This window comes from Streptomyces sp. NPDC102283, from assembly GCF_044766265.1.
GTDB lineage: Bacteria > Actinomycetota > Actinomycetes > Streptomycetales > Streptomycetaceae > Streptomyces.
Genome location: NZ_JBIWLQ010000006.1, coordinates 62,540 through 118,873, shown reverse-complemented (window position 1 = coordinate 118,873; position 56,334 = coordinate 62,540). Strand labels below are relative to the sequence as shown.

Genomic DNA, 56,334 nt, shown 5'->3' with positions numbered 1-56,334 from the left:
GGACCCTTACCTGATGCCCGCCGAAGGCGCCACCGCCGTACCCCCGCCGCCGCCCACCCTGCGGACGACGCTGCGCAGGGCCGCGTTCGGCGCACTCGCCGCCGGGGTGCTGCTGGCCGGGGCGTTGGTCGCGGTGGAGGACGGGGAGGGCGACGGGCCGAAGGAGCCGGGGCCGGTCGAGCGGGCCGAGGCGGCGACGACCGCGGGCTCCCCGGCCTCGCTCTCGGACCTCACCGCGCTGATCGGGGACCGGCAGAAGTGGGTGGAGTCCCACCCCGAGGACGCCCCGTCGCTGGCGATGCTCGGCACCGCGTACGTGGAGTGGGCGCGGCGTTCGGCGGACACGACGTACTACGCCCGCGCCGAGGAGATCCTGAAGCGTTCGCTGGAGGCGCGGGCGGGCGAGCGCGGGAACGGGGAGGCGTGGGTGGGCCTGGCGGCCCTGGCCAACGCCCGGCACGACTTCCTCGCGGCGAAGCGGTGGGGCGAGACGGTGAAGAAGCGGCAGCCGAAGGCCTGGAGCGTGTATCCGGTCCTCATCGACGCGTACACCGGGCTCGGCGACCAGAAGGCGGCGACCGCGGCGACGGAGAGGTTCGGCGAGTTGCGCAAGGGCGTTCCCGCGCTGGCCCGCACCGCCGAGCTGTACCGGGGCCAGGGCTGGCGCGAGGACGCGCTGGCCACCGCCCGGGAGGCGGCGGACCGGGCGACGCAGCCCGCCGAGAAGGCCGAGGCGCTGCACCGGCTCGGCGAGCTGGCGTGGGAGCGGGGCGAACCGGAGGAGGCGGTGGCGCAGTTCGACGCGGCGCTGCGCACGGACGCCGGTCACCACGCCTCGCTGGCGGGCCGGGCCCGGGCCCTGGTGGCGCTGGAGCGCACCGACGAGGCACTGGCCGCGTACCAGAGCGCGCTGGAGAAGCTCCCGCGCCCGGAGTACGCCCTGGAACTGGGCGAGCTGTACGAGTCGCTGGGGCTGGACGGGGACGCCCGCACCCAGTACGCCGCGCTGCGGGAGATGGCGGCCGGGGCGGAGAAGGCCGGGGTCGACGAGTCCCTGGTGCTGGCCCGCTTCGAGGCCGACCACGGGGACCCGGACGCGGCGGTGGAGCTGCTGCGCGGCCAGTGGGCGAAGCAGCACCGCAGCGCGGCGGTGGCGGACGCGCTGGGCTGGGCGCTGCACCGGGCGGGCGAGTCGGAGGAGGGTCTGGAGTACGCGCAGCGGGCCGCGGACACGGGCGTGCGGAACGCCTCGTACGCGTACCACCTGGGCGTGATCCAGCGGGAGCTGGAGGACTACGGTCCAGCGCGCCGCAATCTGGAGCAGGCCGTGCGCACGAATCCGGCCTTCTCGCCGCTCGCGGCGCCGCTGGCCGAGGAGGCGTTGGAGGCACTGGGCGAGCCGCCGGCGGGCGGACCGGGCGACATGCAGCCGCCCCCGCCCTCGCCGCCGCCCGCCCCGGAGCCGAAGCGGGAGACGAAGCGGGAGGCTCCGGCCCCCTCGGAGTCGGCTCCGGCCCCCTCGGAGTCGGCTGCGGGCCCGTCGAAGTCCCCGGCCCCGTCGGAGGCGGCGCCGAGCGGCCCGGCGGCGGAGAGGCCGGGGGCGGCCGAGGCCTCGAAGAGCCCCTGACGGCGTCGGGAGCCCTTGACGGGTGCCGTGAACGACGTGGGCCGCCGCGGTCCGGGGTACTGCCCCGGGCCGCGGCGGCGTTCCGCGTGGGAGACGCGGGTCAGAGGTTGCCGCGCTTCTCCTGCTCGCGCTCGATCGCCTCGAACAGGGCCTTGAAGTTGCCCTTGCCGAAGCCCATGGAGCCGTGGCGCTCGATCATCTCGAAGAAGACGGTCGGCCGGTCCTGGACCGGCTTGGTGAAGATCTGCAGCAGGTAGCCGTCCTCGTCGCGGTCGACGAGGATCTTCAGCTCGCGCAGGGTCTCGACCGGCACCCGGGTCTCGCCGGCCCACTCACCGAGGGTGTCGTAGTACGAGTCCGGGGTGTCCAGGAACTGGACGCCGGCGGCGCGCATCGCGCGGACCGAGGCGACGATGTCGTTCGTGGCGAGCGCGATGTGCTGGACGCCCGCGCCGCCGTAGAACTCCAGGTACTCGTCGATCTGCGACTTCTTCTTCGCGATGGCCGGCTCGTTGATCGGGAACTTGACCTTGAGCGTGCCGTCGGCGACGACCTTCGACATCAGGGCGGAGTACTCGGTGGCGATGTCGTCGCCCACGAACTCCTTCATGTTGGTGAAGCCCATGACCTGGTTGTAGAAGCCGACCCACTCGTTCATCCGGCCGAGCTCGACGTTGCCGACGCAGTGGTCGATGGCCTGGAAGGTGCGCTTGGCGGCCGGCTCGACCATCGGCGAGGCCGCCGCGAAGCCGGGGAGGTAGGGGCCCTCGTAGCCGGTGCGCTCGACCAGGGTGTGACGGGTCTTGCCGTACGTGGCGATGGCGGCGAGGACGACGGTGCCGTGCTCGTCCTTGACCTCGTGCGGCTCGGTGAGGCCGCGGGCGCCGTGCTCGACGGCGTACGCGTACGCGGCGCGGGCGTCCGGGACCTCGATCGCGAGGTCGACGACGCCGTCGCCGTGCTCGGCGACGTGGTCGGCGAGGAAGGAGCCCCACTCGGTGGACGGTTTGATCACGGAGGTGAACACGAAGCGGGCGGCGCCGTTGGTCAGGACGTAACTCGCGGTCTCGCGGGTGCCGTTCTCCGGTCCGGAGTAGGCGACCAGCTTCATGCCGAAGGCGGTCGAGTAGTAGTGCGCGGCCTGCTTGGCGTTGCCCACGGCGAAGACGACCGCGTCCATTCCCTTGACCGGGAAGGGATCGGCCTGCCGCTCCGCTCCGCTCCGCCTCGGCTGCTGACCTTCTTCTTGGTGGCCGAGCCCGGTTTCGGGGCTGGTGTGCAGAGTCTCAGTCATGTTCGAAGGCTCTCCCCACATCGCAAGGTGCGCAATAGTTCGCGCATCAGCTGGTCAATGTGCCCAGTGATTCGCCATGATGGCCGGACTATCTGTACAGGGTGACCACAGAAGGCGGCCTCATGGCGATCGATCATCTGGACGGGCGGCTCATCGTGCTCCTGGCGCGCGAACCGCGGATCGGCGTCCTCGAAGCATCCCGGCGGCTCGGGGTGGCGCGCGGAACCGTGCAGGCGCGGCTGGACCGTCTTCAGTCGAACGGCGTCATCCGGGGATTCGGCCCCGACGTGGATCCGGCGGCGCTCGGCTACCCGGTCACCGCGTTCGCCACGCTGGAGATCAAACAGGGCCAAGGGGCGGACGTACGGGCCCACTTGGGCGGCGTGCCGGAAGTGCTGGAGCTGCACACCACCACCGGGCACGGCGACATGTTCTGCCGCCTGGTCGCCCGTTCCAACGCCGATCTCCAGCGGGTGATCGACCGGGTTGTCGGATTTGATGGCATTGTCCGGGCCTCCACGGCGATCGTCATGGAGAACCCGGTTCCGCTGCGGATCATCCCGCTGGTGGAACAGGCGGCCGAGGACACCGACCGCCCCGAGGCCTCGGGGCGTCATTGATCCGAAGGAGTGCCGTGTGAGCTTCTGGGAGTATCTGAGCACCCGCCACCAGCAGCTCCTCACGGATGCGTTCCAGCACGTCAGCGCGGTATTCCAGTGCATGGTCATCGCCACCGTGCTGGGCGTGGTCATCGGTGTGGTGAGCTACCGCAGCGGCTGGGGCGGCTCGCTCGCCATCACCTCCACCGCCACGATCCTCACCATCCCCTCGCTCGCCGCGATCGGTCTGCTGATCCCGCTGGTCGGCCTCGGCGTCGCGCCGACGGTGATCACCCTGACGCTGTACGGGCTGCTGCCGATCGTCCGGAACTCCATCGTCGGGCTGCGGGGCGTCGATCCCTCGCTGGTCGACGCGGCGACCGGCATCGGGATGTCGCGGCCGGCCCGGCTGTGCCGGGTGGAGCTGCCGCTCGCCTGGCCGCCGATCCTGACCGGGATCCGGGTCTCCACCCAGATGCTGATGGGCATCGCCGCCATCGCCGCGTACGCCTCCGGGCCCGGCCTCGGCAACGAGATCTTCCGGGGCATCGCCTCGCTGGGCAGCGCCAACGCGATCAACCAGGTCCTCGCGGGCACGCTCGGCATCGTCGTCCTGGCCCTGCTCTTCGACGCCGCGTACGTCCTGCTGGGACGGCTGACCATCCCGAGGGGGATCCGTGCCTGAGACCGAGACCGGCACCGGGACCGACACCGGAGCGGGCACCACGGGCAAGGCCGCCGCCACCTCCGGGGCCACCATCCAGCTGGAGAACCTCACCAAGAGCTACCCGGGCACCCCGAATCCGGCCGTCGAGAACGTCTCGATGGAGATCAGGGCGGGCGAGACGGTGGTCTTCGTCGGGCCGTCCGGCTGCGGGAAGTCCACCACCCTGAAGATGATCAACCGGCTGATCGAGCCGACGTCGGGCCGGATCCGGATCGACGACGAGGACGTCACCGATATCGACCCGGTGAAGCTGCGCCGCAAGATCGGCTACGCCATCCAGTCCTCCGGACTCTTCCCGCACATGACGGTCGCGGACAACATCGCCCTGGTCCCGAAGATGGTCGGCTGGTCCAAGTCGCGGGTCAAGGACCGGGTGGAGGAGATGCTCGACCTGGTGGGACTGGACCCGCGCGAGTTCCACGGCCGCTATCCGCGCCAGCTCTCCGGCGGGCAGCAGCAGCGGGTGGGCGTGGCGCGGGCGCTGGCCGCCGACCCTCCCGTACTGCTGATGGACGAGCCGTTCGGGGCGGTCGACCCGATCACCCGCGACCACCTCCAGGACGAGCTGATCCGGCTCCAGCACGAGCTGCACAAGACGATCGTGTTCGTGACCCACGACTTCGACGAGGCGATCAAGCTCGGCGACCGGATCGCGGTACTGCGGGAGCGCTCGCACATCGCGCAGTTCGACACCCCCGAGGCGATCCTCACCAACCCGACGGACGACTTCGTCTCGGGCTTCGTCGGCGCGGGCGCGGCCCTCAAGCGGCTGAACCTGACCCGCGTACGGGATGTGGGCATCGCGGACTTCCCGACGGTGACGGTCGAGGACCCGCTCCAGTCGATCTTCAACAAGCTGCGCAGCGGCCCGCACAACGAGCTGCTGATGCTGGACCGCCGCAACCGTCCGTACAAGTGGCTGCGGCGCGGAGACCTGATGCGGGCGCGCGGTTCGCTGGCGCGGGCCGGGCAGTTGGTGCACGACACGGTGACCCGGGACGCCACGCTGCACGACGCGCTGGAGGCGGTCCTCACCGACAGCGGGGGCCGGGTCGCGGTGACCGGGCGGCGCGGGGAGTTCATCGGGGTCGTCGACATGAAGACGCTGATGGACAACGTGCAGGAGCTGCTGGAGGCCGACCGGCTGACGGCGATGGAGCACCAGCACGAGCTGGAGGAGCTACGGGTCCACCGGACGGAGCAGGAGCTGGAGGGGGGTGGCGGCGGAGCATGAGCCCCAGCCATCGGTCCGGCTCCGGCAAGGGTCCGGCCGCCCCCACCCGTCCGCCGGGCGAACACGACGTCAAGGGCCACGCGTTCCACGACGAGGAGAGCGACCCCTCCCCCGCCCCGGCCGCGCCGCAGCGCCGGTTCACCTGGCGGAAGCTGGTGGTCCTGCCGGTGGTGCTGGTGGTCATCGTGGTCGTCACCTACGTCTGGATCACCAACATCCATCTGGACTCGATCGCGGAGAACTCCCTGACCGGCGGCAATGTGCAGCTGCGCTGGTGGCAGCATGTGCGGCTGACGGCGATCTCCACGTTCTGGGTGCTGGTCATCGCGATCCCGCTGGGCATCGCCCTGACCCGGCGGCGGCTGCGGAAGGCTGCCCCGGCGTTCACCGCGCTGGCCAACATCGGGCAGGCGACGCCCGCGATCGGGCTGCTGGCGCTGCTGGTGATCTGGCTGGGCATCGGCCCGCGGACCGCGATCATCGGGATCGTGATCTACGCGGTGCTGCCGGTGCTCTCCAACACGGTGGCGGGCCTGCGGGCGATCGAGCCGAACATGATCGAGGCGGCGCGCGGGATGGGGATGTCCGGCCGGGGCGTCCTGATGAAGGTGGAGCTGCCGCTCGCGGTGCCGCTGATCCTGGCCGGGGTGCGTACGGCACTCGTCCTGAACGTCGGTACGGCGACGCTGGCGACGTTCGGCGGGGGCGGCGGGCTGGGCGACCTGATCACCTCGGGGATCCAGACGCAGCGGATGCCGGTGCTGATCATCGGCTCGGTGCTGACGGTGGTGCTGGCCCTGCTGGTGGACTGGCTGGCCTCGCTGGCCGAGTTGGCGTTGACGCCGCGCGGGCTGGAGGAGCGATGAGGAGGAGACTGCTTCTGGTGGTGGTGCCGGTGCTGCTGGTGAGCGGCTGCGGGCTCAAGAGCGGTTCGCCGATGGTGGACGACGTGTCGCCGGGGTCGGTCGGGCAGGGCGAGCCGCTCAAGGGCGCGTCGCTGACGGTGACGTCGAAGAACTTCAGCGAGAACATCATCCTGGGCCAGATGACCGGCCTGGTGTTCAAGGCGGCCGGGGCGGAGGTCCTGGACCGGACGAACCTGCCGGGTTCGATCAGCGCGCGCGAGGCCATCATCAACGGCGACGCCGACGCCCAGTGGGACTACACCGGCACCGGCTGGATCACCTTCCTCGGCCACGCGGACCCCATCGTCGACCCGAGGAAGCAGTACGAGGCGGTGCGGGACGAGGACCGGGGCAACGGGGTGGTGTGGCTGCCGCCGGCGCCGCTCGACAACACGTACGCGCTCGCCATCAGCAAGAAGAACAACGCGAAGTACCGGCTGAAGACCCTCTCGGACGTGGCGGCCCTGGCGAAGAAGGACCCGGGCGCGGTGACGATCTGCGTGGAGAACGAATTCGCCTCCCGGGACGACGGGCTGCCCGGCATGGAGAAGCGGTACGGGATGCAGATCCCGGCGGGCAACATCCGGAAGATGGACGCCGGGATCATCTACACCCAGGTCTCCGGGTCCGACTCCTGCCTGCTGGGCGAGGTGTTCACCACCGACGGCCGGATCAAGGCGATGAACCTCGACGTCCTGGAGGACGACAAGAACTTCTTCCCCAACTACAACGCCTCCCCCGTCATCCACGAGGCGACCTTCGAGAAGTACCCGGTGATCGCGGAGCTGCTGGACCCCCTCGCCAGGAAGCTGACGACGGAGGTCGCGCAGACGCTGAACGCCAAGGTGGACGTGGAGGGCGAGGACCCGCACGAGGTGGCGAAGGAGTGGCTGGTGGCGGAGGGGTTCATCGAGGAGGGGTGAGTTGCGAAGAACCGTTGCAAAGAATCCTTGCAAAAAAGTCTTGCAAAGGATTCTTTGCATCGCTACCTTCGCACCATGGCAGAGAACGAGGACGCCCGCCCCTACCGCTACGACGGCACCGACCGGAAGATCCACCAGGTCGACGCCCGCACGTTGCGGGCCATCGCACACCCCCTCCGGATCCGGCTGCTGAAAGCACTGCGCGAGTTCGGACCGGCCACCGCCTCCCGGCTCGGTGAGCGGCTGGGCGAGTCGAGCGGCGCGACCAGCTACCACCTGCGCCAGCTGGCCGAGTCCGGCATGGTCGAGGACGCCCCGGAGCTGGGCAAGGGCCGCGAACGCTGGTGGCGGGCGGCCCACGACGGCTCGACCGTCGAGAGCGCCGAGTTCCGGACGCACGCCGACCCGGAGGTGCGCGGAGCCATCGACTTCCTCCTCCACGAGACGGCCACCGGCCACGCCCAGGAACTGAACACCTGGCTGGGCACGATGGACGACTGGCCACAGGAGTGGCAGCGCAGCTGGGACATGAGCGACTTCACGATCCGCCTCACCCCGGAGCTGGCACTGGAGCTGTCCCGGAAGGTCTTGGAGCTCGTGGAGGGCTACCGGGGCCGCGTCCCCGACGACACCGAGGGATCGGCCGTCGTCCGGACCCACCTGCACACCTTCCCGCGCCGTTCCGAGTGAGCACCGAGAATCCAACAGCCCGCCACCCGAAGGGAATCGCCTTATGCACGCCGATGTACACCACGTCCTGCACACCGCCCGCGCGGCCGAACTCCGGAGCGAGGCGACGGCGTTCCGCCTCCCCCGCACCAGCCTGCGCTCCCGGGTCGGCTGGACCCTGGTCGAGGTCGGCCTCCGGCTGACACAGGGTCAGGACAGGTCCGCGACCCGCGCGCCCCGCACCGGCGCCTTCCGTACCGCATAAAACCATCTCGGGGGGAGAGCGCACCATGGGGAACCGCACCCCGCTCGCCGCCACGCTCGCGGCGAACGCCGTATCCACAGCGGGCACTTCACTGACCCTGATCGGCGTCCCCTGGTTCGTCCTGGAGACCACCGGAAGCCCGGGTCGGGCCGGGTTCGTCGCCTTCTGCGCCACCCTGCCGATCGTCGTCGCCGCCCTGATCGGCGGACCGGTCATCGACCGGATCGGCCGCCGCCGGGTCGCCATCGCCTCCGACGCCGTGTGCGCGTCGGCCATCGCCGCGATCCCGCTGCTGCACTTCGCCGGCGTCCTCGACTTCTGGATGCTGTGCGCGCTGATGGCGGTCAACGGGTTCGCCCACACCCCGGGCAACACCGCGCGCTACGTCCTGATCCCGGATCTGGCCGAGCACGCCGGCACCACGCTCCCCCGGGCCGCCAGCCTCTTCGACGCGGTCTCGCGCGGGGCCCGGATGGTGGGCGCGGCGCTGGCCGGCGTCCTCATCGCCTTCGCCGGCGCGGAGACGGCCCTGCTGCTGGACGCGGCGACCTTCGCCCTGTCGGCGCTGCTGATCGCCGCAGGAGTACGGGGCATCCGCGCGGCCGAGCCGCGGAAGGCCGAGGCCCCGGTCTCGCTGCGCGTTTACGGCTCCGAACTCCGCGAGGGATACACCCACTTGTTGGGCAACCGGCTGCTGCTGGCCATCGTGGTCATGGTGATGTTCATGAACGGCACCGACCAGGGCTGGTACGCCGTCCTGCTCCCCGTGCACGCCGAGGCCGAGCTGGGCGGCGCGACCGCCATCGGACTGCTCACCGCGATGTTCGGGGCGGGCGGGCTGGTGGGGGCCCTGCTGTACGGGGCGGTGGGGCACCGGTTCTCGCGGCGGACGGTGTTCACGGTGTGCGTGATCCTGTGCGGCGCGCCGAGGTATCTGGTCGCCGCGGTGACCGGGACGACGCTGCCGCTCGCGGTCACCATGCTGCTCGGCGGGATCGCGGGCGGCGTGCTGAACCCGATCCTGACGACGGTCGTCTACGAGCGTGTGCCGGACCGGCTGCGCAGCCGGGTGTCGGGGGTACTGACGGCGGGCAGCGAGTTCGCCATGCCGCTGGGCGGGCTCGCGGCCGGGCTGCTCGTGGAGGGCGCGGGCGCGACGGGGGCGCTGCTGGCGCTGGGCGGGGTCTACTTCCTGGCCACGCTGAGCCCGCTGGTGTTCCCGTCCTGGCGGACGCTGAACGACGTGCCGGGGGCGGAGCCCGTACAGCCGGCGTCATCCGTACAGTCGGCGTCATCCGTACAGCTGGCGCCACCCGTAGGGTCCGAGCCGTCGGCGCAGGTCAGCAGCCCGGTACCTTCCCGCCCGACTCCAGGGCCTTGAGCGAGCCGACCGCGTCCTTCAGCGTGGAGACGGGCACGATCCGCAGCCCGTCGGGCGCCTCGGCCTCCGCCTGGGCGCACTCGGCCTTCGGCACGAGGAAGACGCTCGCCCCGTCGCGGTGGGCGCCCTGGGCCTTCATCGACACACCGCCGACCGCGCCGACCTTGCCGTCCGCGTCGATCGTCCCCGTACCGGCGATGGTGCGTCCGCCGGTGAGGTCGCCGCCGGAGCCGTTGCCGTCGAGCTTGTCGATGATGCCGAGGGAGAGGAAGAGGCCGGCGCTCGGGCCGCCGACGTCGCCGAGGTCCACCTCGACGCGCATCGAACCGGGCTCGCGGTCCAGGTAGTCGAGGGCCGCGTCGACGGCGACGTTCTGCGACTGCTTCATGTCGTCGAGGTTGTGCTTCTCGATCTCCTTCTCGGAGCCGCCGGTGGGATAGACGGAGTCGCGCGGCATGACCGCCCGGTCGGTCCGGAACCAGCCGTCGATCACCTCGCCGATACGGACGTCCGCCTTCGGCCCGGTGGCGAGGATCGTCGTCATCCTCAGCTGCCCGTCGGTGGGCCGGGTCTCGGCGCCGGTGATGGTGATCACCGGCCGCCCGTCGTCCTCGCCGAGCACGTCCGCGGTCAGCCCGGGCCGGGCCAGGGTGAACGGCAGCGGTGCGAAGGCCGCCGTACCGAAGAGGGCGAGGACGGGCAGCGCGCAGAGGGCGAGGACGCGGGGGCGCGTGAGACGAGTGAGCACGCACCCAATCTAACCGCCGCCCTCCGCCCGGAACGCTCCAGGCGTACGCCGTCCCCGCAGCCCCCGCCGTCCGCGCGGGGGCGGGCCCGGGCGCTCCCCGGCCGGTACGCGCCTACCGCAGCGCGTCGGCCACCTCCCGGGCGGCGTCGAGCACGCGGGGCCCGACCCGCTCCGGTACGGCGTCGGCGAGCATGACGACACCGACGCTGCCCTCCACGCCCGAGACCCCGACCAGGGGCGCGGCCGCCCCGCTGGCCCCGGCTTCGAGCTCGCCGTGGGTGAGGGTGTAGCCGGGGTGTCCGGCTTCCGTCGTCTGCCGGGCGGACAGGATGGCCCGGCCCGCCGCGCCCCGGTCCAGCGGATGCCGGAAGCCGGCCCGGTAGGCCACGTGGTAGTCGGTCCAGGTGGGCTCGACGACGGCGACCGCGAGGGCGTCGCTGCCGTCGACGAGCGTGAGATGGGCGGTGGCCCCTATGTCCTCGGCCAGGGAACGCAGCGCGGGCAGCGCGGCTTCCCGGACGAGCGGGTGCACCTGTCGGCCGAGCCGCAGCACACCGAGGCCGACCCGGGCGCGGCCGCCCAGGTCACGGCGGACCAGGGCGTGCTGCTCCAGGGTGGCGAGCAATCGGTAGACGACGGTCCGGTTGACACCGAGCTTGTTGGACAACTCCGTGACGGTCAGGCCGTGATCGGTGTCGGCGAGCAGTTTGAGGACGCGCAGTCCTCGGTCGAGCGTCTGGGAGGTCTCCGCTGTCACGACGCCCTCTCCTCTTCGGGGTGAGCGACGACGGTCCTGCTCCGGCGGGGTTGCGACGCCGGTCCCAGCGGCGACGCACGGAGAGGCCGCCGGCCTGGCAAGGCACCGGCTGCGCTCCGCGGCGGCGTTGCCACGGGGCGTTCATATGGCGGGGACAGTAGCGATCCAGTCCGCTCAGCGGAAGTCCTCGTCCAGAATCCGGTCTCCGGACCCGGAGCCCCGGAACGGCCCGCGCATAAGGGCCGGTCAGCGGGACGACGTCCGAAAAGCGGACATCTACGCGCGTTCACGTGTCACGACGGGTGCACGAGAGTGCGCACCCGGGGGTGAACAGGCGTTAACACTGCGTAAAGGATTGGTACACGATTCCCCGCGCCTCCCGACGCGACCAGCAAAAGCCACGACCACCGGAAGCCGGCAGCTCCATCTGTTCGGAATGTGTGACGAAGAACGGTTGGGGCGACCTCGCGGCGCACATGATGGGTAGCTTCCCTGACACGCGACCGCCCGCAGAGGGACGGCCGGGCTCACGGGAGGCGTTCGGATCCATGGCGCGGGAGGAGTTCGAACAGCTGAAGGCCGACGCGGCCGACCAGCGGTCGCAGCGGGTGCAGCTGAACCAGGTACCGCCGGAACCGGGTGGCGGGGACGGCAGCCCGCAAGGAGACCTCGCGGTCAACCGGACGGATCTGGCCGCGATCGGAGACGCGGCCTTCGCACTGCGTCAGGACTTCGGCCGGGTCAGCGAGCGCGCCCGCGCCGCTTCTACCGTCCTCAACGACGTCGCCCGTGCCCTGGCCGGGGAACTCGGCTGCGCGGACGAGGCAGCGTTGCCCGTCCGGGTCCCCGAGCCCGCGAACGGCTGAGGGCCCGGCGAGGACGGGAGGAGGGCGGAACGCGCATCCGTACGCGCCCGCCCTCCTCCTTCCCGTCCTCCCGATCACGTCATGCGCGTCGCCCACTCCTGGACCTTCACGATGCGCGTCTGGATCTGGTGCGCCGTGGCCTCCGCGCTCGGCGGGCCGCCGCAGACCCGGCGCAGTTCGTTGTGGATCACGCCGTGCGGCTTGCCGCTCTGGTGGGTGTAGGCGGAGACCATCGTGTTGAGCTGCTTGCGCAGGCTCAGCAGCTGCTTGTGGGTGACCACGGGCCGGGCGTCGGCGGGCTTCTCCAGGAGGTCGGCCTCCTCGGCCGGCTTCTGGCGGCTGTGTGCGATCTGCCGGCTCTGCCGCTTCTGGAGGAGGAGCTGGACCTGGTCCGGTTCCAGGAGCCCGGGGATGCCGAGGTAGTCCTGTTCCTCCTCGGAGCCGGGGTGGGCCTGCATGCCGAACTCGGCGCCGTCGTACAGCACCCGGTCGAAGACCGCGTCGGACTCCAGTGCCTCGAAGGGCAGTTGCTCCTCGGTCTCCTCGTCCTCCAGCCGCTCCGCGTCGGCGAGGAGCTTGTCCTCCTCGGAGAACGGGTTCTCCTCGTCGCTGCCCTTCTTCGGCTTGTCGAGCACGTGGTCGCGCTCGACCTCCATCTCGTTGGCGAAGTCGAGGAGCATCGGGATCGTCGGCACGAAGACGGACGCGGTCTCGCCGCGCCGGCGGGACCGCACGAAGCGCCCCACCGCCTGGGCGAAGAAGAGCGGCGTGGAGATCGTCGTCGCGTACACGCCGACGGCGAGGCGTGGCACGTCGACGCCTTCGGACACCATGCGGACCGCGACCATCCAGCGCGACTCGTCCCCGCTGAACCGGTCGATGTTCTTGGAGGCGGCCTTCTCGTCGGAGAGGACCACGGTCGGCGTCTCGCCGGTGACCTTCTTGAGGATCTTGGCGTACGCGCGCGCCGACTCCTGGTCCGTCGCGATGACGAGCCCGCCCGCGTCGGGGATGCCCTTGCGGACCTCGGTGAGCCGCTTGTCGGCGGCGGAGAGCACGTTGGGGATCCAGTCGCCGGTGGGGGCCAGCGCGGTGCGCCAGGCCTGCCCGATGGCGTCCTTGGTCATCGGCTCGCCGAGCCGCGCGGCGATCTCGTCGCCCGCCTTCGTGCGCCAGCGCATGTTGCCGCTGTAGCTGAGGAAGATGACCGGGCGGACGACGCCGTCGGCGAGCGCGTTGCCGTAGCCGTAGGTGTAGTCGGCGGAGGAACGGCGGATGCCGTCGTTGCCCTCCTCGTACGCGACGAACGGGATCGGGTTGGTGTCCGAACGGAACGGCGTACCGGTCAGCGCGAGCCGCCGGGTCGCCGGGTCGAACGCCTCCTGGCAGGCCTCGCCCCAGGACTTCGAGTCACCGGCGTGGTGGATCTCGTCGAGGATCACGAGCGTCTTGCGCTGCTCGCAGCGGTTGCGGTGCAGCATCGGACGGACGCCGACACCGGCGTACGTCACGGCGACCCCGTGGTACTCCTTGCTCAGCGGGCCCGCGCTGTAGTCGGGGTCGAGCTTGATCCCTATCCGCGCGGCCGCCTCCGCCCACTGCTTCTTGAGGTGCTCGGTCGGGGCGACGACGGTGATCTGCTGCACGACGTGGTGGTGCAGCAGCCACGACGCGAGGGTCAGCGCGAACGTGGTCTTGCCGGCGCCGGGCGTCGCGACGGCGAGGAAGTCGCGCGGCTGCTCCTGGATGTACCTCTCCATGGCGCCCTGCTGCCAGGCTCGCAGCTTGCCGGCGGTGCCCCAGGGGGCGCGGCCGGGAAAGGCGGGTGAGAGGTGGTGGGAGGCGGTGGTAGTAGTCACGGTCTCCGGTTCGGGGCTCTCGGGTACGTGGGGCGCTGTCCGCACCGGACCCGGCCCTGATCGGACCGGCCCGCGATACGACAACCGGGCCACCCTACCGGGGGCCCGGAGAAGATCTCGTACGAACGAGCCGTGGTGCGGTTCCGTTGAGACGCTCTTCACAGGGACGCCGGCCGGGTCCGGCACCCGACCCGGCCGGGACGCCCGCAGCGCCGGTACCCGACCCGCGGGCGGGCTCCGAAGCCCGCCCGCACGCCCCTCAGCTGCCGTTTCTCTCCCGCACGACGACCCGGGTCGCCACCCAGGCCCCCACCAGCGCCACCCCCGCCATCGGCAGGAACACGGCGGCGAACGCGCCCGGGTGCGAGCCGGCGGCTCCGGCCTCCACCGCCCCGTGCGCGGCCGCGCCCACCGCCCCGCCGCCGAGCGCGGCGAAGGCCGCGCCGCCGCCGGCCAGGAGCAGCACGTTGGAGAGCCCGTCGGAGATCTGGAGGGCGGCGGAGTTGGAGCCCGCCTCCTCCGGGGCCGACAGCTTCAGCAGCAGCACGCTGGTGGAGGCGATCACCATGCCCATCCCGAAGCAGCCGAAGGCCCAGGCGACGGCGACGGTCCAGACCGGGACCCCCTCGATCAGCACGGAGGGCGCGACGGCGATGGAGGCGGCGACCAGCACCATGCCGCTGACCATCAGCCGCTCCCGGTGGGGCTCCATGCGCGGCCGGGACTGTACGAACGAACCGAGCGCCCAGGTCGCCCCGCCCACGGCCAGCGAGAGCCCGGCCATCGTCGGGGAGAGCCCGCGCTGGGTGACCAGCATCAGCGGTACGAAGGACTCGGCGGCGACGAACGATCCGGCGGCGACCCCGCGCAGCAGCACCACCGAGGGCAGCCCGAGCCCCGCCCGTACGGTCCCGGTGGGCAGCAGTCCGCGGACGGCGGGCACCAGCAGGGCGACGCCGAGGGCGGCCGGCAGGAGGGCGAGCCAGTTCAGCTCCTGCCCCGCGTACTGGAGCAGCCCCGCCCCGGCCGAGATCCCCAGCGCGAGCCGGATGCGGCGGCGGTCGTACGGCTCGGTGGCGGCGGCCGGGTCCGCGGGCCCGGAGGCCGTCCGCCGGATCGCCGGGAGGGCCAGGACGAGCGGGATCACGATGAGGGCAGGGATGCCGACGAAGACCCAGCGCCAGCCGAGGTGCTCGGTCACCGTCCCGGAGGCGAGCGGCCCGACGACGGAGGGGATCACCCAGCTCGCGGCGAAGGCCGCCAGGATCGCGGGCCGGATGCGCTCGGGGTAGGCCCGCCCGATGACCACGTACAGGGCGACGATGACCAGCCCGCCGCCGAGCCCCTGGACCGCCCGGCCCGCGATGAAGACCCACATGCTGGTGGCCGCCCCGGAGAGCAGCAGCCCGACGCCGAACGCGGTGATCCCGGTGGCGAGCGGCTGGAGCGGCCCGCGCCGGTCGGCCCACTGCCCGGAGAGGACCATGGCGAACAGGCTGGTGGTGAAGTACGCGGAGAAGGCGAAGGCGTAGAGAGGGATCCCGTTCAGCTCGCGCGCGGCGACCGGCATGGCCGTGCCGACCGCCGTGGCCTCGAACGCGATGAGGAACACCACGGAGACGATGCCGATGCTGAGCGCCCGGTAGGTGCGCCCGAGGACCCCTTCGACGGCTGCGAGGGGGATGTCGGACAGCGGGTCCGGGGAGTGATCGTCGGTCGCGGGCGGCGCGAGGTGTGCGGCATCGGCGCCGTCGCGCGGTTCGAGGGCGGTCATGGGCCCAGCGTAAGGGGCATGGGGCCGTTTGAACCCTGTCGATGTGTGGCACCGCACTCGGCCCTTGGTCGTAGGTCCCGGGCCCCGGCGCCGGCCCGGGTGTGAACGGCGTATGGCAGTCGCGTTGCGGGCCGGCCGGATTCCTTGAGGCGGCGGGCGACGGCCCGTAACGTCGTGGACAGCAAGGAAGCACAGCAGGAGAAGCACCGCAGGAGAACGAGAACAGCGCCACCGCACCACGCTCGACCGTGTGCCCGAGAGGTTCAGGGGCTCGACTGCAACTCGAGTTACACCGGTTCGAATCCGGTCACGGTCTCCATCGCGAAGCGGCCGTCCCCGTCATCGGGGACGGTCGCTTCCGTTTCCGCAAGGCCGGCCGGCCGGTCACTCGCTCCTCAGGGCCTTCATCACCTCGCGGGTGTCGCTGATCAGATCGCCCCGGTAGGCGAGCATCTCAGGCTGGTCCACCACGTCGGGCAGGTCGCCCCTTTCGTTGTCCATGTCCGGAGGAGACATCCAGGAGGACAGGGTGAGCGTCACGACGGCACCGCCGTCCACCACCTGCACGCGCAGGGACTCGTCCTCCATGATCAGCAGATACGCCAGGTCGCCCAGGTCCGGCACGCGCTCCACCCGGTCCACGCCCGTGCCGTCGATCTCCGTCAGCGTGCTGCTGGCCTCGAACTCGGGTCGCGGGTCGGTCTCCTTGTGCAACTCGGCCGTGAGGGAGGCCTGATAGCCGGTGGACCAGCCCGAGGCCTCCTCGCCGTCCGGCGGCCGCTTCGCCGCCACCGTGAAGTCGACGGTGCAGCGGATGCGGCGGAGGGCGGGGTGCTCGATGCCGTCCAGTTCGGTCGACGGCTCGGCCGCCGGCTTCCCCAGCGCCTTGCCGAGCGCCTTCAGCTCCACCGCCGCGCAGGTGTCGGACTCCACGCGGTAGCCCCGCGGGTCGGGCTTCCGGTCGCCGCCGATCCCGTAGCCGAAGACCGCCGTCGCCCACACGGCCGACGCCGTCAGCGCTCCGGCGGCGGCCCACAGCAGCCCCCGCACCCGGCGTCGGCCGCCGCCCGCGGGCCCCTGCCCCGGGTCGAACCCGCTCACCACGTCCGTGGGCCCGCCCGGCCCGGGTTCGCCCACCAGTTCCGGCTCAGTGATCACGCTGCCCCTCCCCTTGGCCCCTGGAACTCCTCACGCCGTGGGCTGCGGATCCGGATCGAGCTTCTCCGGCAGACCACCGTTGTTCGTGCAGCCGAGCCTTTTTGCCACGGCCAGAGACGCGGAGTGCAGAACGGACTGGTTGGCCACCAGATCCTCCACGGCGTCGCCTCGGTCCTTCGCCTTCCCCAACCCTCCACGGACGCGTACCGGGATCCGCCCCGACCCTTCGATCTGCGGGCTGACACACTCGAAGCAGAGACCTGCGGAACGCGTGTTGGCCACCGCTTCCTTGCCGAGCGAGAACAGCCGCGCACCGGCGGGATGCCTTGGGTCACCCACATCCTGAGGCTCATGGACACTGAAGGATATGGCGGTCGCGTCAAGGAAGGAGCCTCCCCTGACGGATATCTCGCAAAGATTTTGCTTGACCAACCAACTATGATCGGAGGCGTACCCCTCTTTGATCTTTTCGATCACCTTGTCCATACCGTCTCCGCCACGCCTCTTGAAGACAGTTCCACCGGCCACGGCCTGAACCGTCTTCTCCATTCGGCCGGCGAACACCCCGCCGCACAGCTCCGCCACATCCACGTAAGGCGACTGAGGCTCCGGCCCCGAACCGCACGCGGTCCCTCCGACGCCGAGAGCCATCACCATAGCCATCGCCGTCAGTGCCTGTCCGCGCCTCGCCACACCTGCGCCCTTCAGTGTTCCGCCCATGCAAGATGTCACCCGGTCTCCGGTGCTGTGCCCTGTTGTTTCTCACGAGCGTTGCCCGTCGAACAGCCGCGGAACTCGGAGTCCTCTTTGGTCGTGTGGTTCGAGGAACTCCTCCAAGGGAGTACGTACCCGCACCTGCCTGCCTGCCATCTGGAGAGGCAGCCCCTCCCGTCGCCCTGACGGAGCGCCGGGAACACCGCACACGACGAGAATTCTCATGCGCGACTGCCCGGTCTCCAGCTCGACGAACACCTCGTCGTTCAACCGTTGCCAGTTCCTGGCGTACTTCGACTCGCTCATCAAATCAACGGTGAATAGGGACCACCCGACCGTCGCCTCGATCACGGCGGATCCGCTATCGTCTTCGACCGGGATGTCGATGCGGCAGGCACGGTATTCGTTGTGCAGCAGATCGCCCTCGGCCGGAGCGCCGTTGAGCTGTGTGGCGCTTCGCTCCGCCGCCGCCGTGCGCAGTTCGGCCCATTCCTTCTCGAACGTCGCGTATTCCCCCGGGACTTGCTGTGCGGACAGCTTCGCCGCAACCGTACGGTCGCGGGCACCGGGCGGACGAGTAGGATCTGAGCCTTTGCTCAGGCATGAATGCAGCGAATACCGTGAGGCGCGCGTATGTTCATCGTCGTCTTCTTGTTCGTCGTAGCCGCGGCGTTTCTCGTCGTCGCCCTGATCGGCCCGTACCGCTTGTACTGGCGGGCACGCCCGCGGGCGGCGGGGCAGCCGTCGGACGCCGCTCTCGCGGTGGGACGGTTCGCCGCGTTCGGGGTCGCCGGGGTCTTCCTCTTCGGAGGGTGTTCGGTCCTGGAGGACACCGACACGGGGGCCTGGAGCGCCGGTGAGGTCAAGGAGGCCGCCGAGGGCGCGGGGGTGGCTCTGGCGGCCGAGTCACGGATTCCCCGCGACGCACAGGACGGTTACGCCTCGCTGATCAAGGCGGAGTTCCTGAGCGTGGGCGAAGGTCAAGGGCCCTCGTACGAGGTCGTCGTGGAGCGAGCCGGCGGGCACGACTACGAGGTCTCGGCCGGCGGGTCCGGCACCGCCGTCTGTCTGCGCGTGACGGAGGCGAAGTCCGCGGGAGGCGGGGTGTTCGTGCCGGGAGCGGACAGCGGCGGCACCTCGATCGCCGCGTACGACCTCACCGTCACCGTCGACGACGGTCCCTGCTGAGCCGGGACCGCCGCCTAGTCGAACCGCCGCGTCAGCCCTTGGGCGCCGCCACCGCCGCCTGCGGCCTGATCGGCAGGCGGTTCACCGGGCGGCCCGTCGCCGAGCGGACCGCCGACGCGACCGCCGCGGGGGCCGTGACGACCGGGACGGCCGAGGCCGGCTTCGCGCCGAAGGGTGCCACCACGTCGCGTTCCTCGACCAGTCTCACGATGCGGATGTCCGGGGCGTCCAGGGACGTCGGGAGCGCGTAACCGGTGAGGTCAGGGTGGCGGATGAGGCCCTTCGCGGTGCGGAGGTTCTCCATGAGGGCGGCGCCGATGCCCTGGGTGATGCCCGCCTCGATGCGGATCGCCAGCTGGGCCGGGTTCAGGACACGGCCGACGTCCTGGGCGACCGCCATCTCGACCACGCGGACGGAGCCGAGCTCGATGTCGACGTCGACCACCGCCCGTACCGCGCAGAACGCGAGGCCGACGAACGCGTCGCCCTGGCCGGACTCGTCCAGCGGTTCCGTGGGGTGGGGACGGCACTGGGCGGTGGCCCAGAGCTCCTTGCCGTCCAACTCCTCGGTGACCGTCGTCGACAGCACCCCGTCGTACGAGGTGATCTTGCCGTCGGCGATCTGGAGCAGCTCCGTGGACATGCCGAACTTGTGGGCCAGCGGCTGGAGCAGCTGGGTGCGGACCATCTTCGCCGCGCGCTCCACCGCCCCGCCCGACACCCAGGTGTGGCGGCCGTGCGTCGCCGGGCCCGCCGGGGGCTGGTCGGTGTCGACGGCGGCCACGTGGACCTCCTCGATGCCCAGGGTCTCCTGGACGATCTGGCGGGCCAGCGTGGTGAAGCCCTGGCCCGTCTCCACGGCCGCGCAGATCACCGTGGCCACGCCGTCGTGGACCCGGACCGTGGCCGTCGAGACCTCGTCCGTGCCCTCGGCCCCCAGCATGTGGACCATGCCCAGGCCGTAGCCCACGCCCCGGCGCACCGCCCCGGGCTCCCCCGCGCCCTCGGGACCGCCCGGCAGCAGCCAGTCGTCCTCCGGGGCGTCCTTGGGGAGAGCGGGGAGGGGGAAGTCGCGGACGGCCTGGAGCAGTTCGGCCACCGGGGCCGGGCAGGTCACCGTCTGGCCCGTCGGCAGGATGTCGCCCGTGGAGAGCGCGTTGCGCAGCCGCAGTTCGGCCGGTTCGATGCCCAGCTTCGCGGCCAGCTTGTCCATCTGGCCCTCGTACGCCGCGCAGACCTGCATCGCCCCCTCGCCGCGCACATGGCCCGACGGCGGGTTGTTCGTGCGGACCGCCCAGCCCTCGATGAAGGCGTGCGGGACGACGTACGGGCCGCAGGCGAACGCCACGGCCGCGGCCAGGGATTCGGAGGAGGCGTCGGCGTACGCGCCCGCGTCCAGGAGGATCTGGGCCTCCACCTTGACCAGCCGGCCCTCCGCGTCCGCGTGGTGGCGGTAGCGCAGGAGCGTGGGGTGGCGGTGGGTGTGGCCGAGGAAGGACTCCTCGCGGCTCGCGGCCAGCTTCACCGGGCAGCCGGTGCGCAGCGCGAGGAGCCCCAGCGGGATCTGGAAGCCCGGGTCCTCGCGGTCGCCGGTCGCCCCCGGCACCCCGGTCACGACGACCTTGACCCGGTCCGGTTCCAGGCCGAAGCAGGCGGCGATCAGGTCGCGGTCGGTGTGCGGGTCGGTGGAGGCGGTGTAGATCTCCACGCCGCCGTCCGGGCGGGGTACGGCGAGCCCGGCCTCCGCGCCGATCGGCGCCGGGTCCTGGCGGCCGATGCGGTACAGGCCCTCGACCACGACCTCACCCGTCGCCTCCGCGTCGCCGTAGCGCAGCGGGATGTGGCGGATCAGGTTGCCGTCGGGGTGCAGGGGCTCCGCCGCGAACGCCTTCTCCGGGTCCGTGACCGGCTCCAGCACCTCGTACCGTACGGCGATGGCGGCGGCGGCCAGCCGTGCCGTGTCCGGGTGGTCGGCGGCGACGGCGGCGATCGGCTCGCCGTGGTGGCGGACCAGGTCGGAGGCGAACACCGGACGGTCCACGACGTGGCGGCCGTAGTTGCTGTCCCCCGGCACGTCCTCGTGCGTGACGACGGCGCGCACCCCGGGCATCTCCTCGGCCCCCGAGGTGTCGATGGACAGGATCCGCGCGTGCGGGTGCGGTGAGCGCAGCACGGCCGCCCACAGCAGGCCCTCGGCCCAGAGGTCCGCGGCGTACGGGAAGGTGCCCTCGGTCTTCGCACGGGAGTCGGCGGCGGGGAGCGACGCCCCCAGGCCCATCCGGGGCAGCTCCTGGTCCGGTCCGCCTCCGGATCCGCCGCTCAGCGCGTCGATCCTGGGCAGGCTGGTGCTGGTCGCGTTGGCCGCGTCGCTGCTCACGCCGCCTCCTTGTCGATCACGTGGTGCTGGTGTCGCGTGTGCCGCTGCTGTGCGGCGGGGCCGCCGGCGTGCCTCACAGCGCCTCTCCCTCGTGCGGGTGGGGTCCCTGCTGCACGCCGCCCGAGCCCGGCTCGGCCTGGTGCGGGACGCGGGCCTCGTCCTGGACCGCCGTGGCCGCCTCGGCGTTCGCCTCGCGGGCCGCGACGACGTCCGCGACGGCGTCGAGCACGCCCCGGTAGCCGGAACAGCGGCAGAGGTTGCCGCAGAGTGCCTGGCGGGTCTCCAGCTCGCTGGGGGCGTGGTTGCCCTCCAGCAGGTCGTGGACGGTCATCGCCATGCCGGGGACGCAGAAGCCGCACTGGACGGCTCCGCAGGCGGACAGGGCGCGCTGGACGTCGGACGGTTCGCCGTCCACGGCGAGGCCCTCGACCGTACGCACCTCGCTGCCCGCCGCCGTGGCCGCGGGGACCAGGCAGGAGGCGACCAGCCGGCCGTCGACCTGGACGTTGCAGGCGCCGCACTCGCCCTGCGAGCAGCCGTCCTTGGCCCCGGCGAGGCCGAGACGCTCGCGGAGCACGTAGAGCAGGGACTCGCCGATCCAGGCGTCGCTGACCGGGCGGTCCACGCCGTTCACATGGAGGAGGTAGGACGCGGACGGGTGTTCGCTCGGTGCGTCGAGGAGGGCGGGGGCGGGGACGGCATCGGCTTCCGGGGCGGCTTCCGGAGTCGCGTCCGGGGCTCCGTCCAGGGCTGTGTCCGGTGCCGCGTCGGGTGCCGCGTCAGGTGCCGTGTCCGCTGCGGCCTCGGGAGCGGGTGCCGCCTCGGGTGCCGCGTCGGCCTTCTCCGGGGCGGGGCCCTCGATGTCGGCGGTGGCGGCGGGCTCCGCGTCCGCCGCAAGGGCTGTTCGCTCCGCCGGTTCGTCCGTCGCCGGTTCCGCTGCCGGCGTCTGCTCCGCCACGGGTACGGGGTCGGCCACCGGCTCCGGTGTGGCCCAGGGGGCGGGCGCACCACCGGGGAGCGTTGCCGGGCGGGCGCTGTCCGCATACCACTGCGGTGTGTGCGCCGAGGCCAGGAACTCGCCCGATTCGTCCGGGAGATCCCCGTCCGCCACCGGGATCGTCCACTGGCCGGTGTGACCGGTGTGGTCCGCATGACCGGTGTGACCGGTGTGGTCCGCATGACCGGCCTGGTCGGCGTGGTCCGGATGACCGGCGTGGTTCGTGTGGCCGGGGTGCCCGGCCTCCGGGCCCCGTGCCTCCGGGGTCGCGGCCGTCTCCGGGGTCGCCGCCTCGCCGAACGCCTCGGTGAAGTTCCACTGGGCCGTGGCGTGCGACGTGTGCTGGTAAGGACCCTGGTAACCGCCCTGACCGCCCTGCTGGTTCGGGTCCGGCCAGTGGACCGCGCCGGGCTCCTGGGCGGCGGCGGTCTCCTGGGCGCGCTGCTCGGCCTGCGCCTGCTGGGTCTGCGTCTGGAGCACCCAACTGCCCGTCGCCGCCGGGTCCAGCCCCGCGGCCGGGGTCAGCGGCAGGATCATCGGGGGGACGTACCCGTGGCCGGGCGCGGCCAGGGGGATGTTCGCCAGGTCCTCCGGCGGGAGGTGGACGAACGCGGTGGCGTCGGCGTCGAACCCGTCGCCCTGCGGCGTCGGCTCCCAGCCGCCGTAACGGGGGTCCGGGCCCTCGGAGTGGCCCTGCTGGTCGTGCTGGTTGGAGGTTTCCTCATTGCTCACGACAGTGCCCTCCCCAGCGCGCGTCGGGCGAGCGCGGCGACGGTGCGCCGCAGGTGCAGTACGGCCGGGGACAGCGGCGGGGCCTCTGTTCCGTCGGCGGGTGGTGCGTGGTCCGGGACGCAGGCCGCGGCGACGTACTCGCCGAAGGCGGCCAGCGCGTCGGGGGCCAGGCCCCGCTCGCCGTCCCAGTCGATCAGCGAGGCGATCCAGCGCTCCGCCTCCAGCGGGCGCAGCGGCATCGGGGCGATGGCGCCGACCGCGCAGCGCACGCCCCGGCGGGCCGGGTCCAGGACGATGGCGACCGAGGCGGTGGCACGGCCCGGACCGGTGCGGCCGGTGGCCTTCAGGAACACCTGCGGGGCGTGCAGCAGCGGTACGCGGACGAAGCCGACCAGCTCCGCGGGCTCCAGCAGTTCACGGCCCGCCAGCAGGTGGGACACGGGGATCTCGCGGCGGGCGCCGTCGGGGCCCGCGATGACCAGCTCGGCCTCCAGCGCGGCCAGCACCGGCAGGGCGTCGCCGGTGGGCGCGGAGGTGACGATGTTGCCGCCGAGCGTGCCGGCGTTGCGGATCTGCGGCGGTCCCGCGGCGCGGGCGGAGGCGGCGAGGGCGGGGATCAGGGCGGCGAAGTCGGGCCGCCCCATGCGGGCATGGGTGAGACCGGCGCCGAGGAGGGCGTGGCCGTCCTGGTAGTGCCAGCCGCGCAGCTCGCTGATCCGGCCGAGGCCGACCAGCCCCGAGGGGCGCAGGAGCCCCTTGTTGACGGCTGCCATCAGGTCCGTGCCCCCGGCAACCGGAACGGCTGCGGGCATGGCGCCGAGTGCCGCCACGGCCTCGTCCAACGAGGCCGGCAGCGTCACCGACTGCATCGCCTGCGGTGCGTGCGTGGTCAACCCAGCTGCCCCTTCCCGGTCTCCCGGCTGTCCCGCCTGTTCCGCCGTACGGTACGTGTTCACAGCCCGGACGTGGCAACTCTGGCACATCTTCCGATCGGACCGTCGCGAGGGTCCGCGAAGGGTGGATCCGTCCCTGACCTGCGAGATGGCCGGGTTTCGCACTTCTTCGGCGGGGAGGGTGAATTGCCACTCTTCAGCGAGGCTTGTGCGACTTATTGCGGTTCGCGGTCTCGCTCCGGCACGTGGGGGCGGGTCCTGTGCCGCGTGCGGCAGGGCTGTTGGGCCCCGGACGCGCGCCGGCCGCGGCGGTCCCGGAGGACGGCCGCGGCCGGGCGGTGCGGTGCGGTGCGGGGTCACACCACGGGCGGCGCTCCCTCGCGCGGGAAGCCGAGGATGCCGGGGCGCTGCTGACGGGGGTACGGGCCGCCCGGCGGGCGGTAGTCCACGCCGAGGGCGTCGAGCCGGGCGTAGTGGGCGCTCATCCGGGCGTCGAAGTCGGCGAAGTCCCGGTCGGCCGGGGCGGGCAGGGCGGACCAGGCGACCTCGGCGAAGGCGGCGAGGCGCGGGAAGACCTGGTAGTCGACGCGGGCCCGGTTCTGCATGACCTCGGTCCAGACGTTGGCCTGGGTGCCCAGGATGTGACGGGCCGCCTCCTCGCCGAGGCCCGGCGGGACGGGCTCGAAGCGGTAGACGTCCTCCAGGCTGCGGACGTACCCGATGGGCATCGGCTCGTCGGGGCCGCCGTCCTGACGGTGGTCCAGATACACCTGCTGCTCGGGGCACATGACGACGTCGTGCCCGGCCTCCGCGGCCGCGATGCCGCCGCCGTAGCCGCGCCAGGAGGAGACCGCGGCCCCTTCGGCGAGGCCCCCTTCGAGGATCTCGTCCCAGCCGATGAGGCGGCGGCCCCGCTCGGTGAGCCAGGCGTCGAAGTGCCGGATGAACCAGGACTGAAGCCCGTCCTCGTCCTTCACGCCGAGTTCGGCGATCCGGGCCTGGGCGAGCGGGGACTCCTTCCACTGGTCCTTGGGGCACTCGTCGCCGCCCATGTGGACGAACGGGGAGGTCTCGGCGGGGAAGAGTTCCAGGACCTCCTCCAGGACGCCTTCGTAGAAGCGCAGGGCGGTGTCGGTGGGGGCGAGTACGTTCGGGGTGACGCCCCAGGTGTCCCAGACGGTCAGGGCGGTGGTGTCGACGACGTCGGTGTTGCCCAGCTCGGGGTAGGCGCTGATGGCCGCCTGCGAGTGGCCCGGGATGTCGATCTCGGGGACGACCCGGATGTGCCGCTCGGCGGCGTAGGCGACGATCTCGCGGATGTCGTCCTGGGTGTAGAAGCCGCCGTAGGGGGTCTCGTCCCACAGGTCGGAGGCCCGGTGGCCGTATTTGGTGCGCGAGCGCCAGGAGCCGACCTCGGTCAGGCGCGGGTAGCGCTTGATCTCGATGCGCCAGCCCTGGTCGTCGGTGAGGTGGAAGTGGAAGACGTTCAGCTTGTGGGCGGCCAGCAGGTCCAGGTAGCGCAGGACGTCGTCCTTGGGCAGGAAGTGCCGCGAGACGTCGAGCATCATGCCGCGCCAGCCGAAGCGGGGCTCGTCCTCGACGACGACCGCCGGGACCTCCCAGGCGCGGCGGGCGGCGAGGGGCGCGCGCCGGAAGGCGTCCGGGCCGAGGAGCTGACGGAGGGTCTGCGCACCCCGGAAGACGCCCGCGGCGGCGCCGCCCGTGAGGCGTACGGCATCGGCTCCGACGGCGAGGCGGTAGGCCTCGGGGGCCAGTTCCTCGTCGAGGGCGAGCACGATGCCGCGTTCGCCCGTGCCCTCGGCCAGCGGCAGTCCGGTGGCCGCGCCGAGGGTGGTGCGCAGCCAGCGGGCGACGCCCTCGGTGCCCGGTGCGGCGCTCAGCGGGGTCTCGTGGCCCAGCGGGTACGGCCCGGAGGGGGCCGGGGCCACGGTGCGCGGGGCCGGGATCAGACCCAGAGCCGCGGTGTCCACGGGCCCCGTGTCGTCGGTGTGCTCGGTGTTCCAGTTCCGGGGTGCCATGCCATCAGTCCTTTACCGCTCCGCCCAGTCCGGAGACGAGGCGTCGCTGTACGAGTACGAAGAAGACCAGTACGGGGATGGTCATCACCGTCGAGGCCGCCATGATCCCTCCCCAGTCGTTCTCGTCCGGTTTGAAGAAGACCAGCAGCGCCATGGGCAGCGTCGACTGGGAGGTGTCGCTGATGATGAACGACTTCGCGAACAGGAAGTCGTTCCAGGTGGTGATGAAGGAGAAGACGCTGGTCGCCACGAGGCCCGGGAAGACCAGGGGGAAGAGGATCTGCCACAGGAAGCGGGTGCGGCTGGCCCCGTCGATGTAGGCGGCCTCCTCCAGTGCCTCGGGGACGGCCTTGACGAAGCCGCGCAGCATCCAGATGGCGAACGGCAGCGAGAAGGCGAGGTGCGGCAGGATCAGCGAGCCGAGCGTGTTCAGCTGGCCGAAGTCCCGCATCAGGAAGAACAGCGGGATGGTCAGCGCCTCCACCGGCACCATCTGGGCGACCAGGAACATGATCAGCAGCGTGGTGCGGAACTTGAAGCGGAAGCGCGTCACGGCGGTGGCGGCGAGGAAGGCGATCAGCGCGGAGAGGATGACGACCGTGCCCGCCACCAGCAGGCTGTTGAGGAAGTAGCGCCCGAAGTCCTGCTGTTCGAAGACCCGGCGGAACGAGTCGAGCGAGGGGGCGAGTGTCCAGGGGCGGGCGTCGGTGGACTGGATCTCCCCGGCCGGTTTGAAGGCGGAGAGCACCATCCAGTACAGGGGGAAGGCGACCGCGACGGCGATCAGCAGGGCGGCGGCCTCGGCGGCCAGCCGGCCGGGCCGTTTGACGCGCAGCAGCCTGGCGATGCCGCCGCCGCGTGTGGTGCCGCTCGCGGGACCGCGTACGGGGCTGTCGCGTACGGGACTGTCGGTCGTCGCGCTCACAGTTCCTCCCCCTGGCGCCTCACCAGGCGCAGATAGACCAGCGTGACGGCCAGCAGGATCACCAGCATCACGACGCCGATCGCGGATCCGAGGCTGTACTGCGAGGACGCGAACGCCTTCTGGTACGCGTACACGTTGAGCACCAGGTTCTGGCCGGCGATGCCGCCGCCGTTGGTCATGACGTAGATCTGGGTGAAGACCTTGAAGTCCCAGATGATCGACTGGATGGTGACGACGATCAGGATGGGCTTGAGCATCGGCGCCATGATGGTGCGCCAGATCCGCCACTGGGACGCGCCGTCCAGCGAGGCGGCCTCCAGCACTTCGGTCGGGATGGCCCGGATGCCCGCGTACACGGTGACCATCACGAACGGGAACGAGCACCACAGGACTTCGAGGAGCACCAGGGCGAAGGCGCTGTAGCGCCCGTACGTCCAGGAGAAGTCGCCGAGTCCCAGCACTTTGTTGACCGGTCCGAAGTCGGGGTCGAAGAGGAAGACCCAGACGGTGGAGCCGGTGATCGCGGGGGTGGCCCAGGCGCCGAGCGCGGCCATCATCAGCGCGAGCCGGGGCAGGGCGCGGATGCGGGTGAGCAGGACGGCCAGTGCGCAGCCGACGAACAGGGTGGAGACCACGCAGGCCGCGGCGAAGACCACGGTGGCCAGGAGGACCTGCCAGAACTGGCTGTCGTTGAAGAGGGTGGCGTAGTTGCCGAAGCCCTGGAAGGTGGTGGGTTCGCCGCCGCTGACCTGGGCCTGGGTGTACTCCAGGAACGAGATCAGGCCGAGCTGGTAGATCGGGTAGACCAGCAGCCCGGCGAGCAGGACGAGCGCCGGCAGGAGGTAGAGCCACGGGGTCCAGCCGGACCGGTTCGCGGGCGAGAGCGACCGGCCGCGCCGGGGCGGGCGGGCGGCCGGGGTGCCGCCGCCCTTCCCGGCCGCGGGCGGCACCTTGAGCGAGGTGGTGTGCGTGGTCATCGTCAGCCCGCGTCGGTGAAGGCCGTGTCCATCTTCTTCGCCGCGTCGTCCGAGGCCTTCGCCACGTCCTTACGGCCGGAGACGATCTCCTGGAACATCGTCGGGAGGATCAGCGAGGCGTCGATCTGGCCCCAGGCGGGCGAGGCGGGGACGAACTTGGCGCCCGCGCCCAGGGTCTGGACGAACGGGGCGACGAAGGGCTCCTTCTTCGCGGCGTTGTCCAGGACGTCGGTGTAGGTGGGCAGGAAGCCCATCGCGTCGAACATCTCGGCCTGGGTCTTCTTGCCGCTGAGCGACTTCATCAGGTCGACGGCGAGGGTGCGGTGCGAACTGCTCTTGAGGACGCCGAGGTTGTTGCCGCCCGCGAAGGCGGGGGCGATGGAGTTCTTGGCGACGCCGGGCAGCGGGACGACGGCGTACTTGCCCTTGACCGCGCCCGCCTCGACGGCCGCGTGGCTGAAGTCGCCGCCGATGGCCATGGCGGCCTTGCCGGAGGCGAAGGCGGTCACGGTGGCGTTGCCGCCCATGGAGGCGCACTTGGCGGCCGGGCAGTTGTCGTCGCCGAAGAGGGAGGTGTAGGCCTCGATGCCCTTGCGGGCCTTCTCGCTGTTGATGCCGGACTTGTACGCTCCGTCGGTCTCGCCCGCGAGTTCGCCGCCGTTGGCCCAGATGAAGGGCATCGCGCCGTAGGTGTACGCGCCGCCGACCGCGAGGCCGTAGAGGTCGGGCTTCGCCTTGCGGATCTTCTTGGCGGTGGAGATCAGCTCGGCCTGGGACTTGGGGGCCTCGATGCCGAGGTCCTCGAAGACGTCGGTGCGGTAGTAGAGGGCCCGGACGCCGACGAAGAAGGGCGCGCCGTAGACCTTGTCGCCGACGGTGACGGACTGCTTGGCGATCGGGTCGGTGTCCTTGGCCTCGTCCCAGGCGCCGAACTCCTCGGTGATGTCCGCGAGTCCGCCGTCCTTGACGTATCCGGCGGTGTCGGAGTTGCCGTACTCGATGAGGTCCGGGGCGCTCTTGGGGTCGTTGAACGCGGCCTTGATCCGCTGTGCGCGGGTGTCGACCGGTATGTACTCGACCTCGACCTTCGCGCCCTTGTGGGCCTTCTCGAACGCGGCGACGGCCGTGTCGACGACCTTCTCCTTGGGCTTGTTGCCGACCTCCTGGAAGAGCCAGACACGGAGCGTGCCGCTCTTGTCGTCACCCTTCGCACTGGTGTCGGAGGTCTGCGGCGCGCAGGCGGTGGCGGTGAGGCCGGCCAGCACAAGCGCCGCAGCCGGGGCGGCAATTCGGGCAGAAAGCTTCATCCGGAACCCCTACCGGTCATGTGTTGCATCATGTGCAACGTGCGTTTCGTTCTGCACAACTGGCAGGAGAGTAGATCCGCGTTCCGGCGACGACAAGTGGTCTCGACCACTCTGTGACCCGCGGATGCAGCCCGTGCAACGCGACCAAACCGTCACCGGGAGTGACCGGGGCAAGCAGAAGGCCCCCGGGGCGCGCGGTGTCGCACGCCCCGGGGGCCTGACAGCAGGTGAGGTCCGGACCTACTTCTTGTCCTTGCCGCCGCCCTTGCCCTTGTCCTTGTCGCCGCCGGCGCCCATGGACTCGTAGATCTCCTTGCACATGGGACAGACCGGGTACTTCTTGGGGTCGCGCCCCGGTACCCAGACCTTCCCGCACAGCGCGACCACGGGAGTGCCCTCCAGGGCACTCGCCATGATCTTGTCCTTCTGGACGTAATGGGCGTAGCGCTCGTGGTCGCCGTCGCCCCTCGACACCTGCGGCGTCGGCTCGACGAGGGTCCCCGTACCTGCCCCGCGATCGGGCTCAAGAGTGCTCATAACCGCCAAGGGTACTGAAAGAGGCGGCCTCCGGTTGAGGGAAGGGTCACCCCGGTCGAGCGGAGGTTCGTCCCTACAGTTGAACGATGGGGCGCCCCTCGGCCGAGCGACGGTTCGTCGCTCAGTTGAGCGAAGGGTCGTCCGGATACGTGGCGATCATCGCCAGTTCGCTGCGCTGACGGCGGAGCACCGCGCGCCAGAGCCGTTCGGGGCGCGGGGAGGACACGTCACCGGGCTCCGACTCGACCACGTACCACGCGCCCTCGTTCAACTCGCCCTGCAGTTGACCGGGGCCCCAGCCCGCGTATCCGGCGAAGATCCGCAGCGAACCGAGGGCGGGGCCCAGCAGCTCGGGCGGGGTCTCCAGATCGACCAGGCCGATCGCCCCGTGCACCCGCCGCCAGCCGAGCGGACCCTCGTCGCCGGGGATCACCGCCACGCCGAGCGCGGAGTCGAGCGAGACCGGGCCGCCCTGGAAGACGACGTCCGGCTCGCCGGTCAGGGCGGCCCAGGACGCGAGGATGTCCCCGACGCCGACCGGGGTCGGGCGGTTGAGCACCACGCCGAGGGAGCCCTCCTCGTCGTGGTCGAGGAGCAGCACCACCGCCCGGTCGAAATTCGGGTCCGTGAGGGCGGGCGCGGCCACGAGCAGCCGCCCTGTGAGCGAGGACACCTCCGTCATGGCAGGAATGATCCCGCATCTTCACCCTCCACGGGGGGTGAGTGACCGTGATGCCGCCCTCAGGAGAGCGAGCGCAGCTCAGGGCGCACGGAGGCACGGGGAGCGCATCGCCGCACGGGGCGCGGTGGGCCATCCGGACGGTAACCCTCCGCAAGATCGGATGCGCGGAGGGTGTTGTGGCGGATTCATGACGTTCGTACACCCCCCTTCGTCTTGGGGATGGAGGGTAGGAGGCCATTACCCTTTTCGTTGGCCCCCTGCCCGACCACTCCGGAACGCGAGATACATGACCGGCACAGACGATGTCCTGCTTGTCCACGGCGGAACCCCGCTGGAGGGCGAGATCCGCGTCCGAGGCGCCAAGAACCTGGTGCCGAAGGCCATGGTCGCCGCGCTGCTCGGCAGCGGGCCCAGCCGCCTCCGCAATGTTCCCGACATCCGTGACGTACGGGTGGTCCGGGGACTCCTCCAGCTCCACGGCGTCACCGTCCGCCCCGGCGACGAGCCGGGCGAACTGATCCTCGACCCCTCGCACGTCGAGTCGGCGAACGTCGCCGACATCGATGCCCACGCGGGCTCGTCGCGCATCCCGATCCTGTTCTGCGGCCCGCTGCTGCACCGCCTCGGCCACGCCTTCATCCCGGGCCTGGGCGGCTGCGACATCGGCGGCCGGCCGATCGACTTCCACTTCGAGGTGCTGCGCCAGTTCGGCGCGACCATCGAGAAGCGGGCGGACGGCCAGTACCTGGAGGCCCCGCAGCGGCTGCGCGGCACCAAGATCCGGCTGCCGTACCCGTCGGTGGGCTCCACCGAGCAGGTGCTGCTCACCGCCGTCCTCGCCGAGGGCGTCACCGAACTGTCCAACGCGGCCGTCGAGCCGGAGATCGAGGACCTCATCTGCGTACTGCAGAAGATGGGCGCGATCATCTCCATGGACACCGACCGGACCATCCGGATCACCGGTGTCGACCGGCTCGACGGATACACCCACCGGGCGATCCCGGACCGCCTGGAGGCGGCTTCCTGGGCGTCGGCGGCGCTGGCGACCGAGGGCAACATCTATGTGCGCGGCGCCCAGCAGCGCTCGATGATGACCTTCCTGAACACCTTCCGCCGGGTCGGCGGGGCCTTCGAGATCGACGACGAGGGCATCCGTTTCTGGCACCCGGGGGGCGCGTTGAACGCCATCGCGCTGGAGACGGACGTGCACCCCGGCTTCCAGACGGACTGGCAGCAGCCCCTGGTGGTCGCGCTGACGCAGGCCGCGGGCCTGTCGATCGTCCACGAGACGGTGTACGAGTCGCGGCTCGGCTTCACCTCCGCGCTCAACCAGATGGGCGCGCACATCCAGCTGTACCGCGAGTGCCTCGGCGGCTCCGACTGCCGCTTCGGCCAGCGCAACTTCCTGCACTCGGCGGTCGTCTCGGGACCGACCAAGCTCCAGGGCGCCGACCTGGTCATCCCGGACCTCCGGGGCGGCTTCTCGTACCTGATCGCGGCGCTGGCGGCGCAGGGCACCTCCCGGGTGCACGGCATCGATCTGATCAACCGCGGTTACGAGAACTTCATGGAGAAGCTGGAGAAGCTCGGCGCGAAGGTCGAGCTGCCGGGCGGTTCTCTCGTCTGACCGTCCCCGTGCGCCGTGAAGGCCGCTCAGTGCTGCCGCACACAGCACTGCGCACCGCGCAGTTCCCGCGTGAGCGGCCCGCCGCCCCGGCTCCGGACTCGGAAGCCGGGGCGGCGGGCCGTCGGGCGTCAGAGGGGCCCCTGAAGGCCGCGAGAGCGGGCATGGCGGGCATAGCGGCCCGGAGTGGTGCCCGCGATCCGCTTGAAGTGCCGGGTGAGGTGGGACTGGTCGTGGAAGCCGACGGCGGCGGCCGCCTCGCCGGGCGGCATCCCGTCGAGCAGCAGGCGGCGGGCCCGGTCGACGCGGCGGGACGTCACGTACTGGTGCGGCGCGATGGCGTACGCCGCGCTGAAGGCCCGTACGAGATGGGTGGGGTGCGCGTGGACCAGCCGGGCCGCCTCGGCCAGGGTGACCCCCTCGCGCAGCCGGTCGTCGAGGAGCTCGCGCAGATCCCGTGCGACGCCCCGACCGGGCACCGGGCCCGCCGGGAGGCCACCGGGGCGCAGGTGCACCCGGAGCCGCTCGCCGACGAACGCCAGACGGCTCTCCGCCTCGAACGCGTCGCCCGGGTCGGCGAGTGCGGTGTGCAGCCGGCCGACACGGGCGCGCAGCAGCGGGTCGGCGAGGTCGGGGGTGTCCACGGCGGGTCCGACGAGGCGCGCGTCGAGGTGCGTCATGTCCAGGTAGAGCACCCGTTTGCGGAAGCCGTCGGTGGTCGCGGGCGAGCCGTTGTGCGGGACGCCGGGCGGCAGCAGGCTCACCGTGCCGTCCGGGGTGGAGTGCTCGTGGCGGTCCAGGTCGTAGCGGACGGCGCCGTCGTCGACGATCAGGAGCGTCCAGGCGTCGTGGACGTGCATGGGGTAGGCGTGCTCGGTGAAGCGGGCGTGGAGGACCTCCACGACGCCGGCGACGGCCGGACGCCAGGCCGCGACGTCCCTGATCTCCTGCCGCGGCGCCACGCCAAGAACGTACAAGACCGCGCCCGGGTCCAGCGGCCAGTCTCGAACCATGAGAAACACGCACGAGACCGAGACCGGGAGCGGGACCGATACCGGGACCGGGGGCGGGATCGCGGTGGCCGGGAGCGTTCCCGTCCGCTTCGACACGAAGGTCGCGGTGCTGCTCCGTGACGACCTGGAGTCCTGGCAGCGCCTGAACGTGACCGCCTTTCTGGTCAGCGGCCTGGGGACGGCGGTGCCCGAGGTGATCGGCGAACCCTACGAGGACGCCGACTCCACCGCGTATCTGCCGATGCTCCGGCAGCCCGTGCTGGTCTTCGAGGGGGCGAAGGAGACGGTGAGCGCCGCGCACGCCAGGGCGCTGTCCCGGTCGCTGGCGACGGCCGTGTTCACCGCTGACCTCTTCGGCACGGGGAACGACCGGGACAACCGCGCGGCCGTACGGGCGGTGGGGCGGGACGCGCTGGATCTGGTGGGCCTCGCCGTGTACGGGCCGCGCAACGCCGTGGACAAGGTCCTCAAGGGCGCGCGGATGCACCCCTGAGCCCCGGGGGCCGGAGCGGAGCGCCCCGGGCTCAGTACAGGCCGGAGAAGATGCCGGGGGAGATGACGCCCAGGGCGGCGAGCGGCCCCGCCAGTCCGATGACCGCGAGCGCCGTGGTCATGGCGAGGGACAGGAGGAACAGGAGGACGGCGAAGGCCAGCGTGCCGGCGGTGCGGCGGCCGACCTGGGCCGTTTGCCCGGGAGCCGCCGGATCGTAGAGAACCTCCACCCGCTGCGCGGATTCGTAGCTGTCCACGAGGCGGTGGGTCCGCCCGTCGAGGTCGGCGTACTCGTAGGCGCCGAAGGGCTGCCTGCGCCCTTCGGCCAGGACGCCGCGGGTGCGGAGCCGCCACGCCTCCTGGATCATCTCCCGGCTTGCCGTCACGCCGTGGCGGACCGGAACCGCCACGAGGCCGAGCGACCAGCACGCCAGTGCCAGGTACCACTCGTACGCGCCGAGAAGGGCGGCCAGCAGCATCGCCGCGGCTGCCAGGAGGCAGAGCGACACCGAGAGACGCACAGCGTTACGCCTCCGGCCGGATTCCACCGGGCGTGCATCCGCGTCCATGGGCGGCAGAGCGTCCGAGGTCATGGGGGAAGACTAGGGCCCCCGCACCATGCCCGGGCGGCTGCGGGCGCCCGGGCCGACGCCCGGAGGGACGCCCCGCGGAACCTCCCGCGGGGCGCATGTGCCTCCGGCATACGCGAGGGCGGCCACTCCTGGTCGGGAGTGGCCGCCCTCTGTTGCGCCGTCGAGCGGTTACTTGCCCTTGGCGGCTTCCTTGAGCTTCGAGCCCGCGGAGACCTTCACGCTGTAGCCGGCGGGGATGTTGATCGGGTCGCCGGTCTGCGGGTTGCGAGCGGTGCGAGCGGCACGGTGGGTGCGCTCGAAGGTCAGGAAGCCGGGGATGGTGACCTTCTCGTCGCCCTTGGCGACAATCTCACCGACGGTCTCGGCGAGCGCGGCCAGCACGGCGTCGGCGTCCTTGCGAGTCACCTCGGCGCGGTCGGCCAGGGCGGCCACCAGCTCACTGCGGTTCATGTTGTTACTCCCGTGTTCTTCTTGCCTGTGAGGCGTGAGATCGAAGCCGATGCTGCCAGGGCCCTCTGACAGTCCCCGGACCCGGGTCTGATGTCAGACCCTCTCGCCCGATTACGCATCCTGCCCCCACCAGCGGCGGGAAAGCCAATCCGGAACCCTTCGGGGTCAATGAAAAGCGCCACGGTTTGCTCGTGGTGACGCTCCGTCGACTTGGCCGAGCGGTCCGCAGCGGATGCCGGGCCCCGCAGGGCCCACTGCCCGCCCACCCTAAAGGGGCGTTTGGGGCGCCGCGACCCGCGACGCGCCGTACGGCACGGGCGGGTGCGGCCCGGGGTGTCCTGCGGGTGCCCCGTGAGGGGCTGTCGAAACGCTGGAGTCAGACGGATGTGGAGGTGTCCGTGCCGGCGCCCGCGGCGGCCTTCGCGGCGGCCCGGACGGCTCCGGCGACCGCGCCCGCCACCTTGTCGTTGAAGACCGAGGGAATGATGTAGTTCGCGTTGACCTCGTCCTCGGCGACCACGTCGGCCAGGGCGCCGGCCGCGGCGAGCATCATCTCGGTGTTGACGGTGCGGGACTGAGCGTCCAGCAGGCCGCGGAAAACACCCGGGAAGACCAGCACGTTGTTGATCTGGTTGGGGAAGTCCGAGCGGCCGGTGGCGACGACCGCCGCCGTCTGCCGGGCGATCGCGGGGTCGACCTCGGGGTCCGGGTTCGCGAGCGCGAACACGATCGCGCCGTCCGCCATCGCGGCGACGTCGTCACCGTTCAGCACGTTCGGGGCGGAGACGCCGATGAAGACGTCGGCGCCGACGACAGCCTCCTTGAGGGTGCCGGTGACGCCCTCCGGGTTGGTGTTGTCGGCGATCCAGCGCAGCGGGGAGTCGGGGTCCGCCGCGACCAGGTCCTCGCGTCCGGCGTGCACCACACCGTGGATGTCGGCGACGACGGCGTGCTTGACGCCGGCGGCGATGAGCAGCTTCAGGATGGCCGTACCGGCCGCTCCCGCGCCGGACATGACGACCCGTACGTCCCCGATGTTCTTGCCCACCACGCGCAGGGCGTTGGTGAGGGCGGCCAGTACGACGATCGCGGTGCCGTGCTGGTCGTCGTGGAAGACGGGGATGTCGAGGGCCTCGCGGAGCCGGGCCTCGATCTCGAAGCAGCGCGGCGCGGAGATGTCCTCCAGGTTGATGCCCGCGAAGCCGGGGGCGATGGCCTTGACGATCGCGACGATCTCGTCGGTGTCCTGGGTGTCCAGGCAGATCGGCCAGGCGTCGATGCCGGCGAAGCGCTTGAAGAGGGCCGCCTTGCCCTCCATGACGGGCAGCGAGGCCATCGGGCCGATGTTGCCGAGGCCGAGCACCGCGGAACCGTCCGTCACAACTGCGACGGAGTTGCGCTTGATGGTGAGGCGGCGCGCGTCCTCGGGGTTCTCGGCGATGGCCATGCAGACCCGGGCGACGCCGGGGGTGTAGATCATCGACAGGTCGTCACGGTTGCGGATGGGGTGCTTGGACGCCATCTCGATCTTGCCGCCGAGGTGCATGAGGAACGTACGGTCGGAGACCTTGCCCAGCGTGACGCCCTCGATGCCGCGCAGACCTTCGACGATCTCGTCGGCGTGCGAGGTGGAGGTGGCGGCGATGGTGACGTCGATCCGCAGCTTCTCGTGGCCCGAGGCGGTCACGTCGAGGCCGGTGACCGAGCCCCCGGAGGACTCCACGGCCGTGGTGAGCTGAGAGACCGCGGTGCCGCTCGCGGGCACCTCCAGCCTGACCGTCATCGAGTACGAGACGCTGGGCGCCGTTGCCATGGCCGAGTCCTTCGCTTCCTGAGCTTCATTGCCGCACATCCGGAACCTTCGTTCCGGACATGCTTCCCGATCGTCGCACCTACCGGCCGGTAGCCGGTAATGGCTGCCGCCTTTCGGAAAGTAGTTTCCACCATACGAGAAACTACCCGTTCGGCGGAACCCCCAACGGGACCCGAACCGGTCCGGGTGGGTCCGTGGGACGGAGCGGAGCCCGGGAGGCAGGGAACAGAGCCCGGGGCGGAGGGGGCGGAGCCCGGGAAAACAAGAACAGACCCGCGCCACCAGCAGGTGACGCGGGTCTGTCTTCTTCGGTCTGTCTTCTTCGCCTGGGTGGCACCGACCCGCCATGCTCGCCTCGCGGCAAGTGGTCGCTCGAAGCGACGAAGGTTGGGCCCGGGGGCTTGGATCGAGTCGGTGCCAGTACCAAGGTAACAAACACCCCGGAGAAGTGATTCCCGCGCGCCGGGTTGACTCTCCGAGCCTCTTCGGCGTCAGTCCCTCAGCAGGTCCGGCACTCCGTCCTCGTCCGGCATGTCCCGCTCGCCCGAGACCACCGTGAGCTGCTGCGTCGCCCGGGTCAGCGCCACGTACAGCACCCGCAGACCGGCCGGGGACTCGTCCGCGATCTCCGCGGGCGAGACGACCACCGTGGCGTCGTACTCCAGCCCCTTGGCCTCCAGGCTGCCCAGCGCCACCACCCGCTCCCCCAGCTCCGCGAGCCACTCGCGGGCCTGGGCACGCCGGTTCATCGCGACGACCACGCCGACCGTGCCGTCCACCTCCGCGAGCAGCCGCGCGGCCTCCTCGCGGACCGTGGCGGCCAGGTCCCCCTCGCGTACCGGCTCGAAGCGGGGCACCACCCCGGTCGAGCGGACCGCGGCCGGGGACTCCATCCCGGGCATCGCCAGCGCCAGCACCTTCGCGGCCAGCTCAGCGATCTCCGCCGGGTTGCGGTAGTTCACGGTGAGGGTGAAGCGGCGGCGCGGCCGGGAGCCGAGCGCCTCGTCCCGGGCGGCGCCCGCCTCGTCCGGGTCGGACCAGGAGGACTGGGCCGGGTCGCCGACGATCGTCCAGGTGGCGTGCCGGCCCCGGCGGCCGACCATGCGCCACTGCATCGGCGTGAGGTCCTGGGCCTCGTCGACGATGACGTGCGCGTACTCGGTGCGCTCCGCCGCGAGCCGCTCGGCCCGCTCCCACTGGGTCTCCTCGCGCTGCGGCATCAGCTCCTCCAGACCGGTGAGCTGGTCCAGCGGATCGGCCTCCCGCTTGCGCCTGGGCCGGTTCGGGGTGCCGAGCAGCGCCTGGAGCTCGTCCAGGAGCGCCACGTCGTGGACGGAGAGAGGTCCATCGCCGTTCGCGTCGAGGCGCTTCAGCGACCGGGCCAGCCGGCGCGCCTCGCCCTGGTTGAGGATGCGCCGGGACCAGCGGCCGAGGCGCCGCTCGTCCGCCATCGCGGCCAGCACCCGGCGCGGCGTCAGCTCGGGCCACCAGGCGTCGAGGAACTCCAGGAACGGGGTCTCGGTGGAGACGTCCTCGTCGAACGACGAGCGCAGCTCCGCCACCAGCTGGGGGTCGGTGTACCGGCCGCGTCCGGAGGACCTGCTCCACAGGGCGTCCAGCAGCAGCTTGCGGGCGCGCGGGCGCAGCAGGTTGACCGGCGCGGTGCCGCTCAGCGCGTTGTGCCGGATGCGCTGGAGCTCGTCGGCCTCCAGCTCGACCCGGGCGCCGAAGGCGACGACGCGCAGCCGGTTCGGGGTCGTCGCCGCGGCACTCCGCTCGGGCTCCTCGCCGAAGGAGAGCTGGCCCGCCTCCTCGCGCGGCGCCGCGGGCCGGCCCCGCTCCAGCGCGCCCCGGGCGGCCTTGCGCAGCACGTGGAGCATCCGGGAGGAGCCCTTGATCCGGGCCACCGCCGGCTCGTCGTAGGTCGTCGCGCCCTGGAGGCCCGCCGCGTCGTCGGAGAGCGAGCCGACCGCGCGGATGGCGACCTGGCCCTCCTCGCCGAGCGAGGGCAGCACCCCTTCGGTGTACGCGACCAGGAGGGGGGTGGGCGAGACGACCAGGATGCCGCCCGCGTACCGCCGCCGGTCCTGGTAGAGCAGGTACGCCGCCCGGTGCAGGGCGACCGCGGTCTTGCCGGTGCCGGGGCCGCCGGTGACCTCGGTGACGGAGGCGGCGGGGGCGCGGATGACCAGGTCCTGTTCGGCCTGGATGGAGGAGACGATGTCCCGCATGGTGTGGCTGCGGGCCTGGCCGAGCGCCGCCATCAGCGCGCCGTCCCCGATCACCGGCAGCTTCTCGCCGTCCAGGAACGCCGTCAGCTCCGGGCGCATCAGGTCGTCCTCGACCCCGAGGACCTTGCGGCCCTTGGAGCGGATGACCCGGCGGCGTACGACGCGGCCCGGCTCCTTCGGGGTGGAGCGGTAGAACGGGGCGGCCGCCGGGGCCCGCCAGTCGATCACCAGCGGCGCGTAGTCGGAGTCCAGGACCCCGATCCGGCCGATGTGGAGCGTCTCCGCGATATCGGCGGTGGCGTCCTCCCGCACGGTGTCGTCGGCCGGCTCGACGGAGGTGTACGCGCCGTCCGGGCCGCGCTCCCCGTCCTTGCCGAGCAGCAGGTCGATCCTCCCGAAGAGGAAGTCCTCGAACTCGCTGTTCAGCCGGTTGAGGTGGATCCCCGCCCGGAACACCTGGGCGTCCCGCTCCGCGAGCGCGCCGGGGGTACCGACCTGGCCGCGCTTGACGGCGTCGTTCATAAGAAATTCCGCCTCGTGGATCTTCTCTTCGAGGCGGTGATAAACACGGTCGAGATGCTCCTGCTCGACACCGATTTCCCGGTCCCGCAGCGATTCGACAGCGGCATCCTGCGCGGCCACCGAGGCCCCCTTCTGACGTGCACTGGGCAGCCGTCAACCCTATAGCGAAGGAGGGCCCGCGCGCACCTGCCGACCGGGGGCGATCGCGCGTCGCGTCGGGCGGGACCCGGTTCACGCGACGCCGGGCGGGATCTCCTTCGCCGGACCGCGCCCGTCGGCCGCCCCCATGGTCCTGCGCCGGTGCCGGGCGACCCTCTCACGGTTGCCGCAGATCTCGCCGGAGCACCAGCGGCGCCGCCCGCCGCGCGAGGTGTCCAGGTAGAGCCGGTGGCAGTTCTCGCCCTGGCAGCGGCGCAGGGCCGCCCGTGCGGCCGGGTCGGTGAGCAGGTCCACGGCGTCCCGGGCGACGACGGCGAGGAGCCCCGCGCAGTCGGGCGCCGTGCTCAGGGCCCGCACCAGGCCGCCGTCCGCGCCACGCACCGCGCGGGGCCCGGGAGGCGCACCGGACGCCAGGGAGTTGACCCGCTCCAGCGCCCCGTCGGCTTCGGGGCCGCCGAGCTGGGCCGCCATCAGGCGACCGACCGCGCAGCGCAGTTCGCGGAAGCGGGCCACCCAGGTGTCGTCCAGCTCCGTCAGCGCGGTGCCCGGCGGGACGAGCCGGGCGTCGGTCAGCCACCGGGCCAGGCGCACGGGGCCGTCGAGCTGTTCGCGGGCCCTCGGCACCCCGCCGGCGGGCTCCGTGGCCACCAGATCGAGGCAGATCCGGCCCGTGTCGAACCGCCACATCCGCGCACCCCTGCCCGCTGCCATGCTCCTGTCACCACCTTGGGTCACCGGTCGAACGGCCACCCCCCAGAGTGCCCCGGTCGGGGCCCGGCCGGAACCCCCGCCGCCGTCCCGGTGCGGGACCCCGCCCCCGTACCGTGGCGGCCATGGATCACGAGGGGGAGACGCCCATGGACCACCACGACGGGAGCGTCGTGCCCGGCCCCGGCGGGCTGCGGCTGCGCCGGTGGCGCGAGGAGGACCTGTCGGCGCTGCTGGAGGCGTACGAGGATCCGGCGATGCGACGGTGGCTGGCCACCCAGGTCTCCGGGGCGGACGGGGCGGCCGCCTGGCTGGCGGCGCAGCGCAGGGGGTGGGCGACGGGCACCCGCTTCGCCTTCGCCGTGACGGAAGCCGTGCCCGGCACCCGGCAGGGCGGCGGGCGGGACGGCGCACCGCTCGGCAACATCGTGCTGAAGCGGCCGGATCCGCGGAACGACTGTTCGGAGGTGGGCTATTGGACGACGGCCGCGGCGCGCGGCCGGGGCGTGGCGTCACGGGCCCTGGCGGCGCTGACCGACTGGGCGTTCACGGAGTTCGCCGAACAGGGACTGACCAGGCTGGAGTTGATGCACCAGGTGGACAACGGGGCCTCGTGCCGGGTGGCGGAGAAGTGCGGTTACGCGCTGGCGCGAGTGATCCCGGCGCTGCCGCCCGACTATCCGCTGGACGGCCATGTACATGTGCGCGAGGCCCCCACCGCGGCGCTCAGCCGGCCGGCGGGTCGTCGTGCAGAAGCCGCTGGAACAGGTGGTGGTCGCGCCAGCGGCCGTTGATGTGCAGATAGCCCGGCGCGGTGCCGATCCGCTCGAACCCGGCCTTGGCGAGCACCCGTTGGGAAGGGGCGTTGTCGGTGACGGTCGCCGCCTCGACGCGGTGCAGGCCCAGCCGGTCGCGGGCTGCGGCGCAGACCGCGCCGACGGCTGCGGTGGCGAGCCCGCGTCCGGCGTGGTCCGCGTCGACCCAGTAGCCGAGGCGGGCGTTGCGGTAGGGGCCCCGCTCGACGCCGGAGAGCGTGAAGCCGCCGATCACCCGGCCGTCGTCGTCCGCGAGCGCCCAGGGCATGGCCCGCCCCGCGTCCCGGTCGGCCAGCAGGGCGGTGAGCCGGGCGGCCTGGCCCTCGACGGTGTAGAAGGTGTCGGGGCGTACGGGCTCCCAGCGGCGCATGTACGCGCGGTTGCGGGTGAGGGCCTCGGCGAAGGCGGGCGCGTCGGTGATCGCGACGGGGCGGAAGGCCACGTCCGGGGCGATCCGGTGGAGGTGATCGGTCATCCGGTCACGCTAAGCGCTGCCCCGCCGGCGGTGACGCTCCGGGCCCCTCGGCGGTCGTACGGCGGCGCTCCGGGTCTCCTCGGCGTTCGTACCGCGGCGCTCCGGGTCTCCTCGGCGGCGGGCCCTCAGCGGTCGTACTTCGTGTCCGCCGCCGGGTCCAGCGCCAGCCGGTAGCCGCGCTTGACGACCGTCTGGATCAGCCGGGGAGCGCCCAGCGCCGTGCGCAGCCGGGCCATCGCCGTCTCCACCGCGTGCTCGTCGGTGCCGCTGCCGGGCAGGACCCGCAGCAGGTCGGCGCGGGCCACCACCCAGCCGGGGCGGCGGGCCAGCGCGTGCAGGAGGGCCATGCCCGCGGGCGGCACCGCGCGCAGCTCGTCGTCGACGAGGACGGCGTGGCCCCGGATCTCGACCCGGTGGCCGGCGACGGGCAGGACGCGTGCGGTGAGGGGGAGCCGGGCGCACATCAGCTGGACGAGGGGGCCGAGCCGGAAGCGTTCCGGCTGGAGGGTGTCGATGCCCCGGGCCTGGAGCGGGAGGGCGGTGACCGGTCCGACGCAGGCGACCAGGACGTCGTCGCGCAGGGCGCCGAGGATCTCCGGGAGCAGTCCGCGGGTCTCGGCGCGGCCCAGGAACGAGGCGGCGGCGGGGGCGCTGGTGAAGGTGACCGCGTCCAGGCCCCGGGCGGCCGTGACGTCGAGCATCCGGTCGAGCGGGGCGATGTCCTGCGGGGGCATCCAGCGGTAGACGGGGACGACGACGACGTCGGCGCCCGCGGCGTTGAGGGACTCGACGAAGCCGGGCAGCGGTTCGCCGTGCAGCTGGAGGGCGATCCGGCGGCCGGCGACGCCTTGGGCGAGGAGCCGGTCGAGGACCTCGGCCATCGATTCGGACCCGGGCGACCAGGCCTCGGTCAGCCCGGCGGCCCGGACGGCGCCCTTGACCTTGGGCCCCCGGGCGAGGAGTTCGACCCCGCTCAGCGTCTTCAGCAGGGCGTCGCCGACGCCCCAGCCGTCGGCCGCCTCGATCCAGCCGCGGAAGCCGATCGCCGTGGTGGCGACCGCCACGTCGGGGGCGTGGCGGATCAGCTGCTGGGTGGCGGCGAGGAGTTCGCTGTCGTCGGCGAGCTGCACGATCCGCAGGGCGGGGGCGTGCAGGACGGCGGCTCCGCGGCGCTTGAGGAGGGTGGCGAGCTCCTCGGCGCGGCGGGCCGCGGTCACCCCGACGGTGAAGCCCGCGAGGGGGCCTGGCGGTGTGTCGTCGTCCTGCATGGCGTGTTCCCGGCTCCTGTGGTTCCCGCTGGTACGCGATGTACGTCAGGCCCGAGACTGTCAACGATGCGTGACAGGCTCGGTTCCCCCGTATTTCCCGGCCGTTACGTCGTACGACGTCAGGATGTCGTCATGTCGTCCCGTGCCGGCTCCGGGGGACGGGCCCGACAGGCCCTACACCTCCGCGTAGCCGAGCCGGCCCCGGGTGAGCGCGGGCGCCGGGCGGCGAAGGTATACCACCCAGGTGAGGGTGAAGCACACCCCGTAGAAGGCGAGGAAGGACCAGAACGCCGCGGTTCCGGTGCCGGAGGCCTGGAAGGACTGGCGGAAGGCGAGGTTGATGGCCAGGCCGCCGAGCGCGCCGACGGCCCCGATGAGGCCCATGGCCGCGCCGGAGAGACGGCGTCCGTGGGCGGCGGCGGCCTCCGCGTCGAGCCCCCGGGCGAGGGCCTTGGCGTGGAAGATGCCGGGGATCATCTTGTACGTCGATCCGTTGCCGAGGCCCGTCAGGACGAACAGGGCGGTGAAGCCGGTGAGGAAGACGGGCAGTGAGGCGTTCCCCGAGGCCTGGATGACGACGCCGGTGGCGGCGGCCATCGCGGCGAAGGTGGCCAGGGTGATGCGCGCGCCGCCGTACCGGTCGGCGAGCCGGCCTCCGACGGGCCGGATCAGGGAGCCCAGCAGCGGGCCGACGAAGGTGAGCGAGGCGGCCTGGAGCGGGGTCCGGCCGAACTGGGTCTGGAGCACCAGGCCGAAGGCGAAGCTGTAGCCGATGAACGAGCCGAAGGTGCCGATGTAGAGGACCGCCATGATCCAGGTGTGCGGGTCGCGGACGGCTTCCAGCGCGGCCCCGGTGTCGTTCTTCACGGGCCGGAGGTTGTCCATGTACAGGGCGGCGCAGACGGCGGCCAGGACGATCAGCGGGATGTACACCCCGAGGACGATCCGGGGGTGCGAGGCCCCGAGCGTGCCGATGACGAGCAGGCCGACGAGCTGGACGACGGGGACGCCGATGTTGCCGCCGCCCGCGTTCAGGCCGAGCGCCCAGCCCTTCTCGCGCAGCGGGAAGAAGGCGTTGATGTTGGTCATCGACGAGGCGAAGTTGCCGCCGCCGATCCCGGTGAGCGCCGCGACCGCGACGAAGGTGGCGTACGAGGTCCCGGGCTCCATCACCCAGAACGCGGCCAGGGTCGGGACGAGCAGGCTCACCGCGCTGAAGATCGTCCAGTTGCGGCCGCCGAACCGGGCGACGGCGAAGGTGTACGGCACCCGCACCAGCGCGCCGACGAGGGTGGCGGTCGAGATGAGGAAGAACTTCCCGGCCGGGTCGATGCCGTACTCCGGTCCCATGAACAGGACCATCACCGACCAGAGGGTCCAGATGGAGAATCCGATGTGCTCGGAGAGCACGGAGAACCAGAGGTTGCGACGGGCGACGCGTACGCCCTTCTCCCGCCAGAACGTCTCGTCCTCCGGCTCCCAGGTCTCGATCCAACGGCCTGCCATCACGCGCCTCCACAGGGGGTCCGGGTGGTGTCCCCGTCGCATCGGGGTGCTGTCCCCGTCGCTTCGGGGTGTTGCCCCGACGCTAGGGAGCCCGCGTTTCGGCGTGGTGCTGTGAGGTGACCGGTGGGCAACCTTGCTCTCACCGGGCCCCTCGCGACCCGGTGAGATGCCGTGTCCGCTTCCGCTACCGCCTGCCGTCCGGCCAGAGCCGCGGCCGGCGCTTGGCGGCGGCGTCCTCGGCCCAGCCGAAGGCGAGGACGCAGAGCGCGATGAGGGCCCAGGTGATCAGCAGCACGGGCACCCAGCTCTCCAGCAGCCAGGGCACGTTCTCGCCGAGGGCGTCGACGGACCAGAGCCGGTCGTAGAGCGTGGCGGCGGTCAGGATGCAGACGTTGTGCCAGAGGTAGACGGTCACCGCCCGCGAGTTGAGCAGGGTGATGGGCCGGGCGAAGGGGCGCAGCCGCTTCGGCCACGCGGTCCAGGTGGGGCTGAGGTGCAGCAGGAGCAGGACGCAGCCGAAGGACCACAGGGCCTGGGCGAGCGGGATGGAGTCCAGGTCGAAACCGCTGCGGAAGCCCTCGTGGCTCGCCCACCACAGCCCCGCGCCCGCGAAGAGCGGGGCGATGGACGGCACGACGTAGGCGGGCAGCCGTTTCAGGACGCCTTCCTGGTGGGCCATGCCGAGGATCCAGCAGGCGCCGAAGGTGGAGAAGTCGGTGATCGCGGAGTCGAGGCGCTCGGTGGTGGAGAACAGCTCCAGGCGCATGACGACGGCGAGGGCGAGCGGCGCGAGCAGCGTCGGCCAGGGCAGCCTGCGCAGACCGCGCAGGATCAGCGGGGAGAACAGGACGAACCACAGGTAGGCCCGGATGTACCAGAGCGGCCCGGCCAGCTCCTCGGGCCAGCCCGCGCCGATGAAGCCGTCGACGCCCGCCACGTCGTACGCGTACGGCGGATCGCTGAGCGGCAGCACCCAGTACAGGAGGTGCTGCCACCACCAGCCCGGGTGGCCCTCGGCGTCCGGGCCCCAGCCCTGGGCGACCATGCCGGTCACGCCGATCGCGCCGAGCAGCCACAGCGGCGGCAGGAGTCGGCGGACCCGGCCCCGGATCACCTGGAGGGCGGGCCGCTTCAGCGAGCGCGCCATCAGCGTCCCGGCCAGGGCGAACATGACGCCCATCGACGGGAAGACGATGGGCAGCCAGGCCCAGCCGGTCAGGTGGTAGAGGACGACGCGGAAGAGGGCGAGGGCCCGCAGCAGGTCGAAGTACCGGTCGCGGACGGGCTTCACGGGCGCGGGCAGCGGGGCCGCGGGGCCCGGCGGGACGGTCCTGGGCAGGGGCGGGGCGGTCATACGTAGGGCCTCCGGTCCACGGCTCCGGCGGTGGCCCCGGGTCCCTGCGGGCGCCGTACGGACGAGCCGCCGGGAGCCTCCACCGCGCCCGTGCGGCGCAGCTTCTGCCAGCGCAGCCGGCCGCCGGTGAGCGCGGTGATCCAGGACTGGAGCAGCACGACGTACATGAGCTGGCGGTAGAGGATCTGCTGGAGCGGCAGCGAGATCAGGTGCGTCATGCGCTCCTTGTCCAGCCGGAACGCGTACGCGGCGCACACCGCCTGGACGACCAGGACGCCGAACCACGCGGCGACGGTCTTGCCGGTGGGGCCGAAGACCAGCCCGTACAGCAGGAACACGTCGATCAGGGGGGCCAGCAGCGGGGCGAGGACCATGAAGAGGGAGACGAACGGCAGCCCGACCCGGCCGAAGCGGCCCGACGGTCCGCGTTCGATGACCGCGCGGCGGTGCTTCCAGATGGCCTGCATGGTGCCGTAGCTCCACCGGTAGCGCTGCGACCACAGCTGCTGCACGGACTCCGGAGCCTCGGTCCAGGCGCGGGCGTTCTCCGTGTAGACGACGCGCCAGCCGTCCCGGTGCAGGGCCATGGTGACGTCGGTGTCCTCGGCGAGGGTGTCCTCGCTCATCCCGCCGACCCGGTCCAGGGCCTCGCGGCGGAACGCGCCGACGGCCCCGGGGATGGTGGGCATGCAGCCGAGCACGTCGTACATCCGGCGGTCCAGGTTGAAGCCCATCACGTATTCGATGTGCTGCCAGGCGCCGATGAGGGAGTCGCGGTTGCCGACCTTGGCGTTGCCCGCGACGGCTCCGACCCGGGGGTCGCCGAAGGGCTGGACCAGCTCGCGGACCGTGGCCGGTTCGAAGACGGTGTCGCCGTCCATCATCACGACGATGTCGTAACGGGCGTGCCGGATGCCGTTGTTGAGGGCGGCGGGTTTGCCCGCGTTCCGCTGGCGCACGACCCGTACGCGGGGCAGCCGCAGCGCCTCGACGAGGTCGGCGGTGCCGTCCGTGGAGCCGTCGTCGATGACGATGATCTCGATGGGGTGCTCACTGGCGGCCAGGGAGCGCACGGTCGCCTCGATGCACGCGCGTTCGTTGTACGCGGGGACGAGGACGGAGACCGGGCGGCCGACGGGCGGGCCCCAGCTGAAGTTCCTGCGGCGGACCTTGCGGGCGTGCAGGAACGAGAGCAGCAGCATCAGCCCGAAGCGGGCGAGGACCAGGACACCGATGACGGCGAGCCCGACGACCAGGACACCGGTGATCCGCTCGGACACGGCGACGGCGGAGACGAAGGCCTTGCCCTTCCACAGCGCGAACCCGGTGACCGGGGTGTGCGCGCTGGGTGCGTCGAGGGCGGTGGTGAGGCGGGTGAAGGTGTAGCCCCGCGCCTTGAGGTCCGGCAGCAGGGTGTCGAGCGCGGCCACGGTCTGCGAGCGGTCGCCGCCGGAGTCGTGCATCAGGATGATCGCGCCCTTGCCGTCCTTCGGCGTGGCCCGCTCGACGATGGCGCGGACCCCGGGGCGCTTCCAGTCCTCGCTGTCGGTGTCGTTGACGACGGTGAGATAGCCGCGGCTGCCGATGTACTCCGTGACCGGCCAGGACGTGTTGTCCATGGCGTACGAGAAGGAGGAGTACGGCGGCCGGAAGAGCGAGGTGCGGATGCCGGCCGCGCCCGCCAGCGCCAGCTGGTTCTGCGACAGCTCCCAGTCGATGCGCGCGGTGGACCGGTAGGAGAGGTCGGGGTGGTTGAAGGTGTGCAGCCCGATCTCGTGCCCCTCGGCGACCATCCGTTCGACCAGGTCGGGGTAGCGGGCGGCCATGTTGCCGGTGACGAAGAAGACGCCGTGGGCGTCGTACTCCTTCAGTCTGTCGAGCACCTTCGGCGTCCACACCGGGTCCGGTCCGTCGTCGAAGGTCAGGACGATCCGGCGGTCGGGTATGCGCAGGGTCTCGGCGTCACCGGAACGGGCGTCGATGACGGGCCCGCCGTCACGGACGTCCTGGGGCACCCGGGTGGTGCTGTCGGCGCCGCGGACCCGGTGGTCGGCGAGGATCTCGTTGTGCACGTATCCGCGCAGCATCAGCATCGCGAGCAGGGCGACGAGGAACGTCGTCGGCAGGAGATAGCGCATGGGGAGCCTGAACCGGCTCCGGCCGCGTGACGCTTTCCTCGATCCGCCGTTCCTGCCCCGCGTGGCGGGGGAGTTCATTTACGGGGCGCTCTCTTCCTGCACCGGCTGGTCCGGGTTCTCGGCGGGAGCGGACGTCGTCGGATCGGACGGCTCCGGCTCGGGGGACGGCGGCGTGGGGTCGACCGGTGGTTTGGCGGTCGAGGTCGTGGGGTCCGGTTTCGTGGCGCCCGCGCCGCCCGCGCCGCCGGTCCCGGTGGTACGGGACGGGGCGGCGGAGACCGGTGCGGAGGGGGCGCCGGCCGATCCGGCGGGCACCAGCACGGAGGTGGCCGACGGGGTCGCGTCGCCGGGTGTGGCGGACGCCTCGACCGCCGCGGGGCCCGAGGCGCTGGGCCCGGGTTCCGGGGCGTCGCCGGACGGGCCGCCCGCGGTGTCGTCGGGCGCGGGGGCCTCCTCGGCCTGCTCCGCCTTCGCCTTCTCCTCGCTCCCGGACAGGGGCAGCCAGGGGGCGCTGGAGTTCCCGCCGAGGACGGCGAGGACCAGCGTCACGGCGTAGGCGACGCAGACCGAGGCCAGGACCCAGCCGAGGCGCCGGAAGGTCTTGCCGCGGCGGCCGCTCTCGTCGACGAAGACGGGGCCGTCGGAGCCGTCCGGCGGAGCGGGTTCGCCGGGCAGCTCGGCCAGCTGACGGCCCAGTCCGTCGAGCTGGATCGTCGCGTCGTTGGGCTCATGCGTGTGCCCGGTCCGCTGGCCTTCGCGCCAATTGTCCACCAGTGCAGCCCCATCCCCCACTCAGAATCAGGCGCACGAAATTGACTGGTTCTTTACTGTCGGACTGAGCCCCCACCCGTCCACGAACCCGGCCTACTTGCACCCGGACGATGAATGTAGCGCACGACGTTGACGCCCAAGTGCCCCTGAACGGAGTTGATCAGGAACGGTTGCGCATCAGTGACCGATCGCCCTCGGGAAGCCACGACCCGACCGGCGGTACCATCCACCCTTCAGCAAGGGCCAACTGGTCAGCAGCGCTACGCAACGCGTCGGTGCCGGGGTGGTTCAGACCCTTGCGCCAGACCAGCGACAGCGGCGAAAGCGGAATCGGGTCGACGAGCGGGCGCAGCACCGTTCCGGGCATCGCCGGGAAGTCGACGACGGCGAGCACGGGATGTCCGCCCTTCGACATGACCCGCTGGAATTCGGCCACGCCCACGGCGAGCGGGACGGGCGGGGCCATGGTGATGCCCCACTCGGCGAACAGCAGCGTGGCGAGGTCCGTCCACTCCCGTGTCCGCTCGTTGCCGGCCCCCGCGTAGACGGTCTCTCCGGCCAGCTCGGCCAGGGCGACGACCTCCCGCGCGGCGAGGGGATGAGTGACGGGCAGCATCAGGGCCATCGGCTCGTACCGCACGGGGTGCACGGAAAGTCCCGCGCGCACCGCGGGGGCCAGTCCGGCGGCCCGGCCGAAGGAGGCGTCGAGCCGGCCGGCCAGGATCTCGCCGGCGGCCCAGGTGAGACCGGACTCGAAGCGGGCCATCAGCTCGCACTCCGGCAGGAGTTCACGGGCGCGCGCCAGCACCCGGGCGGCGGTCGCGCCGTCGCTGTTCAGGTCGACGAGCAGCGGCCGGGCGGGCGCACCACTGAGGGCCCCGGCCAGTTCGGCGTGCGCGTCGAGCACCCGGCGGGCGTACGGAAGCAGGCGTTCGCCGTCCGCGGTGAGGGCGACCTGCCGGGTCGTACGGACGAACAGCTCGGCGCCCAGTTCGCGCTCCAGGCGCCGGATGTCCCTGCTCAGCGCCTGCTGCGCGACGAAGAGGCGGGCGGCGGCCCGGGTGAAGTGCAGTTCGTCGGCGACGGCGAGGAAGGCGCGCAGGAGTCGGGGGTCGGTGTCGGCTGGGGGCACCTCGCGAATCTACCGCGCGGGGCGCCATTCACAACACAGACGCGTGAATGGGTGCGAAGAAGGTGTTGGACCCGGGCGGCGGGGCACGGCCAGCCTGGTCGTATGCCGACACCGATATCCCCCGCCACCGCCTGCCCGGAGTCCGTTTCCCGGCCGGACCGTGCCGCCGCACCGCCGCCCACTCCCCTGCTCGCCGTCGCCGGCGGCCAGTTGGTCGCGGCTCCGCGCTCCGTGCCCGGGGGCGCCGGGGACGCCGGGCCAGGCCGTCGGTGCAGCGCCGGGGGCTCCGGACGGCGGCCGTCGTCGAACCCGTACCTCCGGCTGCTGGCGACCCCCGGGGCCCGGGCGTTCACGGCGGGCAACCTGATCGCCCGGCTGCCGATGGGGATGTTCAGCGTCAGCGCGGTCATCATGATCGCCGGATCCCGTGGTTCGTACGCCCTGGCTGGGGCCGTCACCGCGACCGGGCTGGCCGCGACGGCGGTCGTCGCGCCCTTCACCGCCCGGCTCGTGGACCGCTACGGGCAGGCGCGGATCGCGGTGCCCGCCACCGCGCTCGCCGTGCTGGGCTCGCTGGCCCTGGTTCTCTGCGTGCACTACGAGGCCCCGGCCTGGACGCTGTTCGCCGCGTACGCCGCGACCGCGACGACCCCGAACACCGGCGGCATGTCGCGGGCCCGCTGGGCGCATCTGCACCGGGGCGACCCGGCGGCCCTGCACACCGCGAACTCCTTCGAACAGGCCGCCGACGAGCTCTGCTTCATGCTGGGCCCGGTGCTGGCCGCGACACTCTGCGGGGCGCTGTTCCCGGAGGCGGGCACGCTGGTGGGGGCGGTGCTGCTGATGAGCGGCGTCCTGGTCTTCGCCGCCCAGCGCGCCACGGAACCGCCCGTCACCCCCCGTACGAGCGCCGTGGCCTCGCCCCTGCGGACCCCGGGGATGCCCGCGCTGCTGGCGGTCTTCCTCGCCACGGGGGCGGTGTTCGGGGCGCTGGAGGTGGTCTCCATCGCGCATGCCGGGGGCGCGATCCTGGCGCTCCAGGCGGCCGGGTCGTGCGTGGCGGGCCTGGTCTACGGTTCGCTGCGGCCCGCCCGGAACGTCCGCCTCAGGCTGCTGTTGTGCCTGGCCGGGATGACGGCGCTGATGTCCCTGCCGCTGCTGGCCGCAACCGGCTCCGCCTCGCTGCCGGTCCTGGCACTCTGCCTGCTGGTGGCGGGTGCGGCGACCGCGCCGACGATGGTCACGGGCATGACGCTGGTCCAGCGGTCCACGCGCCCGGAGCAGCTGAACGAGGGCATGACGCTCGCGGTGACCGCGCTGCTGGGCGGGATCGCGGCCGGGGCGGCGGCCGGCGGCTGGCTGGTCGAGCACGCGGGCACGGTCACCGGCTACGCGGCCCCGATGTCCGCGGCGGCCCTCGCCCTGGTCATCGCGGGCGCGGGGACGGCGGTGCGGCGAGCGAGCCGAGCGGGATGACGGGGGGCTGTGCGGGACCGGGTCCTCGATGACCCGGCAGGGCAGCGCGAAGACGTCCTCGACCAGCTCCTCGGTGATCAGGTCGGCGGGCGGCCCCTCCGCGACGACGGCCCCGTCCTTCATGGCGATGACGTGGGTGCCGTAGCGGGCGGCCTGGTTCAGGTCGTGCAGGACGGCGACGAGCGCCCGGCGCACCGGCTGCTCGACCCATCGGCGTCAGGACGATCCGGTGGCGCAGGACGTCCACCGGGAGATCGGCCAGTGGGACGCCGTCGAGCAGGGACCCGGCCGGAGTCGGAGGTCAGAGCCCCGGCGAGGAGCATGAAAAAAACCTCCGCCCCGCGAGTGAACTCGCGGGGCGGAGGCTTACATGGGGTGGTGGAGATGGCGGGAATCGAACCCGCGTCCAACGGTGCGGAACCAGGGCTTCTCCGAGTGCAGTTCGCTACGCTTTTCTCGGCCCCGGAGGTCACGCGAACAAGCCTCCGACAGGCCCAGCCACTGTTTGATTTCCTTCTCGGCCCCGTGGCCGGGCCGAGAAGTTTAGATCCCTAGTTGATGCCAGGATCCGGGTCGGGATCACCCCCGGGCTGACACTCCGCAGAGTCTTCGCTTAGCTGCTAATTAGGCAGCGAGGGCGAAGGCGGAGGAATCGCGCTTGGAATTGGCGATTATTGTTTGCGACATATGGTTTACGAGATCATTGCCGCTTCCTCGACTCGCTTCCCCTGCTTCGACATCCGCTGTCGAAACCGATCATCCCCATGTTGATTTTTCAAAACGCGCACCTTCGCTGAGGTGCACGGCCCATCGTACGTGACCAACGCCGGACGATGCCACCGTATTCCTGCCCGGCCGCCGGCCCCGCCCGGACAGACCCCGCTCAGGCGCTGCGCTGCCGTCGGCGGGCCGCCGAGATGGCGCGGTTCGTCTCCCGCGTGTCCTGCTTCTCGCGGAGCGTCTGCCGCTTGTCGTACTCCTTCTTGCCCTTCGCGAGCGCGATCTCGACCTTGACCCGGCCGCCCTTGAAGTACAGCGCGAGCGGCACGATCGTGTGGCCCGTCTCCTGCGACTTCGACTCCAGCTTGTCGATCTCGGCCCGGTGCAGCAGCAGCTTGCGCTTCCGCTTGGCCGTGTGGTTGGTCCAGGTGCCCTGGACGTACTCGGGTACGTGGATGTTGTGGAGCCAGGCCTCGTGGTCGTCGATCTGGACGAAGCCGTCGACCAGGGAGGCCCGTCCCATGCGCAGGGACTTGACCTCCGTACCCATGAGGACGAGGCCGCACTCGTAGGTGTCGAGGATCGTGTAGTCGTGCCGCGCCTTCTTGTTCTGCGCGATCATCTTGCGCCCGGTGTCTTTTTCCTTCGCCATAGTGCGGTCATTTTCGCACTACGACCCACCCCCGAGGCCACTCAATACCGTCTCGGCCCGCTGCTGGGCCCTCTCCCCCACCACGAGGTCGGGTGTGATGCCCCGGCCGTCGACGTTCCGGCCGCCCGGGGTGCGGTAGTGGCCGACGGTCAGCTCGGCCACCGAGCCTCCCGGCAGCTCGCTGGGCATCTGCACGGAGCCCTTGCCGAAGGTGGGCGAGCCGACGGTGACCGCGCGGCCCCGGTCTTGGAGCGCACCGGTCAGCAGCTCGGCGGCGCTCATCGTGCCGCCGTCGACCAGGACGACGACCGGCCGGTCCGTGTCACCGCCCAGCTCCGCGTACAGGGCCTGCTGCTCCCCGCGCACGTCGTACGTGGCGACCAGGCCGCCGTCCAGGAAGGCGGAGGCGGCGACGACGGCCTCGGTGACGAGTCCGCCGGAGTTGGCGCGCAGGTCGAGCAGTATCCCGGCCCCCTCGGGAGCCTCGCGGACCGCCTCCCGGACATCGGCCCCGGCGCCCTTGGTGAACGCGGCGACCTTGACCAGGACCGCCGACGACGGCTCCGCCCCCAGCCGCCGCACGGTGACCGCCTCGGTGGTCAGCCGGGCCCGCCGAAGGGATTCCGTCCAGCTCCGGCCCTCCCGGACCAGGCCGAGCTCCACCCGGCTGCCCTCGGCCGCGCCCGTACCGTCGCCGCGGAGCAGCGCGACGACCTCCGCGACGGGACGCTTGCCGACCGCGCGGCCGTCCAGGGTGCGCAGCACGTCGCCGGCGCGGATGCCGGCCCGGTCCGCGGGGCCCCCGGTCTGCACGCGCGACACGGTGACGTCGCCGTGGGCCGTGCGCCGGGCGGAGAGCCCGACGCCGGTGTAGGAGCCGTCCAGCGCCTGCTCGAACTCCTCGTACTCCCGCTCGTCGTAGACCGCGCCCCAGCGGTCCCCGCTACGGCTGACCACTTCCTCCGCGGCGTCCTTCACCGACTTCCCGTCCGCCTCGGCCTCGGCGGCGGCGCCCTCGATCTCGCCCCGGTCGACCGGGGCGACGGTGGAGGAGACGGCACGGGTCTGCGGCCCGGCACCGGGGTCGGGGTCCTGCGGCAGCGAACCGGTCGCGGCGGCGGTGGCGAGCGCACACCCGAAGACCAATGTCAGGGCCGCCCCGCGGCAGAGGCCGCGGGGCCGAAAGCGGTGCGAACAACCCGACATGGCGCCGAGTCTAGGACAAGCCCCCTGGGGCGCACGGGCGATCTCCCGTGCGCCCCAGGGGGCACATGTCACACCTTCAGGTACTTGCGCAGCGCGAACAGAGCGGCGACGGCGGGCATCAGCAGGCCGATCGCGAGCACCAGCGGAAGCTTGGTGAGGACCGCGTCCCAGCCGATGAAGTTGATCACGAGCAGCTTGTCCTGGAGCGCGAGACCGCCGTCGATCAGGAAGTACCGCCCGCCGAGCAGCATCCCGCAGGCCAGCACACCGCCGATCAGACCGGCGACGGCCGCCTCCATGATGAAAGGAGCCTGGATGTAGAAGCCGGAGGCTCCCACCAGGCGCATGATGCCCGTCTCGCGTCTCCGACTGAACGCGGAGACGCGCACGGTGTTGACGATCAGGATCAGCGCGATGACGAGCATGAGGATCATCACGTAGACCGCGACGAGATTCATGCCGTTCATGAGCTCGAAGAGTTGATCCAGGATGGACCGCTGGTCCTGGACGGACTGCACCCCGTCCCGCCCGGCGAAGGCCGTCGCGACGACCTTGTACTTCTGCGGGTCCTCCAGCTTCACGCGGTAGGACTCCTGCATCTGGTCGGGCGTGATGTTGCCCGCCATCGGGGAGTCGCCGAACTGCTCCTGGTAGTGCTTGTACGCCTCGTCGACCGTCTCGAAGTGCACCGTCTCGACGGCGTCCATCTTCTCCAGGTCAGTCTTGATCTGGTCCTTCTGCTCCTTGGTGACGGCCCCCTTGGCGCACTTGGGCGTCTCCTTGGCGTCGTTCTTGTTGCAGAGGAAGATCGAGACGTTGACCTTGTCGTACCAGAAGTCCTTCATCGTGCTGACCTGCTCGCGCATGAGCAGCGCGCCGCCGAACAGGGCGAGCGAGAGTGCGACGGAGACCACGACCGCGAAGGTCATCGTGAGGTTGCGGCGGAGACCGACGCCGATCTCCGACAGGACGAACTGGGCGCGCATGGCGTCCTTTCAGTACTCGATGCTCGACATGCACGAAGGGCCGCGGCCCTTCGGTCAGTGCTGGTAGCCGTAGACGCCGCGTGCCTGGTCGCGTACGAGACGGCCCTGCTCGAGCTCGATGACGCGCTTGCGCATCTGGTCGACGATGTTCTGGTCGTGGGTCGCCATGATCACGGTGGTGCCGGTCCGGTTGATCCGGTCCAGCAGCTTCATGATGCCGACGGAGGTCTGCGGGTCGAGGTTGCCGGTCGGCTCGTCCGCGATCAGCAGCATGGGGCGGTTCACGAAGGCGCGGGCGATGGCCACGCGCTGCTGCTCACCGCCGGAGAGCTCACCGGGCATCCGCTCCTCCTTGCCGCCGAGGCCGACGAGGTCGAGGACCTGGGGCACGGCCTTGCGGATCTCGCCGCGGGGCTTGCCGATGACCTCCTGCGCGAAGGCCACGTTCTCCGCGACCGTCTTGTTGGGCAGCAGGCGGAAGTCCTGGAAGACCGTCCCCAACTGGCGGCGCATCTGCGGCACCTTCCAGTTGGACAGCCGCGCGAGATCCTTGCCGAGCACGTGGACCATGCCCGTGCTGGCGCGCTCCTCGCGCAGGATCAGTCGCATGAAGGTCGACTTGCCGGAGCCGGAGGACCCCACCAGGAAGACGAACTCACCCTTCTCGATGTCCAACGAGACATCGCGCAGAGCCGGTCGGGTCTGCTTCGGGTAGGTCTTGGAGACGTTGTCGAATCGGATCACGGATGCACCACGGTCGGCCGGGAGTAGGTGAGCGTGACCATACGCGAACCGGGCTCACGCGTGCAGGCGGCGTCCGGCAATGGGCGTTTTATGGCGGATCAGCACCTGGAACGAAACGGGTCGTGCCGGACCTTGTCCGGCGGGCCGCGCCGAAATCGCCGCGAGCTGGCACAGTGGTGGGGGGAACGGTTGCGTTGCCGTGAGCGTTGTGCGGAGTGGAAGCAGCAAGCGGCTCCGCCGCGCGGGAGGAGGAATGCGCATGACCTATGACCGACTGGTGTGCGCGAACTGCGCGTCCCCCGTCAGCGAGGGCCGCTGCCGTGTCTGCCGTGCCGTGCGGCAGCAGATGCTGGAGGAGCAGGGCCAGGGCCCGCTGGCCGGGATGAGCCCGGCCATGCTGATCGCCCTGATGGTGGTGCTGCTGGCCGCGCTCGCACTGCTGGCGCACCAAGCGGCCTGATCAGGACCGCAGCGCCCTCCGGGGCCGCCCCTCATCGCCCCTCCGGGGCCGACAGACGTATGCGTACGGCCGCCTGAGCGGTTCGGGCGCGCAGAAGGGCCCGGGAGGCGTCGTACGCCCTCCCGGGCCCTTCCTCACGCTGTGGCCGCGTACGGGCCCGACCCGCGCCCTCTACGCGCCGGTACGGTCCGCTGCGGACCTAGGCGACCGTGCGACCGCCGCCGACGAGGCGCGGCAGGATACGGAAGCCGATGCCGCCCGCGATCATGGTCGCGGCGCCGATGACCAGGAAGGTCGTCTCGGCCGCACCGGTCTCGGCGAGCTCTTCCTTGCCCTTGCTCTGCTCGACCGGCTTGTTGCCGACGCTGTCGGTGTCCGTGTTGTCGGTGCACTCGGCGCCGTCGAGGTCGACGGTGCAGCCGGCGTCGTCGCCACCGGTGGTGGAGCCGCCAGTCGCGGAGCTGCCATCGGTGGAACCGCCGCCGGAGGTGGAGCCGCCGGAGGTCGTGGAGCCGCCGTCGGTGGAGCCGCCGGAGGTGCTGGTGCCACCCTGGTCGCCGCCACCGTTGTTGCCGGACCCACCGTTGTTGCCCGAGCCACCGTTGTTGCCGGACCCACCGTTGTTGCCCGAGCCACCGTTGTTGCCCGAGCCACCGTTGTTACCGGACCCACCGTTGTTGCCCGAGCCACCGTTGTTACCGGACCCACCGTTGTTGCCCGAGCCACCGTTGTTGCTGGTTTCGCCCGTGGTGGTTTCACCGGTGGTGGTCTCACCCGTGGTGGTCTCACCCGTGGTGGTCTCACCCGTGGTGGTCTCACCCGTGGTGGTCTCACCCGTGGTGGTCTCACCCGTGGTGGTCTCACCCGTGGTG

The 56,334-nt window shown here is 71.8% G+C and carries 50 protein-coding genes, 1 tRNA gene, 1 other RNA gene and 1 pseudogene (1 of these 53 running past the window's edge); 17 read left to right on the top strand and 36 right to left on the bottom strand.

Annotation, left to right across the window (positions count from 1 at the left end):
* Positions 1 to 1,015, top strand: a pseudogene (locus tag ACIRJT_RS14080) (tetratricopeptide repeat protein); its annotated part reaches 92 nt to the left of the window's first position; the annotation flags it as partial.
* A gap of 712 nt (positions 1,016 to 1,727) precedes the next feature.
* Here ACIRJT_RS14080 and hppD read toward each other — a convergent pair.
* Positions 1,728 to 2,921 carry a 4-hydroxyphenylpyruvate dioxygenase gene (gene hppD, locus ACIRJT_RS14075; protein WP_403908410.1) on the bottom strand — a complete coding sequence of 398 codons (1,194 nt, stop codon included), beginning with the start codon at positions 2,919 to 2,921 and terminating at the stop codon, positions 1,728 to 1,730.
* Positions 2,922 to 3,043: 122 nt separating this feature from the next.
* Between hppD and ACIRJT_RS14070 the strand changes: the two genes are divergently transcribed.
* The 8 genes from ACIRJT_RS14070 to ACIRJT_RS14035 all read left to right on the top strand — a co-directional run bounded on the left by ACIRJT_RS14070 (position 3,044) and on the right by ACIRJT_RS14035 (position 9,624).
* Complete coding sequence (locus ACIRJT_RS14070; protein WP_371623710.1) at positions 3,044 to 3,541, top strand: Lrp/AsnC family transcriptional regulator; 498 nt, start codon at positions 3,044 to 3,046, stop codon at positions 3,539 to 3,541.
* Between the two features lie 16 nt (positions 3,542 to 3,557).
* On the top strand, positions 3,558 to 4,205 hold the full coding sequence (locus tag ACIRJT_RS14065; RefSeq protein ID WP_329155929.1) for an ABC transporter permease: 648 nt from the start codon (positions 3,558 to 3,560) through the stop codon (positions 4,203 to 4,205).
* Positions 4,198 to 5,481 carry an ABC transporter ATP-binding protein gene (locus ACIRJT_RS14060; protein WP_403908408.1) on the top strand — a complete coding sequence of 428 codons (1,284 nt, stop codon included), beginning with the start codon at positions 4,198 to 4,200 and terminating at the stop codon, positions 5,479 to 5,481. Before ACIRJT_RS14065 ends, ACIRJT_RS14060 begins: the two co-directional genes overlap by 8 nt.
* Positions 5,478 to 6,347: an ABC transporter permease gene (locus ACIRJT_RS14055; RefSeq protein WP_403908406.1), complete on the top strand. Its 870-nt coding sequence runs from the start codon at positions 5,478 to 5,480 to the stop codon at positions 6,345 to 6,347. Before ACIRJT_RS14060 ends, ACIRJT_RS14055 begins: the two co-directional genes overlap by 4 nt.
* Positions 6,344 to 7,309, top strand: a complete 966-nt coding sequence (locus ACIRJT_RS14050; RefSeq protein ID WP_403908404.1) for a glycine betaine ABC transporter substrate-binding protein — start codon at positions 6,344 to 6,346, stop codon at positions 7,307 to 7,309. Before ACIRJT_RS14055 ends, ACIRJT_RS14050 begins: the two co-directional genes overlap by 4 nt.
* Positions 7,310 to 7,384: 75 nt before the next feature.
* Positions 7,385 to 7,999: an ArsR/SmtB family transcription factor gene (locus ACIRJT_RS14045; protein WP_403908402.1), complete on the top strand. Its 615-nt coding sequence runs from the start codon at positions 7,385 to 7,387 to the stop codon at positions 7,997 to 7,999.
* Positions 8,000 to 8,042: 43 nt separating this feature from the next.
* Positions 8,043 to 8,243: a hypothetical protein gene (locus ACIRJT_RS14040; RefSeq protein WP_403908401.1), complete on the top strand. Its 201-nt coding sequence runs from the start codon at positions 8,043 to 8,045 to the stop codon at positions 8,241 to 8,243.
* 25 nt (positions 8,244 to 8,268) lie between these two features.
* Positions 8,269 to 9,624 carry an MFS transporter gene (locus tag ACIRJT_RS14035; RefSeq protein WP_403908399.1) on the top strand — a complete coding sequence of 452 codons (1,356 nt, stop codon included), beginning with the start codon at positions 8,269 to 8,271 and terminating at the stop codon, positions 9,622 to 9,624.
* Here the strand turns inward: ACIRJT_RS14035 and ACIRJT_RS14030 are convergent.
* Complete coding sequence (locus tag ACIRJT_RS14030; protein WP_403908397.1) at positions 9,584 to 10,372, bottom strand: S16 family serine protease; 789 nt, start codon at positions 10,370 to 10,372, stop codon at positions 9,584 to 9,586. The two genes, ACIRJT_RS14035 and ACIRJT_RS14030, sit on opposite strands and share 41 nt — an antisense overlap.
* A gap of 112 nt (positions 10,373 to 10,484) precedes the next feature.
* On the bottom strand, positions 10,485 to 11,129 hold the full coding sequence (locus ACIRJT_RS14025; protein WP_018958460.1) for an IclR family transcriptional regulator: 645 nt from the start codon (positions 11,127 to 11,129) through the stop codon (positions 10,485 to 10,487).
* A gap of 548 nt (positions 11,130 to 11,677) precedes the next feature.
* Here ACIRJT_RS14025 and ACIRJT_RS14020 point away from each other — a divergent pair.
* On the top strand, positions 11,678 to 11,995 hold the full coding sequence (locus ACIRJT_RS14020; RefSeq protein WP_403908395.1) for a hypothetical protein: 318 nt from the start codon (positions 11,678 to 11,680) through the stop codon (positions 11,993 to 11,995).
* 74 nt (positions 11,996 to 12,069) lie between these two features.
* Here ACIRJT_RS14020 and ACIRJT_RS14015 read toward each other — a convergent pair whose 3' ends face one another.
* Positions 12,070 to 13,854 (bottom strand): DEAD/DEAH box helicase, encoded by a 1,785-nt coding sequence (locus ACIRJT_RS14015; RefSeq protein ID WP_403908394.1) that lies wholly within the window; start codon positions 13,852 to 13,854, stop codon positions 12,070 to 12,072.
* 259 nt (positions 13,855 to 14,113) lie between these two features.
* The gene (locus ACIRJT_RS14010; RefSeq protein WP_403908392.1) at positions 14,114 to 15,628 is read right to left on the bottom strand and encodes an MFS transporter; all 1,515 of its coding nucleotides are present in this window, start codon (positions 15,626 to 15,628) and stop codon (positions 14,114 to 14,116) included.
* Positions 15,629 to 15,872: 244 nt separating this feature from the next.
* Between ACIRJT_RS14010 and ACIRJT_RS14005 the strand changes: the two genes are divergently transcribed.
* A tRNA-Cys gene (locus ACIRJT_RS14005) sits at positions 15,873 to 15,947 on the top strand.
* A gap of 65 nt (positions 15,948 to 16,012) precedes the next feature.
* Here ACIRJT_RS14005 and ACIRJT_RS14000 read toward each other — a convergent pair.
* The 3 genes from ACIRJT_RS14000 to ACIRJT_RS13990 form a co-directional block, all read right to left on the bottom strand.
* Positions 16,013 to 16,786 carry a hypothetical protein gene (locus ACIRJT_RS14000; RefSeq protein ID WP_403908390.1) on the bottom strand — a complete coding sequence of 258 codons (774 nt, stop codon included), beginning with the start codon at positions 16,784 to 16,786 and terminating at the stop codon, positions 16,013 to 16,015.
* A gap of 30 nt (positions 16,787 to 16,816) precedes the next feature.
* Entirely contained in the window at positions 16,817 to 17,377 is a 561-nt protein-coding gene (locus tag ACIRJT_RS13995) for a hypothetical protein (protein ID WP_403908388.1), read from the bottom strand.
* Positions 17,378 to 17,548: 171 nt separating this feature from the next.
* The gene (locus ACIRJT_RS13990; protein ID WP_403908387.1) at positions 17,549 to 17,851 is read right to left on the bottom strand and encodes a hypothetical protein; all 303 of its coding nucleotides are present in this window, start codon (positions 17,849 to 17,851) and stop codon (positions 17,549 to 17,551) included.
* Between the two features lie 282 nt (positions 17,852 to 18,133).
* On the opposite strand from ACIRJT_RS13990, the gene ACIRJT_RS13985 reads away from it, so the two are divergent.
* The gene (locus ACIRJT_RS13985) at positions 18,134 to 18,688 is read left to right on the top strand and encodes a hypothetical protein (RefSeq protein ID WP_403908385.1); all 555 of its coding nucleotides are present in this window, start codon (positions 18,134 to 18,136) and stop codon (positions 18,686 to 18,688) included.
* A 31-nt stretch (positions 18,689 to 18,719) separates the two neighbouring features.
* On the opposite strand, the gene ACIRJT_RS13980 is transcribed toward ACIRJT_RS13985, so the two are convergent.
* The 9 genes from ACIRJT_RS13980 to ACIRJT_RS13940 form a co-directional block, all read right to left on the bottom strand.
* Positions 18,720 to 21,065, bottom strand: coding sequence for a xanthine dehydrogenase family protein molybdopterin-binding subunit (locus ACIRJT_RS13980; RefSeq protein ID WP_403908383.1), 2,346 nt, complete (start codon positions 21,063 to 21,065; stop codon positions 18,720 to 18,722).
* Between the two features lie 73 nt (positions 21,066 to 21,138).
* The gene (locus tag ACIRJT_RS13975; protein WP_403908381.1) at positions 21,139 to 22,794 is read right to left on the bottom strand and encodes a 2Fe-2S iron-sulfur cluster-binding protein; all 1,656 of its coding nucleotides are present in this window, start codon (positions 22,792 to 22,794) and stop codon (positions 21,139 to 21,141) included.
* Complete coding sequence (locus ACIRJT_RS13970) at positions 22,791 to 23,687, bottom strand: FAD binding domain-containing protein (protein ID WP_403908379.1); 897 nt, start codon at positions 23,685 to 23,687, stop codon at positions 22,791 to 22,793. Before ACIRJT_RS13970 ends, ACIRJT_RS13975 begins: the two co-directional genes overlap by 4 nt.
* A 356-nt stretch (positions 23,688 to 24,043) precedes the next feature.
* Positions 24,044 to 25,726: a beta-N-acetylhexosaminidase gene (locus ACIRJT_RS13965; protein WP_403908377.1), complete on the bottom strand. Its 1,683-nt coding sequence runs from the start codon at positions 25,724 to 25,726 to the stop codon at positions 24,044 to 24,046.
* Positions 25,727 to 25,730: 4 nt separating this feature from the next.
* Positions 25,731 to 26,573, bottom strand: coding sequence for a carbohydrate ABC transporter permease (locus ACIRJT_RS13960; RefSeq protein ID WP_219614117.1), 843 nt, complete (start codon positions 26,571 to 26,573; stop codon positions 25,731 to 25,733).
* Between the two features lie 74 nt (positions 26,574 to 26,647).
* Positions 26,648 to 27,628, bottom strand: coding sequence for a carbohydrate ABC transporter permease (locus ACIRJT_RS13955; protein ID WP_403908375.1), 981 nt, complete (start codon positions 27,626 to 27,628; stop codon positions 26,648 to 26,650).
* Positions 27,629 to 27,630: 2 nt separating this feature from the next.
* On the bottom strand, positions 27,631 to 28,935 hold the full coding sequence (locus ACIRJT_RS13950; protein WP_403908373.1) for an extracellular solute-binding protein: 1,305 nt from the start codon (positions 28,933 to 28,935) through the stop codon (positions 27,631 to 27,633).
* Positions 28,936 to 29,175: 240 nt separating this feature from the next.
* The gene (locus ACIRJT_RS13945) at positions 29,176 to 29,472 is read right to left on the bottom strand and encodes a DUF3039 domain-containing protein (RefSeq protein ID WP_006124925.1); all 297 of its coding nucleotides are present in this window, start codon (positions 29,470 to 29,472) and stop codon (positions 29,176 to 29,178) included.
* A 121-nt stretch (positions 29,473 to 29,593) separates the two neighbouring features.
* Positions 29,594 to 30,154, bottom strand: coding sequence for a YqgE/AlgH family protein (locus ACIRJT_RS13940; protein WP_403908371.1), 561 nt, complete (start codon positions 30,152 to 30,154; stop codon positions 29,594 to 29,596).
* A gap of 286 nt (positions 30,155 to 30,440) precedes the next feature.
* Between ACIRJT_RS13940 and murA the strand changes: the two genes are divergently transcribed.
* Positions 30,441 to 31,781, top strand: a complete 1,341-nt coding sequence (gene murA / locus ACIRJT_RS13935) for a UDP-N-acetylglucosamine 1-carboxyvinyltransferase (RefSeq protein WP_030589197.1) — start codon at positions 30,441 to 30,443, stop codon at positions 31,779 to 31,781.
* Between the two features lie 128 nt (positions 31,782 to 31,909).
* Here murA and ACIRJT_RS13930 read toward each other — a convergent pair whose 3' ends face one another.
* Positions 31,910 to 32,740, bottom strand: a complete 831-nt coding sequence (locus ACIRJT_RS13930) for an AraC family transcriptional regulator (protein ID WP_403908369.1) — start codon at positions 32,738 to 32,740, stop codon at positions 31,910 to 31,912.
* A gap of 49 nt (positions 32,741 to 32,789) precedes the next feature.
* Here ACIRJT_RS13930 and ACIRJT_RS13925 point away from each other — a divergent pair, with 49 nt between their 5' ends.
* On the top strand, positions 32,790 to 33,284 hold the full coding sequence (locus ACIRJT_RS13925) for a DUF2000 family protein (protein ID WP_403908367.1): 495 nt from the start codon (positions 32,790 to 32,792) through the stop codon (positions 33,282 to 33,284).
* A 31-nt stretch (positions 33,285 to 33,315) separates the two neighbouring features.
* Here the strand turns inward: ACIRJT_RS13925 and ACIRJT_RS13920 are convergent, their stop codons facing one another.
* The 5 genes from ACIRJT_RS13920 to ACIRJT_RS13900 all read right to left on the bottom strand — a co-directional run bounded on the left by ACIRJT_RS13920 (position 33,316) and on the right by ACIRJT_RS13900 (position 39,762).
* A complete protein-coding gene (locus ACIRJT_RS13920; RefSeq protein WP_403908365.1) occupies positions 33,316 to 33,876 on the bottom strand; it encodes a hypothetical protein in 561 nt (186 codons plus the stop codon).
* A 168-nt stretch (positions 33,877 to 34,044) separates the two neighbouring features.
* Positions 34,045 to 34,326, bottom strand: a complete 282-nt coding sequence (locus ACIRJT_RS13915) for an HU family DNA-binding protein (protein WP_003968811.1) — start codon at positions 34,324 to 34,326, stop codon at positions 34,045 to 34,047.
* A 376-nt stretch (positions 34,327 to 34,702) separates the two neighbouring features.
* Positions 34,703 to 36,139 carry an NAD-dependent malic enzyme gene (locus ACIRJT_RS13910; protein WP_403908363.1) on the bottom strand — a complete coding sequence of 479 codons (1,437 nt, stop codon included), beginning with the start codon at positions 36,137 to 36,139 and terminating at the stop codon, positions 34,703 to 34,705.
* A 491-nt stretch (positions 36,140 to 36,630) separates the two neighbouring features.
* Positions 36,631 to 39,012 (bottom strand): HelD family protein, encoded by a 2,382-nt coding sequence (locus ACIRJT_RS13905; protein ID WP_403908361.1) that lies wholly within the window; start codon positions 39,010 to 39,012, stop codon positions 36,631 to 36,633.
* A gap of 111 nt (positions 39,013 to 39,123) precedes the next feature.
* Positions 39,124 to 39,762 (bottom strand): CGNR zinc finger domain-containing protein, encoded by a 639-nt coding sequence (locus ACIRJT_RS13900; protein WP_403908359.1) that lies wholly within the window; start codon positions 39,760 to 39,762, stop codon positions 39,124 to 39,126.
* 146 nt (positions 39,763 to 39,908) lie between these two features.
* On the opposite strand from ACIRJT_RS13900, the gene ACIRJT_RS13895 reads away from it, so the two are divergent.
* Entirely contained in the window at positions 39,909 to 40,553 is a 645-nt protein-coding gene (locus ACIRJT_RS13895; protein ID WP_403908934.1) for a GNAT family N-acetyltransferase, read from the top strand.
* Here the strand turns inward: ACIRJT_RS13895 and ACIRJT_RS13890 are convergent.
* The 7 genes from ACIRJT_RS13890 to ACIRJT_RS13860 all read right to left on the bottom strand — a co-directional run bounded on the left by ACIRJT_RS13890 (position 40,486) and on the right by ACIRJT_RS13860 (position 49,218).
* Positions 40,486 to 41,049, bottom strand: coding sequence for a GNAT family N-acetyltransferase (locus ACIRJT_RS13890; protein ID WP_403908357.1), 564 nt, complete (start codon positions 41,047 to 41,049; stop codon positions 40,486 to 40,488). The genes ACIRJT_RS13895 and ACIRJT_RS13890 overlap by 68 nt on opposite strands.
* Positions 41,050 to 41,174: 125 nt before the next feature.
* On the bottom strand, positions 41,175 to 42,317 hold the full coding sequence (locus ACIRJT_RS13885) for a uroporphyrinogen-III synthase (RefSeq protein WP_403908355.1): 1,143 nt from the start codon (positions 42,315 to 42,317) through the stop codon (positions 41,175 to 41,177).
* Positions 42,318 to 42,491: 174 nt separating this feature from the next.
* Positions 42,492 to 43,823, bottom strand: a complete 1,332-nt coding sequence (locus ACIRJT_RS13880; RefSeq protein WP_403908353.1) for a nitrate/nitrite transporter — start codon at positions 43,821 to 43,823, stop codon at positions 42,492 to 42,494.
* A gap of 184 nt (positions 43,824 to 44,007) precedes the next feature.
* Positions 44,008 to 45,177 (bottom strand): acyltransferase family protein, encoded by a 1,170-nt coding sequence (locus tag ACIRJT_RS13875; protein WP_403908351.1) that lies wholly within the window; start codon positions 45,175 to 45,177, stop codon positions 44,008 to 44,010.
* Positions 45,174 to 47,393, bottom strand: coding sequence for a glycosyltransferase (locus ACIRJT_RS13870; RefSeq protein WP_403908349.1), 2,220 nt, complete (start codon positions 47,391 to 47,393; stop codon positions 45,174 to 45,176). Before ACIRJT_RS13870 ends, ACIRJT_RS13875 begins: the two co-directional genes overlap by 4 nt.
* A complete protein-coding gene (locus ACIRJT_RS13865) occupies positions 47,394 to 48,086 on the bottom strand; it encodes a hypothetical protein (protein ID WP_403908347.1) in 693 nt (230 codons plus the stop codon).
* A 160-nt stretch (positions 48,087 to 48,246) separates the two neighbouring features.
* Positions 48,247 to 49,218 carry a LysR family transcriptional regulator gene (locus ACIRJT_RS13860; RefSeq protein ID WP_403908345.1) on the bottom strand — a complete coding sequence of 324 codons (972 nt, stop codon included), beginning with the start codon at positions 49,216 to 49,218 and terminating at the stop codon, positions 48,247 to 48,249.
* 102 nt (positions 49,219 to 49,320) lie between these two features.
* Here ACIRJT_RS13860 and ACIRJT_RS13855 point away from each other — a divergent pair, with 102 nt between their 5' ends.
* On the top strand, positions 49,321 to 50,694 hold the full coding sequence (locus ACIRJT_RS13855) for an MFS transporter (RefSeq protein ID WP_403908343.1): 1,374 nt from the start codon (positions 49,321 to 49,323) through the stop codon (positions 50,692 to 50,694).
* Between the two features lie 376 nt (positions 50,695 to 51,070).
* Here ACIRJT_RS13855 and ssrA read toward each other — a convergent pair.
* The 5 genes from ssrA to ftsE form a co-directional block, all read right to left on the bottom strand.
* Positions 51,071 to 51,458, bottom strand: a transfer-messenger RNA (tmRNA) gene (gene ssrA / locus ACIRJT_RS13850).
* Positions 51,459 to 51,577: 119 nt separating this feature from the next.
* Entirely contained in the window at positions 51,578 to 52,066 is a 489-nt protein-coding gene (gene smpB, locus ACIRJT_RS13845) for an SsrA-binding protein SmpB (protein WP_403908341.1), read from the bottom strand.
* Between the two features lie 18 nt (positions 52,067 to 52,084).
* Positions 52,085 to 53,272 (bottom strand): S41 family peptidase, encoded by a 1,188-nt coding sequence (locus tag ACIRJT_RS13840; RefSeq protein ID WP_403908339.1) that lies wholly within the window; start codon positions 53,270 to 53,272, stop codon positions 52,085 to 52,087.
* 68 nt (positions 53,273 to 53,340) lie between these two features.
* Positions 53,341 to 54,258, bottom strand: a complete 918-nt coding sequence (gene ftsX / locus ACIRJT_RS13835) for a permease-like cell division protein FtsX (protein WP_403908337.1) — start codon at positions 54,256 to 54,258, stop codon at positions 53,341 to 53,343.
* Between the two features lie 54 nt (positions 54,259 to 54,312).
* Positions 54,313 to 55,002 (bottom strand): cell division ATP-binding protein FtsE, encoded by a 690-nt coding sequence (gene ftsE, locus ACIRJT_RS13830; protein WP_003968787.1) that lies wholly within the window; start codon positions 55,000 to 55,002, stop codon positions 54,313 to 54,315.
* 259 nt (positions 55,003 to 55,261) lie between these two features.
* Here ftsE and ACIRJT_RS13825 point away from each other — a divergent pair, with 259 nt between their 5' ends.
* Positions 55,262 to 55,462: a hypothetical protein gene (locus tag ACIRJT_RS13825; protein ID WP_403908334.1), complete on the top strand. Its 201-nt coding sequence runs from the start codon at positions 55,262 to 55,264 to the stop codon at positions 55,460 to 55,462.
* Between the two features lie 199 nt (positions 55,463 to 55,661).
* Here ACIRJT_RS13825 and ACIRJT_RS13820 read toward each other — a convergent pair.
* Positions 55,662 to 56,334, bottom strand: a 673-nt coding sequence (locus tag ACIRJT_RS13820; protein ID WP_403908332.1) for an LPXTG cell wall anchor domain-containing protein, incomplete at its 5' end; no start/stop codon positions are given.

Excerpts from the sequence above, each read along its gene's own strand:
- ACIRJT_RS13825 (WP_403908334.1), top strand. The coding sequence starts at position 55,262 with ATGACCTATGACCGACTGGTGTGCGCGAACTGCGCGTCCCCCGTCAGC.
- ACIRJT_RS13950 (WP_403908373.1), bottom strand. The coding sequence starts at position 28,935 with ATGAAGCTTTCTGCCCGAATTGCCGCCCCGGCTGCGGCGCTTGTGCTG.
- ACIRJT_RS13940 (WP_403908371.1), bottom strand. The coding sequence starts at position 30,154 with ATGACGGAGGTGTCCTCGCTCACAGGGCGGCTGCTCGTGGCCGCGCCC.
- ACIRJT_RS13875 (WP_403908351.1), bottom strand. The coding sequence starts at position 45,177 with ATGACCGCCCCGCCCCTGCCCAGGACCGTCCCGCCGGGCCCCGCGGCC.
- ACIRJT_RS14055 (WP_403908406.1), top strand. The coding sequence starts at position 5,478 with ATGAGCCCCAGCCATCGGTCCGGCTCCGGCAAGGGTCCGGCCGCCCCC.
- hppD (WP_403908410.1), bottom strand. The coding sequence starts at position 2,921 with ATGACTGAGACTCTGCACACCAGCCCCGAAACCGGGCTCGGCCACCAA.
- ACIRJT_RS14050 (WP_403908404.1), top strand. The coding sequence starts at position 6,344 with ATGAGGAGGAGACTGCTTCTGGTGGTGGTGCCGGTGCTGCTGGTGAGC.
- smpB (WP_403908341.1), bottom strand. The coding sequence starts at position 52,066 with ATGGCGAAGGAAAAAGACACCGGGCGCAAGATGATCGCGCAGAACAAG.
- ACIRJT_RS13900 (WP_403908359.1), bottom strand. The coding sequence starts at position 39,762 with ATGGCAGCGGGCAGGGGTGCGCGGATGTGGCGGTTCGACACGGGCCGG.
- ACIRJT_RS13965 (WP_403908377.1), bottom strand. The coding sequence starts at position 25,726 with ATGGCACCCCGGAACTGGAACACCGAGCACACCGACGACACGGGGCCC.
- ftsX (WP_403908337.1), bottom strand. The coding sequence starts at position 54,258 with ATGCGCGCCCAGTTCGTCCTGTCGGAGATCGGCGTCGGTCTCCGCCGC.
- ACIRJT_RS13890 (WP_403908357.1), bottom strand. The coding sequence starts at position 41,049 with ATGACCGATCACCTCCACCGGATCGCCCCGGACGTGGCCTTCCGCCCC.
- ACIRJT_RS13840 (WP_403908339.1), bottom strand. The coding sequence starts at position 53,272 with ATGTCGGGTTGTTCGCACCGCTTTCGGCCCCGCGGCCTCTGCCGCGGG.
- ACIRJT_RS14070 (WP_371623710.1), top strand. The coding sequence starts at position 3,044 with ATGGCGATCGATCATCTGGACGGGCGGCTCATCGTGCTCCTGGCGCGC.
- ACIRJT_RS13920 (WP_403908365.1), bottom strand. The coding sequence starts at position 33,876 with ATGACCTCGGACGCTCTGCCGCCCATGGACGCGGATGCACGCCCGGTG.
- ACIRJT_RS13925 (WP_403908367.1), top strand. The coding sequence starts at position 32,790 with ATGAGAAACACGCACGAGACCGAGACCGGGAGCGGGACCGATACCGGG.
- ACIRJT_RS14010 (WP_403908392.1), bottom strand. The coding sequence starts at position 15,628 with ATGACCGCCCTCGAACCGCGCGACGGCGCCGATGCCGCACACCTCGCG.
- ACIRJT_RS14045 (WP_403908402.1), top strand. The coding sequence starts at position 7,385 with ATGGCAGAGAACGAGGACGCCCGCCCCTACCGCTACGACGGCACCGAC.
- ACIRJT_RS13945 (WP_006124925.1), bottom strand. The coding sequence starts at position 29,472 with ATGAGCACTCTTGAGCCCGATCGCGGGGCAGGTACGGGGACCCTCGTC.
- ACIRJT_RS13985 (WP_403908385.1), top strand. The coding sequence starts at position 18,134 with ATGTTCATCGTCGTCTTCTTGTTCGTCGTAGCCGCGGCGTTTCTCGTC.
- ACIRJT_RS13880 (WP_403908353.1), bottom strand. The coding sequence starts at position 43,823 with ATGGCAGGCCGTTGGATCGAGACCTGGGAGCCGGAGGACGAGACGTTC.
- ACIRJT_RS13885 (WP_403908355.1), bottom strand. The coding sequence starts at position 42,317 with ATGCAGGACGACGACACACCGCCAGGCCCCCTCGCGGGCTTCACCGTC.
- ACIRJT_RS14020 (WP_403908395.1), top strand. The coding sequence starts at position 11,678 with ATGGCGCGGGAGGAGTTCGAACAGCTGAAGGCCGACGCGGCCGACCAG.
- ACIRJT_RS14035 (WP_403908399.1), top strand. The coding sequence starts at position 8,269 with ATGGGGAACCGCACCCCGCTCGCCGCCACGCTCGCGGCGAACGCCGTA.
- murA (WP_030589197.1), top strand. The coding sequence starts at position 30,441 with ATGACCGGCACAGACGATGTCCTGCTTGTCCACGGCGGAACCCCGCTG.
- ACIRJT_RS13915 (WP_003968811.1), bottom strand. The coding sequence starts at position 34,326 with ATGAACCGCAGTGAGCTGGTGGCCGCCCTGGCCGACCGCGCCGAGGTG.
- ACIRJT_RS14040 (WP_403908401.1), top strand. The coding sequence starts at position 8,043 with ATGCACGCCGATGTACACCACGTCCTGCACACCGCCCGCGCGGCCGAA.
- ACIRJT_RS13855 (WP_403908343.1), top strand. The coding sequence starts at position 49,321 with ATGCCGACACCGATATCCCCCGCCACCGCCTGCCCGGAGTCCGTTTCC.
- ACIRJT_RS13910 (WP_403908363.1), bottom strand. The coding sequence starts at position 36,139 with ATGGCAACGGCGCCCAGCGTCTCGTACTCGATGACGGTCAGGCTGGAG.
- ACIRJT_RS13895 (WP_403908934.1), top strand. The coding sequence starts at position 39,909 with ATGGACCACCACGACGGGAGCGTCGTGCCCGGCCCCGGCGGGCTGCGG.
- ACIRJT_RS13955 (WP_403908375.1), bottom strand. The coding sequence starts at position 27,628 with ATGACCACGCACACCACCTCGCTCAAGGTGCCGCCCGCGGCCGGGAAG.
- ACIRJT_RS13870 (WP_403908349.1), bottom strand. The coding sequence starts at position 47,393 with ATGAACTCCCCCGCCACGCGGGGCAGGAACGGCGGATCGAGGAAAGCG.